35 protein-coding genes and 1 pseudogene are annotated in these 43,581 nt (G+C 59.8%); 16 read left to right on the top strand and 20 right to left on the bottom strand.

Going from position 1 to position 43,581, the window contains the following annotated elements:
• Both ACCD00_RS19320 and ACCD00_RS19315 read right to left on the bottom strand, forming a co-directional pair.
• Window positions 1-783 (bottom strand): PepSY-associated TM helix domain-containing protein (locus ACCD00_RS19320; RefSeq protein WP_413426925.1); only part of this gene is annotated, 783 nt, incomplete at its 3' end.
• A gap of 255 nt (window positions 784-1,038) precedes the next feature.
• Window positions 1,039-3,363 carry a TonB-dependent receptor gene (locus ACCD00_RS19315; protein WP_413426923.1) on the bottom strand — a complete coding sequence of 775 codons (2,325 nt, stop codon included), beginning with the start codon at window positions 3,361-3,363 and terminating at the stop codon, window positions 1,039-1,041.
• A 207-nt stretch (window positions 3,364-3,570) separates the two neighbouring features.
• On the opposite strand from ACCD00_RS19315, the gene ACCD00_RS19310 reads away from it, so the two are divergent.
• Both ACCD00_RS19310 and ACCD00_RS19305 read left to right on the top strand, forming a co-directional pair.
• On the top strand, window positions 3,571-4,251 hold the full coding sequence (locus tag ACCD00_RS19310; protein ID WP_413426921.1) for a Fe2+-dependent dioxygenase: 681 nt from the start codon (window positions 3,571-3,573) through the stop codon (window positions 4,249-4,251).
• Between the two features lie 57 nt (window positions 4,252-4,308).
• Window positions 4,309-5,010 carry a tetratricopeptide repeat protein gene (locus ACCD00_RS19305; RefSeq protein WP_413426933.1) on the top strand — a complete coding sequence of 234 codons (702 nt, stop codon included), beginning with the start codon at window positions 4,309-4,311 and terminating at the stop codon, window positions 5,008-5,010.
• A 116-nt stretch (window positions 5,011-5,126) separates the two neighbouring features.
• Here ACCD00_RS19305 and ACCD00_RS19300 read toward each other — a convergent pair whose 3' ends face one another.
• The 3 genes and pseudogenes from ACCD00_RS19300 to ACCD00_RS19290 form a co-directional block, all read right to left on the bottom strand.
• Window positions 5,127-6,290: a type III PLP-dependent enzyme gene (locus tag ACCD00_RS19300; protein ID WP_007973066.1), complete on the bottom strand. Its 1,164-nt coding sequence runs from the start codon at window positions 6,288-6,290 to the stop codon at window positions 5,127-5,129.
• 845 nt (window positions 6,291-7,135) lie between these two features.
• Window positions 7,136-7,513, bottom strand: coding sequence for a hypothetical protein (locus ACCD00_RS19295; protein WP_413426919.1), 378 nt, complete (start codon window positions 7,511-7,513; stop codon window positions 7,136-7,138).
• 226 nt (window positions 7,514-7,739) lie between these two features.
• Window positions 7,740-8,014, bottom strand: a pseudogene (locus ACCD00_RS19290) (glycine/betaine ABC transporter ATP-binding protein); the annotation flags it as partial.
• Between the two features lie 410 nt (window positions 8,015-8,424).
• Between ACCD00_RS19290 and ACCD00_RS19285 the strand changes: the two are divergent.
• The 3 genes from ACCD00_RS19285 (at window position 8,425) to ACCD00_RS19275 (ending at window position 11,878) form a co-directional block, all read left to right on the top strand.
• A complete protein-coding gene (locus tag ACCD00_RS19285) occupies window positions 8,425-10,008 on the top strand; it encodes a peptide chain release factor 3 (RefSeq protein ID WP_008018754.1) in 1,584 nt (527 codons plus the stop codon).
• A gap of 218 nt (window positions 10,009-10,226) precedes the next feature.
• Complete coding sequence (locus tag ACCD00_RS19280; protein WP_413426917.1) at window positions 10,227-11,462, top strand: MFS transporter; 1,236 nt, start codon at window positions 10,227-10,229, stop codon at window positions 11,460-11,462.
• Window positions 11,463-11,617: 155 nt separating this feature from the next.
• On the top strand, window positions 11,618-11,878 hold the full coding sequence (locus ACCD00_RS19275; protein WP_413426915.1) for a hypothetical protein: 261 nt from the start codon (window positions 11,618-11,620) through the stop codon (window positions 11,876-11,878).
• A gap of 120 nt (window positions 11,879-11,998) precedes the next feature.
• Here ACCD00_RS19275 and ACCD00_RS19270 read toward each other — a convergent pair whose 3' ends face one another.
• From ACCD00_RS19270 to ACCD00_RS19230, 9 genes are all read right to left on the bottom strand, one after another.
• A complete protein-coding gene (locus tag ACCD00_RS19270; protein ID WP_008018751.1) occupies window positions 11,999-12,979 on the bottom strand; it encodes a peptide ABC transporter ATP-binding protein in 981 nt (326 codons plus the stop codon).
• Complete coding sequence (locus tag ACCD00_RS19265; RefSeq protein ID WP_413426913.1) at window positions 12,979-13,947, bottom strand: ABC transporter ATP-binding protein; 969 nt, start codon at window positions 13,945-13,947, stop codon at window positions 12,979-12,981. The genes ACCD00_RS19270 and ACCD00_RS19265 overlap by 1 nt, the downstream gene beginning before the upstream one ends.
• Before the next feature lie 10 nt (window positions 13,948-13,957).
• Complete coding sequence (locus tag ACCD00_RS19260; RefSeq protein WP_008018749.1) at window positions 13,958-14,869, bottom strand: ABC transporter permease subunit; 912 nt, start codon at window positions 14,867-14,869, stop codon at window positions 13,958-13,960.
• A gap of 10 nt (window positions 14,870-14,879) precedes the next feature.
• Window positions 14,880-15,890: an ABC transporter permease subunit gene (locus ACCD00_RS19255; RefSeq protein ID WP_413426910.1), complete on the bottom strand. Its 1,011-nt coding sequence runs from the start codon at window positions 15,888-15,890 to the stop codon at window positions 14,880-14,882.
• Between the two features lie 73 nt (window positions 15,891-15,963).
• Window positions 15,964-17,559 carry an ABC transporter substrate-binding protein gene (locus ACCD00_RS19250; protein WP_413426908.1) on the bottom strand — a complete coding sequence of 532 codons (1,596 nt, stop codon included), beginning with the start codon at window positions 17,557-17,559 and terminating at the stop codon, window positions 15,964-15,966.
• Window positions 17,560-17,636: 77 nt separating this feature from the next.
• Window positions 17,637-19,070, bottom strand: a complete 1,434-nt coding sequence (locus tag ACCD00_RS19245; RefSeq protein ID WP_413426906.1) for an OprD family porin — start codon at window positions 19,068-19,070, stop codon at window positions 17,637-17,639.
• A 174-nt stretch (window positions 19,071-19,244) separates the two neighbouring features.
• A complete protein-coding gene (locus ACCD00_RS19240) occupies window positions 19,245-20,846 on the bottom strand; it encodes an ABC transporter substrate-binding protein (protein ID WP_413426904.1) in 1,602 nt (533 codons plus the stop codon).
• A 303-nt stretch (window positions 20,847-21,149) separates the two neighbouring features.
• Complete coding sequence (locus tag ACCD00_RS19235) at window positions 21,150-22,775, bottom strand: ABC transporter substrate-binding protein (protein ID WP_413426902.1); 1,626 nt, start codon at window positions 22,773-22,775, stop codon at window positions 21,150-21,152.
• A 472-nt stretch (window positions 22,776-23,247) separates the two neighbouring features.
• Entirely contained in the window at window positions 23,248-23,964 is a 717-nt protein-coding gene (locus ACCD00_RS19230; protein ID WP_413426900.1) for an SIMPL domain-containing protein, read from the bottom strand.
• Window positions 23,965-24,269: 305 nt separating this feature from the next.
• On the opposite strand from ACCD00_RS19230, the gene ACCD00_RS19225 reads away from it, so the two are divergent.
• The 9 genes from ACCD00_RS19225 (at window position 24,270) to ACCD00_RS19185 (ending at window position 35,920) form a co-directional block, all read left to right on the top strand.
• Window positions 24,270-25,532, top strand: a complete 1,263-nt coding sequence (locus tag ACCD00_RS19225; protein ID WP_413426898.1) for an ATP-binding protein — start codon at window positions 24,270-24,272, stop codon at window positions 25,530-25,532.
• Complete coding sequence (locus ACCD00_RS19220) at window positions 25,525-26,085, top strand: response regulator transcription factor (RefSeq protein ID WP_008000948.1); 561 nt, start codon at window positions 25,525-25,527, stop codon at window positions 26,083-26,085. The genes ACCD00_RS19225 and ACCD00_RS19220 overlap by 8 nt, the downstream gene beginning before the upstream one ends.
• Before the next feature lie 97 nt (window positions 26,086-26,182).
• On the top strand, window positions 26,183-27,910 hold the full coding sequence (locus tag ACCD00_RS19215) for an ABC transporter ATP-binding protein/permease (protein ID WP_413426896.1): 1,728 nt from the start codon (window positions 26,183-26,185) through the stop codon (window positions 27,908-27,910).
• A 193-nt stretch (window positions 27,911-28,103) separates the two neighbouring features.
• Window positions 28,104-28,853 carry a FadR/GntR family transcriptional regulator gene (locus ACCD00_RS19210; protein ID WP_413426894.1) on the top strand — a complete coding sequence of 250 codons (750 nt, stop codon included), beginning with the start codon at window positions 28,104-28,106 and terminating at the stop codon, window positions 28,851-28,853.
• Window positions 28,854-29,278: 425 nt separating this feature from the next.
• On the top strand, window positions 29,279-30,190 hold the full coding sequence (kdgD, locus tag ACCD00_RS19205; protein ID WP_057398863.1) for a 5-dehydro-4-deoxyglucarate dehydratase: 912 nt from the start codon (window positions 29,279-29,281) through the stop codon (window positions 30,188-30,190).
• Between the two features lie 59 nt (window positions 30,191-30,249).
• Window positions 30,250-31,689, top strand: coding sequence for an aldehyde dehydrogenase family protein (locus ACCD00_RS19200; protein WP_413426892.1), 1,440 nt, complete (start codon window positions 30,250-30,252; stop codon window positions 31,687-31,689).
• A gap of 188 nt (window positions 31,690-31,877) precedes the next feature.
• Window positions 31,878-33,245: an MFS transporter gene (locus ACCD00_RS19195; protein ID WP_085714532.1), complete on the top strand. Its 1,368-nt coding sequence runs from the start codon at window positions 31,878-31,880 to the stop codon at window positions 33,243-33,245.
• Between the two features lie 11 nt (window positions 33,246-33,256).
• The gene (gene garD, locus ACCD00_RS19190) at window positions 33,257-34,810 is read left to right on the top strand and encodes a galactarate dehydratase (protein WP_413426890.1); all 1,554 of its coding nucleotides are present in this window, start codon (window positions 33,257-33,259) and stop codon (window positions 34,808-34,810) included.
• 168 nt (window positions 34,811-34,978) lie between these two features.
• Window positions 34,979-35,920 (top strand): AEC family transporter, encoded by a 942-nt coding sequence (locus tag ACCD00_RS19185; protein WP_413426888.1) that lies wholly within the window; start codon window positions 34,979-34,981, stop codon window positions 35,918-35,920.
• A 62-nt stretch (window positions 35,921-35,982) separates the two neighbouring features.
• Here the strand turns inward: ACCD00_RS19185 and ACCD00_RS19180 are convergent, their stop codons facing one another.
• The 6 genes from ACCD00_RS19180 to gatC form a co-directional block, all read right to left on the bottom strand.
• Window positions 35,983-36,318, bottom strand: coding sequence for a carboxymuconolactone decarboxylase family protein (locus tag ACCD00_RS19180; protein ID WP_413426931.1), 336 nt, complete (start codon window positions 36,316-36,318; stop codon window positions 35,983-35,985).
• Window positions 36,319-36,359: 41 nt separating this feature from the next.
• On the bottom strand, window positions 36,360-37,421 hold the full coding sequence (locus ACCD00_RS19175) for a calcium/sodium antiporter (protein WP_413426929.1): 1,062 nt from the start codon (window positions 37,419-37,421) through the stop codon (window positions 36,360-36,362).
• A 50-nt stretch (window positions 37,422-37,471) separates the two neighbouring features.
• A complete protein-coding gene (locus ACCD00_RS19170) occupies window positions 37,472-37,846 on the bottom strand; it encodes a septal ring lytic transglycosylase RlpA family protein (protein WP_057398870.1) in 375 nt (124 codons plus the stop codon).
• Window positions 37,847-37,988: 142 nt separating this feature from the next.
• On the bottom strand, window positions 37,989-39,434 hold the full coding sequence (gene gatB, locus ACCD00_RS19165; protein ID WP_413426886.1) for an Asp-tRNA(Asn)/Glu-tRNA(Gln) amidotransferase subunit GatB: 1,446 nt from the start codon (window positions 39,432-39,434) through the stop codon (window positions 37,989-37,991).
• 10 nt (window positions 39,435-39,444) lie between these two features.
• Window positions 39,445-40,896: an Asp-tRNA(Asn)/Glu-tRNA(Gln) amidotransferase subunit GatA gene (gatA, locus tag ACCD00_RS19160; protein ID WP_413426884.1), complete on the bottom strand. Its 1,452-nt coding sequence runs from the start codon at window positions 40,894-40,896 to the stop codon at window positions 39,445-39,447.
• Between the two features lie 16 nt (window positions 40,897-40,912).
• Entirely contained in the window at window positions 40,913-41,200 is a 288-nt protein-coding gene (gene gatC / locus ACCD00_RS19155) for an Asp-tRNA(Asn)/Glu-tRNA(Gln) amidotransferase subunit GatC (RefSeq protein WP_024011606.1), read from the bottom strand.
• Between the two features lie 211 nt (window positions 41,201-41,411).
• Between gatC and mreB the strand changes: the two genes are divergently transcribed.
• Both mreB and mreC read left to right on the top strand, forming a co-directional pair.
• On the top strand, window positions 41,412-42,449 hold the full coding sequence (mreB, locus tag ACCD00_RS19150) for a rod shape-determining protein MreB (RefSeq protein ID WP_002555108.1): 1,038 nt from the start codon (window positions 41,412-41,414) through the stop codon (window positions 42,447-42,449).
• A gap of 191 nt (window positions 42,450-42,640) precedes the next feature.
• The coding region (mreC, locus tag ACCD00_RS19145; protein WP_413426927.1) for a rod shape-determining protein MreC at window positions 42,641-43,581 on the top strand (941 nt) is incomplete at its 3' end.

The following is a 43,581-nucleotide window of genomic DNA, read 5'->3' as shown; positions in this document are numbered from 1 at the left end:
GGGGGGGCGGGCGGGGTTTCCCGCCGCCCCCCCCGGGCCCGGTCCGGGGGGGGGGGCCCCCCCCCGCCCGGCCGCCGGGCCACGTCCGCCACGCACGCGCTCGTTCTGCGGTGCATCGGAGAGCAACCGGGTCAGGCCCTTGTTGTACCACTCGTAGGACCAGGACAGCCCGGTCAGCGCCGCCAGGAGGTAAAACACCAGGCACCAGGTACCGGCCACCGAATGCAGGTCCCAGTTGAAGCTGCGGCCCTTTTTCTTCCAGTCCAGGGTCAGCCAGGCGCGCCAGCTTTTCCACTGGCGAGGCCAGCGCAGGTACAGGCCGGACAGGCAGAAGAACACCAGGATCAGCGTGCATGCACCGGTGATCTGCCGACCCGTGTCGCCCATGGCGAGGAAACGGTGCAGTTGCAGCATCAGGCCGAAGAAGTCCTGACCGGTGGCGTCGCCCAGGAACTCTCCCGTGTACGGATCGAAGTAGCGCATCTCGCCACGGCGTTCACCCGGTGGCGGGGTGAACCACACTGTGGCGGCGTTGCCGCTGTCGGTTTCCACGGTGAGCATCGAGACTTTTTTGCCCGACGCGGTTTCGATTCGCTCCACCAGTTCGGCAGGCGGCAGCACACCGGCGAGCTGTTTTTCGACCTGCAACACGGACGGGTTGAGTGCGTTCAGGATTTCATCCTGGAACGACACAGTCGCCCCGGTGATGCCCATCAGGGCCAGGACGAGCCCGGCGCTGATGCCGAAAAACCAGTGCAACTGGAACAGGGTTTTCTTCAACACGTCGCTCGCCTTGTTCGTTCAAATTGATTCATCACGGCGCGCATTATGCCGTGGGGTTGTCGAGAAGCATTCTTTTTTACGCACAAAGGCCCCGTTCATGTGAATGAACGAGGCCGGGCCCAATGCCAACAATGTAGGAGCGAGCTCGCTCGCGATGGTCGTCAACGATGACGCGGTAAACCTGATTCACCGCGCCGTTCTCGAGTTTCTCGCGAGCAAGCTCGCTCCTACAGAAGGTTGTTGGTCACGTTTCCATCAGAAGTGGAAGTTGGTGCTCAGCAATGCGGTACGACCGGCCGCCTGGTTGGCGAAGTGAGTCGAGAACGCCTTGTCGTAGTAGGTTTCGTCGGTCAGGTTCTGCACGTTCAGTTGCAGGTCGACGTTCTTGCTCAGCTTGTAGGCCGCCATCGCGTCGTAACGAACGTAGGAATCAACCATGGTGGTGTTGGCGACGTTGCCGAACACGTCATCGACATAGAACGCACCGCCACCGATGGTCAGCTTCGGCGTGACCTGATAGGTCGTCCACAGGCTGGCGCTGTTTTTCGGCGTGTTAGGCAGTTGGTTGCCGTTGTTGATCTTGTTTGCCGGCAGGTCGCCACCATCGATTTGCTCGCTGTCCATGTAGGCGTAACCGGCGAACACTTGCCATTTGTCGGTGAGTTTGCCGCTGGCCGACAGTTCGATACCTTGAACGCGGGTTTTACCGACGTTTTCAAAGGTGGTGGTGTTGGTTTGCACACGAGCGTTTTCTTTCTCGGTGCGGAAGATGTCGGCGGTCAGGGACAAACGATCGTTCAGCAGATCCCACTTGGTACCGATTTCGTAGTTCTTGGTGGTTTCCGGCTCCATGTCGCTTTTGAGCAGGTTGCCGTTGCGATCCGGCGTGCCACCCAACGGGTTGCCTTCCGAACCTTCGCCCAAGGTGTTGCCCGGCGGAGTGGCAGACGTCGCGTAGGAGGCATAGATGCTGCCGTTTTCCGCTGGTTTGTACACCACGCCGAACTGACCGGTGACGAATTCGCTGGTGTCATCGCCCTTGGACGTGGTCACGCTGGAACCGTTGAAGGTTTTGTATTCGGTATCGAAATGGTCGTAACGCAGGCCCATGTTCACCAGCCACTGCTCGGACAACTCCAGGGTGTCGAACACATACAGCGCATAGGTGTTGGCCTTGGTGTCGGTACCGGCATAGTTGCGCGAGATGGCGCCGCTCCACGGATCATTCGGATTCGGGTTGGACAGCGAGGTGCAGTTATAGCCGCTTGGCGCGCCGATCAGTGCCGGCGAGCAGTTGGTGGTCACCGCTGCCGTTCCCGGAGTAGTGTCCGTGTTGACGTTGTACGAGGACTTTTCGCCTTCCTCGTGGGTGTATTCGACACCGGTGGAGAAGCTGTTCTTGAACCCGGCGATGTAGACATCACCAAACAGGTCGGTCTGGTTGGTGGTGGTCTCGGTATTGCTCACGCGGGTGTTCGCGCGGCGCCAGACGCTGCCGTTGTTGACGTTGCCTTTACTGTCGTCCGGCTGGGTCAGGATGTAATCCTGCATGCTGGTACCGTGACGCAGGGTGTTCTTGATGGTCAGCGAGTCGCTCAGGTCGTGCTCGATGGCGAAGGTCGCCGTGTCGGTGCGGGTCTTGCGGAAGTCGCGGTTGTCCAGGCCATAGAAGTTGCTGCTGTCGCCGCCGTCATTCGGCTTGTCGGGATTGGCCTTGGTACGGGCAGCCGAGCCTGCGGCCGGGATGCTGTACGGAATACCCGAGTCCGGCAGGTCGTTGCTTTCGAGATGGTAGTAGTCGAGGTTGACGCGGGTGTCGGTGCCGAGGCCGAAGGCCAGGGACGGTGCAACACCCCAACGGTCGTAGTTGACACTGTCACGCCCGGCGACGTTGCTCTCGTGGCTCAACAGGTTCAGACGGCCAGCGGCGGTGTCGGTGAACTGGTAGTTGCCGTCGAAGGTGTAGCGCTGGGTCTGGTCGGAGCCCCAGGTGAAGCCACCGTCGAGCGAGTTGCCAAGGTGTGCTTTCTTGCTGACCAGGTTGATGCTGCCGCCAGCAGCGCCACGGCCGCCGATCGCGGAGTTCGGGCCTTTGCTGACTTCGATCGATTCAACGGCGAAGATCTCGCGGCTCTGGGAACCGGTATCGCGCACGCCGTCCAGGTAGGTGTCGCCCTGGGCGTCGAAGCCGCGGATGAACGGGCGGTCGCCCTGCGGGTTGCCGCCTTCACCGGCGCCGAAGGTGATGCCTGGAACGGTGCGCAGCGCATCCTGCAAGTTGAGCGAGCCGGTGTCTTTCAAGACTTGTTGCGGAACTACGGTCACCGAGCGCGGTGTGTCGATCAGCGGTGCGGTGTACTTGGGCGAGGAGGCTTTCTCGACGTTGTAGGTTGTCTCGTCATGGGCTTGGCCGGTGATGGCGGTGGCGCCCAGAGAAATCACATTGTCCGGTGTTTTTTCGGCGCTTTTTTCCGCCGCGAAAACCATGTGGCCCGCGGAGCCGGCGGTAATCGCCATGCCGATGGCCGATGCGAGCAAACGTGGTGAACTGACCGGTACTTGTGGTTGTTGACGTGACATCTGGATTCCCCTCCCCAAGGATTTGAGGTCGCGGAATATAGGGTAAACAAGTATTCGTAACAATTGCGAAACATTACTATTCGCACTGAATTTACATTCTTTACAATTTAACCTTACGGTTTTTGCTGACTCATTCGTCAGATGTGTTTTACAAGGGCAATAAGAATCAATACCATTGGCGCCCCTTTGTTTTCAGGTGCCTTTGCCATGCTGCTGCACATTCCCGGCCTGTTCGAAAAAGACGAGGTGCAGCGCATCCGCGAAGCTCTGGAACAAGCCGATTGGGCTGATGGCAAGATCACTGCCGGCTACCAGTCGGCCAAGGCCAAGCACAACTTGCAGCTGCCCGAAGGGCATCCGCTGGCCAAGGAGATCGGCGCAGCGATGCTGGAGCGGCTGTGGAAAAACCCGCTGTTCATGTCGGCTGCACTGCCGCACAAAGTCTTTCCTCCGTTGGTGAACTGTTACACCGCCGGTGGCAGTTTCGACTTCCATATCGACAACGCGGTGCGTCAGCCCAAAGGCAGCATTGAGCGGGTGCGCACGGATTTGTCCGCCACGCTGTTCTTCAGCGAGCCCGAGGATTACGACGGCGGCGAGCTGGAAATCCAGGACACCTTCGGCACCCAGCGAGTGAAGCTGCCTGCCGGCGACATGGTGCTGTACCCCGGCACCAGCCTGCACAAGGTCAACGCGGTGACACGCGGAACGCGACTCGCCTCGTTTTTCTGGACCCAAAGCCTGGTGCGCGAAGACAGCCAGCGCGCCCTGTTGTTCGAGATGGACGGGGCCATCCAGCAACTGACCCGCGACATGCCGGATCATCCGTCGCTGATCCGCCTGACCGGCACTTATCACAACCTGTTGCGTCGCTGGGTCGAGGTATAAGTGGCGGACTTTCGTTTACGCCGCGAGGAAGTGCTCGATGGTGAGCGCCTGCGCGCGATGCTCGACGAAAGCCCGGCCCGTGCGGCACAGGCCATCCTGATCGCCGCACGTGAAGGAGAGGTCGAGGCCCAGGCCTTGCTCGGGCAGATCCTGCTGGACGGGCAGGGGATCGCGCAGGACCGGTCGCTGGCGCTGCGCTGGTTCGGCATCGCAGCGCACCAGGGGCACCTCATGGCGCGCAACATGCTCGGCCGTTGTCATGAGCATGGTTGGGGCTGTGCTGCCGATGCATCGCTAGCGGCCAGGCATTACCGAATTGCCGCCACTGCAGGGCTGGATTGGGCGATGTACAACTACGCCAATCTGCTGGCGACCGGGCGCGGGGTGGTTGAGGATCAGCTTCAGGCACTGAGTCTCTATCGCCGTGCGGCTGAGTTGGGCCATGCAAAATCGATGAATCTGCTGGGGCGGTACCTGGAAGAAGGGCGGGTCTGTCCCGCGGATCCGGCGGCGGCTCGTAACTGGTATCGACGTTCGGCCGAGAGCGGGGATTTTCGCGGGCAGTTCAGCTTTGCAGCGGTCTTGACCGACGAGGGGAATATCGAGGATGCGTTGGTCTGGCTGCGCAAGGCGTTGGCCGGTGGCAACCTGAATTTTCTGCGAGTGGCTTATAAGGCATTGTCAGCCGCCAATGATCCACAGATTCAGGCGATGGCTGTGGATTACAAACAACGTACCAAACAGCTCGAAACCTTGTAGGAGCGAGCTTGCTCGCGATGGTCGTTAACGATGACGCGTTCATACAGGATGTGCGCGTTATCCTCAGGTTCATCGCGAGCAATCGAGCGTCGACCGGCTGCTCCTACAGGGTGGGGTTACACGTAGAACGACTTCAGCGGCGGGAAGCCATTGAACTCGACAGCGCTGTAGCTGGTGGTATACGCACCGGTCGACAGCCAGTACAGGCGATCACCGATGGCCAGGTTCAGTGGCAGGCCGTACTTGTAGTTTTCGTACATGATGTCGGCGCTGTCGCAGGTCGGGCCGGCGATGACCACTTCTTCCATCTCGCCCTTTTTCTCGGTCCAGATCGGGAACTTGATGGCTTCGTCCATGGTTTCGATCAGGCCGGAGAACTTGCCCACATCCGTGTACACCCAACGCTCTACCGCGGTACGGGATTTACGCGCGACCAGTACTACTTCACTGACCAGGATGCCGGCGTTGGCGATCAACGAACGGCCCGGTTCCAGGATGATTTCCGGCAGGTCATCACCGAAGTCTTCTTTCAGGAAGCGGATGATTTCCTCGGCGTAGGTTTCCAGGCTGTTGGTGCGGGTGATGTAGTTGGCCGGGAAGCCGCCGCCCATGTTGATCAGCTTCAGGTGAATGCCGTCTTCTTCCTTCAGGCGTTCGAAGATCACTTTGACCTTGGCGATGGCCGCGTCCCAGACGCTGATGTCGCGCTGCTGCGAGCCGACGTGGAACGAAATGCCATAAGGCACCAGGCCCAGGTCGCGGGCGAGGATCAGCAGGTCCATGGCCATGTCGGTCTGGCAGCCGAATTTGCGCGACAGTGGCCAGTCGGCAGTGGTCGAGCCTTCGGTCAGGATGCGTACGTAGACTTTTGAACCCGGTGCCGCCTTGGCGATGTTGCGCAGGTCGGCTTCGGAGTCGGTGGCGAACAGACGCACGCCCTTCTCGTAGAAGTAGCGAATGTCCTTGGATTTCTTGATGGTGTTGCCGTAGCTGATGTGGTCGGCGCTGACGCCACGGCTCAGCACTTTGTCCAACTCGTAGATCGAGGCGATGTCGAAGCTCGAGCCTTTCTCTTTGAGCAGGTCGATGATCTCGACAGCCGGGTTGGCCTTGACCGCGTAGTAGACCTTGGCGAATTCGAAACCGGCGCGCAGGTCGTCATAGGCCTGGGCAATCATCGCGGTGTCGATCACCACGAACGGGGTTTCCTGCTTGTCGGCGAACGCCTTCATTTTCTGAAAGGTTTCGCGCGCGAAATAGTCTTCGACCTGGATCGACATACTTGGGAGCTCCTATGGGCAAACTCGAAAAAACAATGGGTGCAAATGAACGTCCTCCGTATCCCCACTTTGGTTCGCCTACTTCCCAAGGCATGTCGCCGAAAGCAAAAAGGCCATGGGTCGCAGCCCTTGGCCTTGCTGTCTCGTCGTCAGTACTTGAGCCGGATGGATCGTTTCCAGCATGGACGTTCGGCGCGAACTTTAGGGCGTGAGGGGCCTGAGATCAACTAAAAATGTCGCGTTTTTGCACTCTTCTGACGTGCGTTACGGACATCACTCTTTGTAGCCGACCGAGATGACGGGCAGATGTTCCCCGATAATTTTCAAGTGTTAAAAATACCTGCACGTTCGACGCTTTTGTGTGCCAAGTTCTGGAAAAGTACGATGGCGTCAATATAGGCGACGTTGGCGGCGAGAAGAGAGGCTGGTAGGGATTTTGGCTATAAGACGGGGCGTTGCTGTAGAGCTTTTTCAAGACTCACTGTTGATATTTTTTTCCGGTGTGTGAATCGCCGAAAAATCACACGAAACCTGTGGGAGTGAGCTTGCTCGCGATGACAATTTCACGGCCAACATCGTCGTCGACCGACATTTAGCTATCGCGAGCAGGCTCGCACACAGGTTTTGCACCTTAACCAATCGGAATCAGCTTCCAATCGATCAGGCCAGCGCCTCGGCCGGCGAGACGATATTGGTCTTCATTCCTCGCGAGCGCCCCGAAATCAAGTGATGCAGTTTCTCGCAAGGAGCGTATTCGCTGATTTACGGCTGCTGCGCTCCCGAACAGGAACAAGGTCGATCAGGGTGACACTGTTCGACCGACGAATTACGGGAACGGTCGCCGATCAATAGACGTTAAGCCTAAGGCTTACGCTCTTGCGGATGGCTGGGTACTGCTGTGTGGTAACGGTAAATTGAATAATGGTGTTGAGTTGCACATTGTTTAACGTGAAGGTCCCGTTCATATCCCCTGGACCTCGATTGATAGTGGCGCCAGCTGTAGTTGTCGTCCACACGGAGGTAACGCCTGTAATTTCCCTGCCGTTTGTATCGACGAGTTTTGCCGCGACCACCAATTTGAAGTTACCCCCTTTTTTGACAAGTTGCGGGTCTGCCAGACCTCCTATGATGATTTGTGTGGGTGGGCCAGCCATTACCTTCGGCGCCAGGGAGTCGGCCTCTGGTGTTGGTGTGGCAGGTGATGTCGAATTGTTAATGTTCATGGGTGACCTCTATAACCTGGTAAGTTTATTTTTGAGAGCGTGTAGATTTGCTCCCGATTCAGTAGAGCTTTTTCCAGGCAATAGCGGACCTATCACTTTTGACAGTCTTAAATGCTCAATTTGTTAATGGCTGCAAATTTACATAGCGCCAGCGCTTGACCCTATCCCCGTTTTTCCTCTTGGGGTGGTGATGGATCAAGCGCAATGGACTATGGAAGATGATCTGTTAAGTGAGTGCCACTTCAGCCGGTGAAACAATACTGGTCTTGGCTCCGCGGGAGCGGCCGGAACTCAAGTAAGCCGCTATCGACTCCTGCGTCACCTCGCCCAAAAATACCCGCTCGGCATCCATCACCGGCAACCACGCACGATTGAGCTCGTACATGCGCGACAACAGGATGCGCAAATGCTCGTCGTAGGCCGCCGTGGCGTTGAGCTCGCGCAAGTGCCGGTCTGACGATGCAGGTCGCGGCGGCTTACGTAACCCAGGGCGTTGTTTTGGTTCTTCACGGATTACCGGGATAACGACGTTCGCGAGAAGCAGCTCATGCCGAGCTCGCTCTACTGTAGGAGCGAGCTTGCTCCGGGCGGCGTTCCGACGAAAAACGTCCAGACAACGCTTGCATTCAGATACCCAGCGTTATCGTTGACGTCCATCGCGAGCGAGCTCGCTCCTACAGGCGAATCCGTACGACTTATCGAGCCATGAGCACAGCCGCGTCAGGCTGAATTGCAGGTGTTTCAGGCCCCCGACGAGTGGTCGTTACGGGGAGTGGACGTCTCTGTGCTTTAAAAAGGTTCCCATCCGGGGCAGCATTTGGCCACCCTTAATGTGCTCAACGGTTCGGTTCTTCGATCAACTTGGGCTATAATCTGCGCCCTTTTTTGAATCACCTGCCAGGCGATTTCCCATGACCAACCAGGCCGCCGAAGTCGCGAAACGCCGCACTTTCGCCATTATTTCCCACCCCGATGCCGGTAAAACCACGATCACCGAGAAGCTCCTGCTGATGGGCAAGGCGATTGCGGTGGCCGGTACGGTGAAATCCCGTAAATCCGACCGCCATGCGACATCCGACTGGATGGAGATGGAGAAACAACGGGGTATTTCCATTACCACGTCGGTCATGCAGTTCCCGTATCGCGAACACATGATCAACCTGCTCGACACCCCGGGCCACGAAGACTTCTCCGAAGACACCTACCGCACCCTGACTGCGGTGGACTCGGCCTTGATGGTTCTCGACGGCGGTAAAGGCGTCGAGCCTCGTACCATCGCGCTGATGGACGTCTGCCGTCTGCGTGACACGCCGATTGTCAGCTTCATCAACAAACTCGACCGTGACATCCGCGATCCGATCGAACTGCTCGACGAGATCGAAGCAGTTCTGAAGATCAAGGCTGCGCCGATTACCTGGCCGATCGGTTGCTACCGCGACTTCAAGGGCGTGTACCACCTGGCTGACGACTACATCATCGTCTACACCGCCGGTCACGGTCACGAACGCACCGAAACCAAAATCATCGAGAAACTCGACTCCGACGAGGCGCGCGCGCACCTTGGCGATGAGTACGAGCGTTTCCTCGAACAGCTGGAACTGGTTCAAGGCGCTTGCCACGAATTCAACCAGCAGGAGTTCCTCGACGGTCAACTGACTCCGGTGTTCTTCGGTACGGCACTGGGCAACTTCGGTGTCGACCACGTTCTTGACGCTGTCGTCGATTGGGCGCCGCGCCCGCTGGCGCGTGTCGCCAACGAACGCACCGTGGAGCCGGTGGAAGAGAAGTTCTCGGGCTTCATCTTCAAGATCCAGGCGAACATGGACCCGAAACACCGCGACCGTATCGCCTTCATGCGCATTTGCTCCGGCAAGTACGAAAAAGGCATGAAGATGCGCCACGTGCGCACTGGCAAGGACGTGCGCATCGGCGACGCGTTGACCTTCTTCTCCTCCGAGCGTGAGCAACTTGAAGAAGCCTTCGCTGGCGACATCATCGGCCTGCACAACCACGGCACCATCCAGATCGGCGACACCTTCAGCGAAGGCGAAGTCCTGGGCTTCACCGGCATCCCGCACTTCGCCCCGGAACTGTTCCGTCGCGTACGCCTGCGTGATCCGCTGAAATCCAAGCAACTGCGCCAGGGCCTGCAGCAATTGGCCGAAGAAGGCGCGACCCAGGTGTTCTTCCCTGAGCGCAGCAACGACATCATCCTCGGCGCCGTCGGTGTGCTGCAGTTCGATGTGGTCGCCAGCCGCCTGAAAGAGGAATACAAGGTCGAGTGCTCCTACGAGCCGATCACCGTTTATTCCGCGCGCTGGATCGAATGCAGCGACAAGAAGAAGCTTGAGGAATTCTCCAACAAGGCTGTGGAAAACCTGGCATTGGACGGCGGCGGTCACCTGACCTACCTCGCGCCGACGCGGGTCAACCTGGCGTTGATGGAAGAGCGCTGGCCGGACGTGAAATTCCGCGCGACCCGTGAGCATCACTAAGCGCTGAATGGCGACACCGCAAAGCCCACTGTGAAAGCAGTGGGTTTTTTTTTGTGGGTTGAAAGGGTGGTCAAGGTGATTGCGTAGGTCTTTTCCTGCGCGCTTGTAGCTTGCCTCTGCTTTTGACCCATGGGGAGTTTGGCCCGCGACAAGCCTGTCGTTGGCGTTTAGTGTCCAAAGAACATTTCGCAAACAGTGGCCTTTTGATGATCAAGGGAATGACACGTCGGCTGATCCATCTGCTGCGGCTGGATGGCTATTTCTGCGTGATGGCCTGGGTGCTCGCGGCGCTGTTGTTCATCAATCGGCTAAGTAGCATGGTCAAGCTGTTCATGGCGCTGTACCTGCGTCAGGAGCTGGGGCTGGCGATTGAAACCGTCGGCTGGCTGCTGTCGGCCTACGGTGCCGGTCTGCTGGTCGGTTCGATGCTCGGCGGGTTGCTCAGCGATCATGTGCCCACGGCGCGGCTGACCGCGGCGCTGTTCTTCGTTTCGATGTGGGTGCTGATCTTGCTGGGAGTGGTCACGCAGGTGCCGCTGCTGGCCGGGTTGCTCTTGCTCAGCGGGGCAGTCGATGGGGCGATCCGCACGCTGCATCAACGGCTGATCATGGAGTATTGCGACGTTGCGCAGCGTTCCCGGGCACAGGCCTTGAGCCGGGTGGCTCGCAACCTCGGGATGGCCGCTGCCGGGGTGACGGGCGGCGTTTTGGCGCAGACCGATTTCCGTTGGGTTTTCTTCGGCAGCGCGGCGATGACGTTGCTGGCCTTGCTGTGGTTTGTCCATACGACGTGGCGTCGACCGGTGCCGATCCCTGACGAGAAACCCGATACCGCCTCAAGCTCAAGCCAGCCCTATCGCGACAAACCATTCCTCTGGTTGCTGGCGGCGACGGTTCTGCTCGGTATGGCGTTCGACACGGTTTACAGCACGCTGGGCAACTATCTGCGTGATTACTACCGCTTGAGCACCGAGGCGATCGGCTGGCAGTTCGGGCTCAATGCGCTGCTGGTGGTGTCGTTGCAGATTCCGTTGTCGCACTGGGGCGAACGCTGGGGGATGCGTCGGCAACTGGTGGCCGGCAGTCTGTTGCTGGCCTGCGGGCTCGGTATGTTGCCATTGGGGGCTGGGCTGTTTTATGCCTGCCTGTCGACGGTGATCTGGACGCTGGGCGAGGCGCTGTTCATGCCGCCACTGAATATGTTGGTCATGCAGCACGCGCAAAGCGGAAAAAGCGGGCAGTACTTTGGCCTTTTCTTTATGAGCTGGAGCGCGAGCGCACTGTTGTCGCCGGTGCTTGGCGGTCAGCTATATGGCCACTTTGGCGGGCACAGTGTGTGGCTGCTTGGTGCGACGCTGGCGCTGATGTCCATACCGCTGATTTATCAGGCTACCCGTTCGCAAGAGCCGGACGCGCTTTCCGGGCAAACGCGCAAAGCAGATTCGCTTAGTTGATCCGGTAATTGGGCTTATTCGAAACCAGTCTTTCCATCCACGGCATTTCCGGCCGCTCATTGGTGTCCTGTCTGGTGAACCCGGCTGATCGGAACTAGATTTCACAGAGCGCAAGCCAGGCACTTGGGGTCACCTGATAGAGGATGGAATCGATCATGAAGAACAGGTTGCTACGCGTTTTACTGCTGTTGAAAGTGATGGTGATGCTGTCCCTTGGCACCGCAACGGCCTGGGCCGAATGTGAGAATCACGATACTCAGGCATTCAGCGGGCAGGTGGGACATAGCGGATTGATGCTCGCCAAGTCCGAGTCCGAGCCGGGCGATCAGGGGCAGGGTGGGGCTGACAATGGCGATGACTCGACCACTGACGAGCCGGACTCCGATGATGAAGAAGAAGGCGACAGCCAGACTTGATTGCTGAATGGCAGGCAAAAGAAAACCCCTTCTACCTCGACTGATGCGCAATCGAAGTGGAAGGGGTTGGGTTAATTCGTGAATCCCGGCAGTAGCGAGCAAGCTCGCTCCTGCCGTTTTTTATGCCGCGCCGTCGAGGAACTGCTCGGCGTAGTGGCAAGCCACCTGGCGTCTGTCGAGCAGGCGCAGGGCCGGCTCTTCAGTGCTGCAACGCTCGGTGGCGTAGGGGCAGCGCTTGTGGAAGGCGCAGCCGGACGGCGGGTTCAGCGGGTTGGGCAACTCGCCGACGATCTTGATTTTCGGCTTGTTCGGGTCCGGGTGAATCGTCGGCGTGGCCGACAGCAGTGCCTGGGTGTAAGGGTGCAGAGGACGTTCGTAGATGTCGTTCTTCGGACCCATTTCGACCGGGCGACCGAGGTACATCACCATCACGTCATCGGCAACGTGTTGCACCACCGCCAGGTTGTGGGAAATGAACACATAGGCGGTGTTGAACTCTTGCTGCAGATCCATGAACAGGTTGAGCACCTGTGCCTGGATCGATACGTCCAGTGCCGATGTCGGTTCGTCCGCCACCAGCACTTTCGGTTGCAGCATCATTGCGCGGGCCAGGGCGATCCGCTGGCGCTGACCGCCGGAGAACATGTGCGGATAACGCTGGTAGTGCTCGGGACGCAAGCCCACCTGCTTCATCATCGCCTGGACTTTCTCACGGCGTTCCGCGGCACTCAGGTTGGTGTTGATCAATAATGGCTCTGCAAGCTGATCACCGACTTTCTGCCGTGGGTTCAACGAGGCGTAAGGGCTCTGGAACACCATCTGCACGTCTTTGCGCAGTTGTTTGCGCTGGGCCTTGTCGGCACCGGCGACTTCCTGCCCGGCAATTTTCAAGGAGCCGGAGGACGGCTCTTCGATCAGGGTCAGGGCACGGGCCAGGGTGGATTTGCCGCAGCCCGACTCGCCTACGACGGCGAGGGTCTTGCCGGCTTCCAGTTCGAACGATACGCCGTTGAGGGCGCGAACGGTGGCGTGACCCTTGAACAGGCCTCGGGACACCTCGTAGTGACGGGTCAGGTCGCGGGCGGTAAGAACGACGGCCATTACGCCACCTCCTGGTTCAGCGGGTAGAAGCAGCGAGCGAGGCTGTTGCTTTTCTGGTCAAGGGCCGGACGTTGTTGACGGCAGTTGTCTTTCACGTACGGGCAGCGTGGCGACAGCAGGCAACCCTGCGGACGGTCGTAGCGACCGGGAACGATGCCTGGCAGGGTCGACAGGCGCGAGGCACCCAGGCTGTGTTCCGGAATCGCCTTGAGCAGCGCTTCGCTGTACGGGTGTGCCGGAATGTCGAACAGTTGCGGCACCTGACCGACCTCGACCGCCTGGCCGGCGTACATCACGCATACGCGCTGGGCGGTTTCGGCCACGACGGCGAGGTCGTGGGTGATCAGTACCAGGCCCATGTTCTGCTCTTTCTGCAACGCCAGCAGCAGATCCATGATCTGCGCCTGAATCGTCACGTCGAGGGCAGTGGTCGGTTCGTCGGCGATCAGCAGTTTCGGCTCGCCGGCAATCGCCATGGCAATCGCGACACGCTGGCTCATACCACCGGACAGTTGATGCGGGTAGGCGTCCATACGGCTGGCGGCACCCGGGATTTCAACTTTTTCCAGCAGTTCGATGGCGCGCTTGCGGGCAGCCTTGCCGGACATTTTCAGGTGCAGGCGCAGTACTTCTTCGATCTGGAAACCGACGGTGTAGCTCGGGTTCAGCGCGGTCATCGGATCCTGGAAGACCATGGACAGGTCTTTACCGACGATCTGCCGACGCTGGCGATTGTTGAGCTTGAGCATGTCCTTGCCGTCAAAGATCAGCGAGTCGGCGGTGACGATGCCTGGATGCTCGATCAGCCCCATCAGCGCCATCATGGTCACGGATTTGCCGGAACCGGACTCGCCAACGATGGCCAGCACTTCGCCCTTGTCCACTTTCAGGTCGAGGCCATCGACGACTGGCGTGGCGTTTTTGTCGCCGAAGCGAACGTTGAGATTCTTGATTTCTAACAGTGACATGGGAATCTCCTCAGGCGGCGTTCTTGAGTTTCGGGTCCAGCGCATCGCGCAGGCCGTCGCCCATCAAGTTGATTGCCAGCACGCTGAGCAAAATGGTCAAACCAGGCAGGCTCACCACCCACCAGGCGCGTTCGATGTAGTCGCGGGCCGAAGCCAGCATGGTGCCCCACTCAGGGGTTGGCGGTTGTACGCCAAGGCCGAGGAAGCCCAGTGCGGCGGCATCGAGGATCGCCGAAGAGAAGCTCAGGGTGGCCTGGACGATCAGCGGCGCCATGCAGTTCGGCAGCACGGTGACGAACATCAGGCGTGGCAGGCCGGCACCGGCTAGGCGCGCGGCGGTCACGTAGTCGCGGTTCAGCTCACCCATTACCGCAGCACGGGTCAGGCGAACGTAGGACGGCAGGGACACCACGGCGATGGCGATCACGGTGTTGATCAGGCCTGGGCCGAGGATGGCGACGATCGCCACGGCCAGCAGCAGGGACGGCAGGGCCAGCATGATGTCCATCAGACGCATGATGGTCGGGCCGACCACGCGCGGGAAGAACCCGGCGAACAGACCCAGCAGGATCCCCGGGATCAGCGACATGACAACCGACGACAAGCCGATCATCAAGGACAGGCGCGAGCCAGTGATCAGGCGCGACAGCAGGTCGCGACCCAGTTCGTCGGTGCCGAGCAGGAACTGGATCTGCCCACCTTCCAGCCAGGCTGGCGGGGTCAGCAGGAAGTCACGGTATTGCTCGCTCGGGTTGTGGGGGGCAACCCACGGCGCGAAAATGGCGCAGAAAATCACCAGCAGCATGAACATCAGGCCGGCGACGGCACCTTTGTTCTTGGAGAACGCTTGCCAGAATTCTTTGTACGGCGATGGGTACAGCAGGCTTTGATCGACTGCTACCGATGGAATTGGAGTGGTCATGGTCATGATCTCAGCGCTGATGACGGATGCGTGGGTTGGCAAAGCCGTAGAGGATGTCCACTACGAAGTTGACCAGAATCACCAGGCAGGCGATTAACAGGATGCCGTTTTGCACGACGGGATAGTCTCGGGCGCCAATGGCTTCGATCAGCCATTTGCCGATGCCGGGCCACGAGAAGATGGTTTCGGTCAGGACCGCACCGGCCAGCAGGGTGCCGACTTGCAGGCCGACCACCGTCAGTACCGGAATCAGCGCGTTACGCAGACCATGTACGAACACCACGCGCGACGGCGACAGGCCCTTGGCCTTGGCGGTGCGAATGTAGTCTTCACGCAGCACTTCGAGCATCGAAGAACGGGTCATCCGCGCGATCACCGCCAGCGGGATGGTGCCGAGCACGATGGCCGGCAGGATCAGGTGGTGCAGGGCATCGAGGAACGCGCTGACGTCATCGGCCAGCAGCGTATCGATCAGCATGAAGCCTGTGCGTGGCTCGATGTCGTAAAGCAGGTCGATCCGCCCGGACACCGGGGTCCAGCCCAGACTCACCGAGAAGAACATGATCAGGATCAGGCCCCACCAGAAGATCGGCATCGAGTATCCCGCCAGGGAGACCCCCATTACCCCATGGTCGAACAGGGACCCTCGCTTGAGTGCCGCGATCACCCCGGCCAGAAGGCCCAGGATGCCGGCGAACAACATGGCGGCCGTGGCCAGTTCCAGGGTCGCGGGAAATAGAGAGCTGAACTCGCTCCAGACGCTTTCACGGGTTCGCAGGGATTCACCGAGGTCGCCGTGGGCCAGTTTGCCGATGTAATCCAGGTACTGGGCATACAGGGGTTTGTTCAGACCTAGGCGTTCCATTGCCTGAGCGTGCATTTCCGGGTCGACTCTGCGTTCGCCCATCATGACTTCCACGGGGTCGCCTGGGATCATGCGAATCAACGCGAATGTCAGCAAGGTGATGCCGAAAAACGTGGGGATCAGTAACCCCAGTCGGCGGGCAATAAAACTAAACATCGTAAGGTGTACCTCATCAGCCGGTTAGGCGTGCCCGGCATGCCTGGGTCAGGCATGCCGGGAGTTTTCTTATCTACTTCACCTGGGTGGTGGCGAAGTTATTCGTGGTGAGTGGGCTAATGTGGTAGCCCTCTACGTTGTTGCGCATTGCAGTAAACATTCTAGTGTGCGCCAGGCTGATCCATGGCTGGTCCTGGTTGAAAATAACCTGGGCCTGTTCGTACAGTGCTGCACGTTCGGCCGGATCGGTTTTTTCCCGGGCCTTGTCGATCAGCGCCTGGAACTTGTCATTGCACCAGCGTGCATAGTTTTCGCCGTTCCTGGCCGCTTCACAACTGAGCATAGGCGTCAGGAAGTTATCCGGATCGCCGTTATCGCCCGCCCATCCGGCGGAAACCATGTCGTGTTCGCCGTTTTTCGCGCGTTTGAGCATTTCGCCCCATTCCATCACGCGAATGTCGATCTTGATCCCGATCTTGGCCAGGTCGGCCTGCATCATCTGCGCGCCGAGCATCGGGTTCGGGTTGGTGGCGCCACCGCCGTTACGGGTGAACAGGGTGAATACCGTGCCTTCCGGTACGCCGGCTTCCTTGAGCAGGGCGCGGGCCTTGTCCAGGTCGCGGGGCGGGTTCTTCAGGTCGTGGTTGTAGCCCAGCAGAGTGTCCGGGAACGGGTTGACCGCCGCGGTCGCATTGCCTTTGCCGAACAGCGCGTTGACGGCCGCTTCCTTGTCGAAGGCGATGTCGATGGCTTTACGCACACGCACGTCGCTCAGGTATTTGTGCGTGGTGTTGATGGCGATGTACGCAACGGTCATCGCGTTCAGCTCGTCGACTTTGAGCTTGGTGTCTTTCCTGATGCTCGGGATGTCGTCCGGTTTCGGGTACAGCGCGACCTGACATTCGTTGGCCTTGAGCTTCTGCAGGCGCACGTTGTTGTCGGTGGCGATGGCGAAGATCAATGAGTCAGCCGGTGCCTTGCCACGGAAGTAGTCCGGGTTGGCCTTGAAACGAACCTGGGCATCCTTGTTGTAGCGCTGGAAGACGAACGGACCGGTGCCGACCGGCTTGTTGTTCAGATCGCCGGTCTTGCCGGCCTTGAGCAACTGGTCGGCGTATTCGGCGGAGTAGATCGAAGAAAACGCCATGGCGATGTCGGCCAGGAACGGCGCTTCGCGACGGGTCAGGGTGAACTTGACCGTGTTGTCGTCGACTTTCTCGACGTTTTTCAGCAGTTCCTTGAAGCCCATGCTCTCAAAGTACGGGAAGCCTACGCTCGACAGCTTGTGCCATGGGTGGTTTGGGTCCAGCTGACGCTGGAAGCTCCAGACTACGTCGTCGGCATTCATGTCGCGGGTCGGCTTGAAGTATTCGGTGGTGTGGAACTTGACGCCTTTACGCAGGTGGAACGTGTACGTCAGACCGTCCTCGCTGATGTCCCAGGATTGGGCCAGTGCCGGAATCACATCAGTGGTGCCGGGCTTGAAGTCCGCCAGACGATTGAAGATGGTTTCGGCCACCGCATCGGCTGTGACTGCAGTCGTGTACTGGACCATGTCGAAGCCTTCGGGGCTGTTTTCGGTGCAAACCACCAGGGGTTTGGCCGAAACGCCGACTGCGACACTGAGCAAAGCAGCCGCGATGGCCGCACGTAGGGGAAGCATTTTCATCAAGAACCCTCTGCAATCAGTTAAAGGACAAAGCCGAACGGCCGATTCATCGCTGAACCAGCCGTTCGGCAGCGGTATTACAGGATGTTGAACGGAACCGTGGTCACGAGACGGAACTCGTTGATGCTGCCGTCAGCCTGGTTTTCGCTGGCACGGTGAGCGGTGTAGGTACCGCGGATCGTGGTGGCCTTGAGCGGGCCGCTCTGCACGGCGTAGGTCGCGCCGATACCGTATTCATAATGGGTTTCGCCATCCTGGGCCTGGATGCCGTCGTAACCCTTGCCTGCCACGCCGCCGTTGCCGGTGTAGTGAGTACCGTCGATACCCCAGCCGCGAGCCTGGTAGATGTTGAACTTCAGGCCCGGTACGCCGTATTCGGCCATGTTCAGACCGTAGGCAACCTGGAACGATTTTTCGTTCGGGCCGTTGAAGTCCGACAGCAGGGAGTTGGCCAGGTAGATGCCGTTGGTTTCGTGCAGGTAGTCGAAGTACTCGTTACCGTTCACTTCCTGGTACGAGAAGGTCAGGCTGTGAGCCTGGTGGGTCAGGCCGAACGACAGGGAATAGGTGTCGTTGTCGATGTCGCCGATCAGCGCCTTACCGGTTTCCTTGGTTTTGTAGTAGTTCAGGCCGGTGGTCAGGCTCAGTACCTGGCTATCGCCCAGTACGTGAGAGGCGCCGAAGTAGTACTGGTTCCAGATGTCTTCAGCCTGGGTCGCCCAGAGGCTGGTGGTCAGGCTGGCGAGCGGGTTGTAGGTGATACCGCCGGTGTAGACGTGGTCGGTTTCGACGATGCCGTTGGCGTATTCGGTGCGGAACTTGCGCTGGCTTTCTTCGGTACGCGGTGAGTTGCGGTCGAAGGTGGCCAGGTCGAAGGTCAGGTTGTTCAGCTCTTCGCTGTGGATGGCCAGACCTTCGAAGCTCGAAGGCAGTGCACGGTTGCCGATCACGTCGACCATCGGGCTGCTGAAGTTCATGCGGCCGGCGGTCAGGGTGGTGTTGGAGATACGCGCCTTGACGTTGGCCAGGCCCAGTTTGCTCCACTGGCCTTGAGCGTCGCCGCCTTCCTTGGTCAGGGTACGGTTGTTGCCCGCGCCTGGACGAGTGCCCGGTGCGCCACCGTTGTTGGATGCCAGGTCCTTGCGGTCGCGATCCAGGGCGATAGCGTTATAGGCCGCCACTTCAGTGCTGAAGCCGACAGTGCCTTCGGTGAAGCCCGAGTTGTACTTGAGGATGGTGCCCTGGACCCAGTTGATCCGGCGATCGGTCGGAGTCGAAACGCCGTCCTTCTTGTAGGCGAATTTGGCGCCGCGTTGCAGTTGCTCGTTGGCGTACCAGTTACGCGTGGTGCCGGTGATCGACTGGCCTTCGACAAAGCCGGTGGCTTCGCTCTGGGCGCTTTTCTCGTTCACGGTAACCGGGGTGAAAGCCTGGCTTTGGGTTTCTGCGTAAGCCGTGGCGGTTACGCTGCTGATGGCCAGGGCCAATAACGCGGTGCTGCTCAGTTTCATGGGTAAAGCTCCTTACTTTCTTTTTTTATACCGGTCTTTTTTTGTGATCCGGCTATTGGTTTAGAACTCATTCACGGCATCGCAAACGTTTGCTGTCGGCCAATTTGGCGAAAGACGGCAAAGCGTCTGCGTGGGGGCGGAAAAATCCGCCCCCTGGCATTTCTGGCTAATCGGTTATTTTTCTATGCTGACACCCGAGAACACATTGCGGCCGAACGGGCTCACCTTGAACCCTTCGATTTTGGCGCTCAGCGGCTGGTTGACCGTTGAGTGGGCGACTGGCGTGATCGGCACTTGCTGTTTAAGCAACTGCTGCGCCTGTTTGTAGAGCAGGGTGCGCTGGTCCCGGTCGGTGACGACCTTGGCCTGCTTGATCAGCTTGTCGTAAGCCGGATCACACCACATCGAGTAGTTGTTGCCGCCAATGGCATCGCAGCTGTAGAGCGTGCCCAGCCAGTTGTCCGGATCACCATTGTCACCGGTCCAGCCAATCAGGCTGATGTCGTGCTCGCCATTCTTGGTGCGCTTGATGTACTCGCCCCACTCATAGCTGACGATATTGACCTTGAGGCCGATCTTCGCCCAGTCAGCCTGGAGCATCTCGGCCATCAACTTGGCGTTGGGGTTGTACGGACGCTGGACCGGCATGGCCCAGAGGGTGATTTCAGTGCCTTCCTTGACGCCGGCAGCCTTGAGCAATTCCCTGGCTTTTTCCGGGTTGTAGGCGGCGTCCTTGATCGTGTCGTCGTAGGACCATTGGGTCGGCGGCATGGCGTTGACCGCCAGTTGCCCCGCGCCCTGGTAAACGGCATTGAGAATGCCTTGCTTGTTCACCGCCATGTCCAGCGCCTGACGCACTTCGAGCTGGTCGAAAGGTTTGTGGCGCACGTTGTAGGCGATGTAGCCGAGGTTGAAACCAGGCTTCTCGATCAGTTGCAGGGCCGGGTCGTTCTTCAGCGCGGTCACATCGGCAGGGCGCGGGTGCAGGGTGATCTGGCATTCGCCGGCCTTGAGTTTCTGCACGCGCACCGAGGCGTCGGTGTTGATGGCGAAAATCAGGTTGTCGAGCTTGACCCGGCTCGGGTCCCAGTAATGCTTGTTGCCGGTGTAACGGATGTTCGAGTCTTTCTGGTAGCTCTTGAACACGAACGGCCCGGTGCCGACCGGCTTCTGGTTGATGTCGCTCGGTTTGCCTTGCGCCAGCAGCTTGTCAGCGTATTCGGCCGAAAGGATGGCGGCGAAGCTCATGGCGATGTTCTGGATGAACGCGGCGTCCACGCTGTTGAGCGTCATGACCACGGTCAGCGGCCCGGTCTTTTCGACCTTGGCGATGTTCTTGTTCAGGCTCATGCCGTTGAAGTACGGAAACTCTGTCGGATAAGCCTTACGGAAAGGCTGTTGCGGGTCGAGCATGCGATTGAACGTGAACAGCACGTCATCGGCATTGAAATCACGGGTTGGCGTGAAGTATTTGGTGGTATGAAACTTCACCCCTTCGCGCAGGTGGAAGGTGTACTTGAGGCCATCCTCGGAAATATCCCAGCTCGTGGCCAGGCCCGGTACGACGTTGGTCGCGCCTTTCTCAAACTCTGCCAATCGGTTGTACAGCGGCTCGGCGGCATCGTTGTCGGTCGCAGTGGTGTACTGCGCCGTATCGAAACCGGCGGGGCTGCCTTCAGAGCAGAACACCAGGCTGTTGTTGGCTGCCTGGCTGATGGAAGTGGCGGCCAACAGGCCGGTGCCCAGCAATGCGGATAAAACCAAGGTATGGCGCATAACGCTCCCTTATCTCTCAAAGTGTTATCAATGAGCTGCCGTCCCGTGCGCAGACGTAGAGGCATCACTGATTTCAAGCCATGCACGCAGCAGTAACCGATGACCCACGCGTGCACTGGTCGGATCCCGACGGTATGAGCCACGGGTCCGGCAGTAAATGCGTAGAGTCCTAAAGACTCGTAGGAAATGGCGACGCGTCCTTACCCGACGCTGTAGTCAGCTGCGGATTTGGATGTAGGCGAATTCCTGCTTTCTCGGTAGATAAAGCAACGGCGACGTCAGAAACGTCGCCGTTGCAAAACCTTATTTGCTGACGCTGACGCCGTAGAAGGAGTTCAAGCCAAATGGGCTGATCTTGAAATCCTGCACTTCGTTGCGCATAGGCTGGAACACCGTCGAGTGAGCGATAGGTGTCATTGGAACAGCGTCTTTGAGGACGTGTTGCGCCTGCTTGTACAGTTCGGTGCGCTTGCCCTGATCGGTCGTGCGCTTGGCTTCTTTCACGATGCCGTCGAACTTCTTGTCGCACCACTTGGAGAAGTTGTTGCCTTGCAGGGAGTCGCAGCCGAACAGCACGTTCAGCCAGTTGTCCGGGTCACCGTTGTCGCCGCTCCAGCCAATCAGCATCGCGCCGTTCTCGCCGCCTTTGGAGCGCTTGATGTACTCGCCCCATTCGTAGCTCTGGATTTTGGCCTTGATACCGATCTTCGCCCAGTCGGACTGCAGCATTTCTGCCATCAGCTTGGCGTTCGGGTTGTACGGACGCTGTACCGGCATCGCCCACAGAACGATTTCGGTGCCTTCCTTCACACCGGCTTCCTTGAGCAGCTCTTTGGCTTTCTCAGGGTTGTACGGTGCATCCTTGATAGTGGTGTCGTAGGACCACTGGGTCGGTGGCATGGCGTTGACGGCCAGTTGGCCCGCGCCCTGGTAAACCGAGTCGATGATCTGCTGCTTGTTGACGGCCATGTCCAGTGCCTGACGCACTTTCAGTTGGGCCATCGGGTTCGGCTTGTCGTCACCCTTGATCTTGTCCATCACGTTGTAGGCGATGTAACCCAGGTTGAAACCAGCCTGATCAGGCACTTTCAGGGTTTTGTCTTCCTTGAGCGCCTTCAGGTCGGCCGGACGCGGGAACAGAGTGATCTGGCACTCGTTCTTCTTCAGCTTCTGGATACGTACCGACGGGTCGGTGGTGATGGCGAAGATCAGGTTGTCGATCTTCACGTCGTCAGGCTTCCAGTAGTCCTTGTTCCCGGTGTAGCGGATGTTAGAGTCTTTCTGGTAGCTCTTGAACACGAACGGACCGGTGCCGACCGGCTTCTGGTTGATGTCGGCGGCTTTGCCTTCCTTGAGCAGCTGGGCAGCGTACTCGGCGGACTGTACCGAAGCGAAACTCATGGCCATGTTCTGGATGAACGCGGCGTCAACTTCCTTGAGGGTGAACTTGACGGTGTGGTCGTCGACTTTATCGATCTTGGTGATGTTGGTGTCCATCCCCATGTCGGTGAAGTACGGGAATTCGGTCGGGTACGCCTTACGGAACGGGTCATCCTTGTTAATCATGCGATTGAAGGTGAACAGCACGTCGTCGGCGTTGAACTCACGAGTCGGCTTGAAGTACGGAGTAGTGTGGAACTTGACGCCTTCACGCAGGTGGAAGGTGTAGGTCAGGCCGTCATCGGAGATGTCCCACTTGGTCGCCAGACCAGGAACAACGGCGGTGCCGCCGCGCTCGAACTGGGTGAGGCGGTTGAACATGGTTTCTGCAGAGGCGTCGAAGTCGGTTCCGGTGGTGTATTGACCTGGATCGAAACCGGCCGGGCTCCCTTCGGAGCAGAACACCAGGTTAGTCGCTGCTTGGGCGAACGGTGCGCTGGCTAACAAGCTTGCGCCAACTAAAAACGGAATGACCGCGTGTTTAAGCATGGTGGCCTCATGATTTGTTGTCATTTTTGGAATTAGAGGACGACCTCGTGAGTCGTGCCTGCGGATACTTATGCAGGGGCCATACCCAATGCAAGATCCAGAGTGACTACAAGCCTTAAACGGTGGCACGAACGTACCTTAATGTCGCATTTGTATAACTCCTGACGCATTTGACCGTTTGCGCAGCTTTTTTACGGTGCAAACGACGCACTTTTAGGGTGCGTCCCGGACGCCTGGTGCTCCCGATCAGGGCGGGGTGTTACTTATTTATACCCCGTTTTGTGCGGTGGGTATGGCGTGAATAAGAGTGGTTATTGTTGCACTGATAGTGGCTAATTAATCTCAGTTGCACCTCGTGCAACTGCCAGCTTTTCTCAGTGGACTATCCAGTTATAGCTCATGCCTGAAAACTGCCCAAAAAAAACGGCGATCATGTGAGTGATCGCCGTTCTTCTGATTACGGGCTATCGATTCAAGGCATCAGCACTTCAATCGAACCATCGGCGGTCATGCTGACCTGGCTGGTACCGGCTTCGACATCCGGTGTCACCGGGGCGGCGTCCATGGCAGCGGCTTTCATCATCATCGGCGCGCGCAAGTAAGGCTGTGGATAACCGTTGCTGTTGAGGTTCAGGTTGACGATCTTGTAGCTCTTGCCGCCGAGGGCATCGGTGGCCAGTTGAGCGCGGGCCTTGAAGGCGCTTATGGCGTCCTTGAGCAGGGCGTCTTCGCTGGCCTTGCGGGTCGGGGTGGCGATGGCGAAGTCCATGCCGCCCATTTTCAGGTCGGTGAGCAGTTCGCCGGTCAGCTTCGACAGCGCGGCGAAGTCCGGGCTTTCCAGGCGCAGTTCGGCGCGCTCGCGCCAGCCGGTGATTTTCTGGCCCTTGGTGTCGTAGATCGGGTAGCTGTTGCGACTGCCCTGGCGCAGGGTGATGTCCTTGACTTGTTTGGCCTTGGCCAGCGCCTTGTTCATGGTGGTGCTGACGTCGGCGGCGAGTTTGGCCGGGTCGCTGTTCTGTTCTTCGGTGTAGAGGGTCACGATCATCAGGTCGCGGGCCACTTCCTGACTGACTTCGGCGCGCAGGGAAATCTGGTTGTAATGAAGCTCGTCGGCGGCCACGGCCGGGAGGCTGGCGACGGTGCCAACGCTCAGGGCGAGGAGGGCGGCGCTGCGGCGGAATGTGTGCATGAAGGCTCCTTGAAAGTTGCGCAGGGGTTCGGTCCGGGCCTGCGTGAAACCATCAGACTCTAGCTTTTATGCACTGGTTCGCACAGTTACAACTTCTATACAGATGCGCATGCCCTTTGTAGGAGCGAGCTTGCTCGCGAAAAATCCGGAAGCGTCACGGGAAGTCAGAATTCCCGCGTAATCGTTGGCGACCATCGCGAGCATGCTCGCTCCTACATGTGGCCGTTTGCCGCAGTTTTGCCTGTCGGCCCCCGCGCTTGGTTATACTCCCAGCGATCCGCCTGGAGCGCTCATCAGGAGAGCTCATGCTCGCCCCCGTTCAAATCACTTCCGCCACTCGCCAGAACCTCTGGCGGCTGACGTTCATCCGCACGTTGGTGCTGGCCGCCCAAGCCGGTTCCGTGGGCCTGGCCTACTGGCTCGAATTGCTGCCGCTGCCCTGGTTTCAATTGGCCGCGACCCTCGGTTGTTCGATGCTGTTGTGCGTGTTCACGGCGATTCGCCTGCGCACCTCGTGGCCGGTGACCGAGCTCGAATACGCCGTGCAACTGGCCTGCGACCTGTTTATCCACAGCGCATTGTTGTATTTCTCCGGTGGCTCGACCAACCCCTTCGTTTCCTATTACCTGGTGCCGCTGACCATTGCCGCGGTGACGTTGCCATGGCGTTATTCGGTGATCCTGTCGGGTATCGCGCTGACGATGTACACGCTGCTGCTGGCACAGTTTTACCCGTTGCAAACCTTCCCGATCGCGCGGGAAAACCTGCAGGTGTACGGGATGTGGTTGAGCTTCGCCCTCGCCGCCGCAGTGATCACGTTCTTCGCTGCGCGCATGGCCGAAGAGCTGCGCCGTCAGGAAGAACTTCGCGCCATTCGTCGCGAAGAAGGCCTGCGCGACCAGCAACTGCTGGCCGTCGCCACCCAGGCCGCCGGTGCGGCCCATGAATTGGGCACGCCGCTGGCGACCATGAGTGTGCTACTCAAGGAAATGCGTCAGGACCACCATGATCCGATGTTGCAGGACGACCTGAGCGTTTTGCAGGATCAGGTCAAACTGTGCAAGGAAACCTTGCAGCACCTGGTGCGCGCTGCGGAGGCCAATCGCCGTTTGGCGGTGGAGATGCAGGACGTCACCGATTGGCTTGATGAAGCCCTCAATCGCTGGCACCTGATGCGCCCGGAAGCCAGTTATCGCTTTCAGCGTCTCGGCCAGGGCGCAGTGCCGCGCATGGCGCCGCCGCCGGACTTGACCCAGGCTTTGCTGAATCTGTTGAACAACGCCGCCGATGCCTGCCCCGAAGGGCTGCAAGTGACGCTGGACTGGGATTGGGAAAACCTCACCATCAGCATTCGTGACCATGGTGCCGGTGTGCCGCTGGCCATCGCCGAGCAAATCGGCAAACCGTTTTTTACCACCAAGGGCAAAGGCTTCGGCCTGGGCCTGTTTTTGAGCAAGGCCAGCGTGACACGCGCCGGCGGCTCAGTGAAACTCTACAGTCATGAGGAAGGCGGCACGCTCACCGAGCTGCGCCTGCCCCGTGTCGCCCGAGGAGACGAACATGAGTGACGAGATCCAAGTCGAAGGCGAAGAACTGCCGCATTTGTTGCTGGTCGATGACGACGCCACATTCACCCGCGTCATGGCTCGCGCCATGGCCCGCCGCGGTTTTCGCGTCAGCACTGCCAGTTCGGCCGAGGAAGGCCTGGAACTGGCCAAGGCCGATCTGCCGGATTACGCCGCCCTGGACCTGAAGATGGACGGCGATTCGGGCCTGGTGCTGCTGCCCAAGTTGCTGGAAATGGACCCGGAAATGCGCGTGGTGATCCTTACCGGCTATTCGAGCATTGCCACTGCCGTCGAGGCGATCAAGCGCGGTGCCTGCAACTACCTGTGCAAACCGGCGGACGCCGACGACGTGCTGGCGGCGCTGCTGTCCGAACACGCCGATCTCGACAGCCTGGTACCGGAAAACCCGATGTCCGTGGACCGCCTGCAGTGGGAACACATCCAGCGCGTGCTGACCGAGCACGAAGGCAACATCTCCGCCACGGCCCGCGCCCTGGGCATGCACCGCCGCACCCTGCAGCGCAAACTGCAGAAGCGTCCCGTTCGCCGCTGAACCGGTGCTGAACGAATGCGGGCCATATCTCGCAACAAACCGAACCGATCCTCTATGATCGGTTCGTGCGTCTTCTTTTCTCTATCGAGCCTTATCCATGAATCAGAACGCTGAGTATTCCGCGGTCAACGATGCCGTGCGCGGGCAGTTTTTTCGCAAAGTGTGGGCGATGATCACGCCTTACTGGCGCAGTGAAGAGAAGGTCAAGGCCTGGACTCTTCTGATCGCGGTGATTGCGCTGTCGCTGATCAGCGTGGGGATCTCGGTGTGGTTCAACACCTGGTACAAGGACTTCTACAACGCCCTGCAAAAGAAGGACGAGGCCGCGTTCTGGCAACTGATCCTGTATTTCTGCGCGATTGCGGCGGTGGCGATCGTCGGCGCGGTGTATCGGCTCTACCTGACGCAGATGCTGACGATCCGCTGGCGGGCATGGCTCACTGAAAAGCATTTCACCCGCTGGCTGGGTGACAAGAACTACTACCAGCTGGAGCAGGGCGGTTACACCGATAACCCGGACCAGCGGATTTCCGAAGACCTCAACAACTTCACCTCCAACACCCTTGAGCTGGGTATCGGGTTGCTGCGCAATATCGTCAGCCTGGTGTCGTTCTCGATCATTCTGTGGGGCGTGTCGGGCAGCATTGAAGTATTCGGCATCACCATTCCCGGCTACATGTTCTGGTGCGTGCTGGTTTACGCCGTGGTCGGCAGCTGGCTGACACATTTGATCGGTCGTCGCCTGATAGGCCTGAACAACCAACAACAACGCTTCGAAGCCGACCTGCGTTTCTCCATGGTGCGGATTCGCGAGAATGCCGAAAGCATTGCGTTGTACAACGGCGAGCCGAACGAAAATCGTCGGTTGAGCGGCCGCTTCGGGATGGTCTGGCATAACTTCTGGGACATCATGAAAGTGTCCAAGCGCCTGACTTTCTTCACCGCCGGTTACAGTCAGGCCGCCATCATCTTCCCCTTCATGGTGGCGGCGCCGCGTTATCTCTCCGGCAAGATCGAACTCGGCGAACTGATGCAGATCAGCTCGGCATTCGGCAATGTGCAGGAAAGCTTCAGCTGGTTTATCAGTGCGTACCAGAACCTCGCTTCCTGGCGCGCTACCTGTGATCGTCTGCTGAGCTTCCACCAGGCCATGGGTGACAACGAAGGGCGTGCACCGGCCATCGACGTACAGAATTCGGGCTCCGCTCTGAAGGTGCACAGCCTCGGCCTCGACCTGGCTGATGGTCGTCACCTGCTGACCAACGCCGACATGACCGTGGAGGAGGGCGACCGAGTGATGCTCAGCGGTCGTTCCGGCAGCGGCAAGTCGACCCTGCTGCGGGCGATGGGACATCTTTGGCCGACCGGCCACGGCAGTATTCGCCTGCCATCGGCGCGCTACCTGTTCCTGCCGCAAAAACCGTATTTGCCGATTGGCACCCTGCGTGATGTCCTCAGTTATCCACAGCCCGGCGATACCTATCCGAAGGAGCGCTACGTGCACGTGCTGGAAACCTGTCGCCTGCCGCACCTGATTGCCCGTCTCGACGAAGCCAACCACTGGCAACGCATGCTGTCGCCGGGTGAGCAGCAGCGCCTGGCCTTTGCCCGTGCGCTGCTTTATGCACCGCAATGGCTGTATATGGACGAAGCGACCTCGGCGATGGACGAAGAAGACGAGGCCACGCTGTATCAGGCGCTGATCGATGAGTTGCCGGGGCTGAGCATTGTCAGCGTCGGTCATCGCAGCAGTCTGAAGCGCTTCCATCCGCGGCACATCCGTATCGAGAATGGCCATCTGGTGGACCAGACCGTGACTGCCTGAACACCACCACACCCTTGTAGGAGCGAGCTTGCTCGCGATGGACTTGAAAACGCCGCGTGGATTCAGGACGCACGCGTTATCGTTAACCTCCATCGCGAGCAAGCTCGCTCCTACAGGGGTGAGGTGATCGTACAACCGCGTTGCGCTATGATGCGCGTTACAGCAGCCGAACTTTTCGAGACAGATGTTCACCATGGAAAACCCGAACGACGCACCACGCCTCCCACGCAAGCGCCGCAGCCTCGCTCAGGAACTGGTGACGGTGCTGTCCGAGCAGATCCGCGATGGTCATCTCAAGCGTGGCGACAAGCTGCCCACCGAGTCGGCCATCATGGATGCCCATGGTGTCAGCCGCACGGTGGTACGCGAAGCGATATCCCGTTTGCAGGCGGCCGGCCAGGTGGAAACCCGCCACGGTATCGGCACCTTCGTGCTCGACACGCCGAGCCCGAGCGGCTTTCGTATCGACCCGGCCACCGTGGTGACCTTGCGCGATGTGCTGGCGATCCTGGAACTGCGCATCAGTCTCGAAGTGGAGTCTGCCGGGCTGGCGGCGCAACGTCGCAGCCCGCAGCAACTGGCCAACATGCGCGCCGCCCTCGATGCGTTGAATGAAAGCGTCGCCCACGCCAGTGATGCCGTGGCGTCGGACTTCGCCTTCCACCTCGAAATCGCGCTGTCCACCGGCAACCGCTACTTCACCGACATCATGACCCACCTGGGCACGAGCATCATTCCGCGCACACGGCTGAATTCCGCGCGCCTGGCCCATGACGACCAGCAGCACTACATGAATCGCCTGAGCCGTGAGCACGAGGAAATCTACGACGCCATTGCCCGTCAGGATTCCGATGCGGCCCGTGCAGCGATGCGCCTGCACCTGACCAACAGCCGCGAGCGGTTGCGTCATGCCCATGAAGAGGCGGAGGCGCAGCGCGGTTAGGCTTTCTGCTTCACGTGATTCGTCGTCTGATCTTTCGCCTTCGCGAGCAAGCCCGCTCCCACATTGAATCTTCAGTGAACACAAAATTTGTGAGCGCCAGAGATCAAGTGTGGGAGCGGGCTTGTCTCCGGGCGGCGATCCGACGAAGGGGCCTGTAGTCATCTCACAAACCTTCAGTCAGTCCAAAAAATCTTTCTCTTCCGACAACGTATCTCTACCAAGTCCGTCGGTCGAGCCAATTCCCTATGCCATCGCAGCACCAAGGGCCCATAAAAATGGGCTAATCACCCTTCTTGTCGAACAATTTTCCCCCGCAGCGATGAAATGCAGTTGACGGTTATATTTTAAGTTGTACGATGACCTACAACTTCAGCGCTGGCTGAACGGTTTTCTCACACAACGTCGCTATCCAGGGTGTTCGAATAATGAATCCACAAGAACTGAAGTCCATCCTCTCTGCCGGTCTGCTGTCTTTCCCGGTCACCGATTTCAATGCTCAGGGCGACTTCAATCGCGCGGGTTACATCAAGCGTCTCGAATGGCTGGCCCCATACGGCGCCTCGGCGCTGTTCGCCGCGGGCGGCACCGGTGAGTTCTTCTCTCTGGCGGCTAGCGAATATTCGGAAATCATCAAGACTGCCGTCGACACCTGCGCCTCCAGCGTGCCAATCCTGGCCGGCGTGGGCGGTTCGACCCGCCAGGCTATCGAATACGCACAGGAAGCCGAGCGTCTGGGTGCCAAGGGCTTGCTGCTGCTGCCGCACTACCTGACCGAAGCCAGCCAGGACGGCGTTGCCGCCCACGTTGAAGCGGTGTGCAAATCGGTCAACATCGGCGTTGTGGTCTACAACCGTAACGTTTGCCGCCTGACCGCGCCGCTGCTGGAACGTCTGGCCGAGCGCTGCCCGAACCTGATCGGCTACAAGGATGGCCTGGGTGATATCGAGTTGATGGTGTCGATCCGTCGCCGCCTCGGTGATCGCTTCAGCTACCTGGGTGGCTTGCCGACCGCCGAAGTCTACGCCGCGGCCTACAAGGCCCTGGGCGTACCGGTCTACTCCTCGGCGGTGTTCAACTTCATCCCGAAAACCGCGATGGACTTCTACCACGCCATCGCTCGTGAAGATCACGCCACCGTTGGCAAGATCATCGACGACTTCTTCCTGCCGTACCTGGACATCCGTAACCGCAAGGCCGGTTATGCGGTGAGCATCGTCAAGGCCGGGGCAAGAATTGCCGGCTACGACGCAGGTCCCGTGCGTGCGCCGCTGACCGATCTGACCGGCGAAGAGTACGAAATGCTCGCCGCGCTGATCGACAAGCAGGGCGCGCAATAACAACGATCAAACCGGAGCCGCTGAGCGATCAGCGGCTTTTTGCGTGAGGAGAACGACTCGTGACAAAGCGCTACGACAACTACATCAACGGTGAATGGGTCGCCGGTGCCGATTACTCGGTCAACATCAACCCGTCCGAACTGAGCGACGCCATCGGCGATTACGCCAAGGCTGACCTGGCGCAGGTCCACGCCGCCATTGACGCCGCCCGTGCCGCATTCCCGGCGTGGTCGGTTTCGGGCATCCAGGCCCGTCACGACTCCCTGGATAAAGTCGGTAGCGAGATCCTCGCCCGTCGCGAAGAGCTCGGCACCCTGCTGGCCAGGGAAGAGGGCAAGACCCTGCCTGAAGCCATCGGTGAAGTGACCCGCGCCGGCAACATCTTCAAATTCTTCGCCGGCGAGTGCCTGCGTCTGTCCGGCGACTACCTGCCGTCGGTGCGTCCGGGCGTCAACGTTGAAGTCACTCGCGAAGCCTTGGGCGTGGTCGGTCTGATCACCCCGTGGAACTTCCCGATTGCCATCCCCGCATGGAAAATCGCTCCGGCCCTGGCCTACGGCAACTGCGTCGTGCTCAAGCCTGCCGACCTGGTACCGGGTTGCGCCTGGGCCCTGGCCGAAATCATCTCACGCGCCGGCTTCCCGGCCGGTGTGTTCAACCTGGTGATGGGCAGCGGTCGCGTGGTGGGTGATGCACTGGTCAACAGCCCGAAAGTCGATGGCATCAGCTTCACCGGCTCCGTCGGTGTAGGCCGTCAGATCGCGGTCAGCTGTGTGTCGCGCCAGGCCAAGGTCCAGCTGGAAATGGGCGGCAAGAACCCGCAGATCATTCTCGACGATGCCGACCTCCAGCAAGCGGTCGAGTTGTCGGTGCAGAGTGCGTTCTATTCCACTGGCCAGCGTTGCACCGCATCGAGCCGCTTCATCGTCACCGCCGGCATCCACGACAAGTTCGTCGAAGCCATGGCCGAGCGCATGAAGTCGATCAAGGTCGGCCACGCCTTGAAGGCTGGCACCGACATCGGTCCGGTGGTCTCGCAAGCTCAACTTGAACAGGACATGAAGTACATCGACATCGGCCAGTCCGAAGGTGCACGCCTGGTCAGCGGCGGTGGCCTGGTGACCTGCGACACCGAAGGCTACTTCCTCGCGCCAACCCTGTTTGCCGACAGCACAGCTGCGATGCGCATCAGCCGTGAAGAGATCTTCGGCCCGGTGGCCAACATTGTTCGCGTAGCTGATTACGAAGCCGCGCTGGCCATGGCCAACGACACCGAGTTCGGCCTGTCGGCGGGCATTGCCACCAGCTCGTTGAAATACGCCAACCACTTCAAGCGCCACTCCCAGGCCGGGATGGTGATGGTCAACCTGCCGACCGCCGGTGTGGATTACCACGTTCCGTTCGGTGGGCGTAAAGGTTCATCCTATGGATCACGTGAGCAAGGTCGCTATGCGCAAGAGTTCTACACGGTCGTAAAGACCAGCTACATCGGCTCGTAACAAGAAACTCCGTGGTATTGGCAACGATACCGCGCCCCCTGTAGGAGCGAGCTCTGCTCGCGATGGTCTCGAGGTCGCGAAGTTCAGCCTGATGCCCAGCGTCATCGTTGACGACCATCGCGAGCAAGCTCGCTCCTACAGAACACCGTTATTACCCGCATAAAAATAATCAGTGGGAGTACATCTACATGCAATCGACCAAGCCGACTCACGTCCGCTACCTGATCCTGCTCATGCTGTTTCTGGTGACCACGATCAACTACGCGGACCGCGCTACCATCGCCATCGCCGGCTCCAGCCTGCAGAAAGACCTGGGCATCGATGCCGTTACCCTCGGCTACATCTTCTCCGCATTCGGTTGGGCCTACGTGGCCGGGCAAATTCCTGGCGGCTGGCTGCTGGACCGTTTCGGATCGAAAAAAATCTATGCGTTGAGCATCTTCACCTGGTCGCTGTTCACCGTCCTGCAGGGGTATGTCGGCGAGTTCGGCATGTCCACGGCGGTGGTTGCGCTGTTCATGCTGCGTTTCCTGGTGGGCCTGGCCGAAGCGCCGTCTTTCCCCGGTAACGCGCGCATCGTGGCGGCCTGGTTCCCTACCGCTGAACGCGGCACCGCCTCGGCGATCTTCAACTCGGCGCAATACTTCGCCACCGTGCTGTTCGCACCGCTGATGGGCTGGATCGTCTACAGCTTCGGCTGGCAACACGTGTTCATCGTCATGGGCGTGATTGGCATCATCTTCTCCGGGATCTGGCTGAAGGTTATTCACAGCCCGCGCCAGCATCCGATGATCAATGACGCCGAGTTCAAACACATCGCCGACAACGGCGGCATGGTCGACATGGACCAGGACAAGGGCAAAGGCAAGAAGGTCGACGGCCCGAAGTGGGACTACATTCGCCAACTGCTGACCAATCGCATGATGCTCGGCGTGTACCTGGGCCAGTACTGCATCAACGGCATCACTTACTTCTTCCTGACCTGGTTCCCGGTGTACCTGGTACAGGAGCGCGGCATGACCATTCTCAAGGCCGGTTTCATTGCGTCGTTACCGGCGATCTGCGGCTTCATCGGTGGTGTGCTCGGCGGGGTGATCTCCGATTACCTGCTGCGCAAGGGCCATTCGCTGACCTTCGCCCGCAAGGCGCCGATCATCGCCGGCCTGCTGGTTTCCAGCAGCATCGTGGCGTGCAACTACGTCGATGTTGAATGGATGGTCGTCGGCTTCATGGCCCTGGCATTCTTCGGCAAAGGCGTTGGTGCATTGGGCTGGGCGGTGGTATCCGACACCTCGCCGAAGCAGATCGCCGGCCTGAGCGGCGGCCTGTTCAATACCTTCGGCAACCTGGCTTCCATCACCACGCCGATCGTTATCGGCTACATCATCAGCTCCACCGGTTCGTTCAAGTGGGCGCTGGTGTTTGTCGGTTGCAACGCTTTGGTCGCGGTGTTCAGCTATCTGGTCATCGTGGGCCCGATCAAACGTGTGGTGCTCAAAGAGCCACCAGCGAACGGTTCTCAAGCCCCTGGCAAATTGTCTCAAGCGCATTCCTGAGGAGCGGCGTCATGCAGTTGATTGAACATTCCGACTCGCCGCGCTACATCCGCCTGCACGAGCGGGACAACGTAGTGATCGTGGTCAACGATCAAGGTGTACCGGCCGGTACCGAGTTTGCGGACGGCCTGGTCACCGTGGACTTCGTGCCACAGAGCCACAAGGTCACCCTGGAAGACATTCCCCAGGGTGGCCAGGTGATTCGTTATGGCCAGGTCATTGGCTACGCCTTGCAGCCGATTCCCCGCGGCAGTTGGGTCAAGGAAGATCAACTGCGCATGCCGACCGCGCCGCCGCTGGACAGCCTGCCGCTGTCCACCGACGTGCCGGCCGCGCAAGCACCGCTGGAAGGCTTCACGTTCGAGGGTTATCGCAACGCCGACGGCACCGTCGGCACGCGCAACATTCTCGGTATCACCACCACCGTGCAATGCGTGACCGGCGTGCTCGATCATGCGGTCAAGCGCATCAAGGCCGAGTTGCTGCCCAAGTACCCGCACGTCGATGACGTGGTGGCGCTGACCCACAGCTACGGCTGCGGCGTGGCCATTACCGCTACCGACGCCTACATCCCGATCCGCACGGTGCGCAACCTGGCGCGCAACCCGAACCTGGGCGGTGAAGCCCTGGTGATCAGCCTGGGCTGCGAGAAGTTGCAGGCCGGACAGGTGATGCACGACAACGACAGCTCGGTGGATCTCAGCGAACCGTGGTTGTACCGCTTGCAGGATTCCAGCCACGGTTTCACCGAGATGATCGAGCAGATCATGGAGCTGGCCGAAGTCCGTCTGAAGAAGCTTGATCAACGCCGCCGGGAAACCGTACCGGCGTCCGAGCTGATCCTCGGCATGCAGTGCGGCGGTAGTGATGCATTCTCCGGCATCACCGCGAATCCGGCACTCGGCTATGCCTCGGACTTGCTGCTGCGGGCCGGTGCGACGGTGATGTTTTCCGAAGTCACTGAGGTGCGCGATGCCATTTATCTGCTGACCTCCCGCGCGGAAAACCAGGACGTCGCCCAGGAACTGGTACGGGAAATGGACTGGTACGACCGTTACCTGGCCAAGGGCGAAGCCGATCGCAGTGCCAACACCACGCCGGGTAACAAGAAGGGCGGGCTGTCGAACATTGTCGAGAAGTCATTGGGCTCGATCGTCAAGTCCGGCAGCAGCGCGATCAATGGCGTGCTTGGCCCTGGCGAGCGTTTCAAGCGCAAAGGCCTGATTTTCTGTGCGACCCCGGCCAGCGACTTTGTCTGCGGTACATTGCAGTTGGCGGCGGGGATGAACCTGCATGTATTCACTACCGGTCGCGGCACGCCTTACGGGCTGGCCATGGCGCCGGTGGTGAAGGTATCGACACGGACCGAACTGGCGCAACGCTGGCCGGACCTGATCGACATCGACGCCGGGCGCATTGCCACCGGGCGCGCATCCATCGAGGAGCTCGGCTGGGAACTGTTCCACTACTACCTGGACGTGGCCAGCGGCAAGCAGCAGACGTGGGCGGAGAAGCACAAGCTGCATAACGACATTACCCTGTTCAACCCGGCGCCGATTACGTAAGACCGAGTCGCCTGCTTCGCGAGCAAGCCCGCTCCCACATTGGATCAGCGTCGCATGAAGATCAAATGTGGGAGCGGGCTTGCTCGCGAAGGCGATCTACCAGACGCCGAGGTCGCCGGTGGCTTATCATTAGCCCCCTAACGACGCACACCCCAAGGTCCTTCCGGCATGCTGGCAATTTTCCTCGAAACCCTGAACATCACCGCGCCGGTGTTTGCCATGCTGTTTCTGGGGGTGCTGCTCAAGCGCATCGACTGGATCAACGACAACTTCATCCACACCGCGTCAGCATTGGTGTTCAACGTCACCATGCCGGCGCTGCTGTTTCTTGGCATCCTGCATGCCGATCTGCACGCGGCGTTGCAGCCGGCACTGCTGATCTACTTCTCCCTGGCAACCCTGGTGTGTTTTGCCATCGCCTGGGGCTGGGCGATCTGGAAGTGCCCGCGGGAAGATCGGGGGATCTACACCCAGGGTGCCTTTCGCGGTAACAACGGGGTCATCGGCCTGGCGCTGGCGGCAAGCATGTATGGCGACTACGGGATTTCCCTCGGGGCGATCCTCGCGGCGCTGGTGATCCTGTTCTACAACACGCTGTCGACCATCGTGCTGGCGGTGTACAGCCCGGTGATCAAGTCCGATCCGTGGAGCATCTGCAAAAGCGTGTTCAGTAATCCGCTGATCATCAGCGTGATTGCGGCAGCACCGTTCGCTTATTTCAAGATCGGTTTGCCGGGGTGGCTCGAGACCTCCGGCCAGTATCTGGCGCAAACCACCTTGCCTTTGGCGCTGATCTGCATCGGCGGCACGCTGTCGCTGGCGGCGTTGCGCAAAAGCGGCAACATGGCGCTGAGTTCCAGTCTGGTGAAGATGATCGGCCTGCCGGTGCTGGCGACGCTGGGCGCATGGCTGTGGGGCTTTCGTGGTGCGGAACTGGGGATTCTGTTTCTGTACTTCGGCAGCCCGACCGCCGCTGCCAGTTTCGTCATGGCCCGGGCGGCGGATGGTAACCATGAACTGGCGGCGGCGATCATCGTGATCACCACGCTGATGGCGGCGGTCACCACCAACGTCGGGATCTTCTTTTTGCAGTGGGGTGGGTGGATCTAGCGTCAGGATTTGCGGTGAATTGAAGGGCCGTCTTCGCGAGCAACACTGCAACTTTCGGATAGTTACTCCGGCTTCTGGTAGCTATCAATCACTTCCTGCGCCGCGCGAAACGCATCAATCGCCGCCGGCACGCCGGCATACACCGCGCAATGCAGCAGCGCCTCGCGAATCTCCTCCACGGTGCAGCCGTTGTTCAGCGCACCGCGCACGTGACCTTTCAACTCCTGCGGGCACTTCAGCGCGGTCAGAGCGGCGAGCGTGATCAGGCTGCGGGTTTTCAGCGGCAGGCCGTCGCGATTCCATACACCGCCCCAGGCGTGTTCGTTGACGAAATCCTGCAGCGGCTGGGTGAACTCGGTAGCGTTGCCCAGTGCGCGGTCGACGAAGGCGTCGCCCATCACTTGGCGGCGGACTTCAACGCCGGGTTTTTTATTCTCGGTCACGGGATTTCCCTCTTATGGTGTTGGCGACGCCAGGCGCGTAGTGACGTGAACAGCAAGAACGCCACCAGTGCCGGCAGGACGAAAAACAGCATCAAGTGTTCCAGCTTGCCGGCCAGTGGCATGCCGGTGGTGAACGACACCACGTGCAGCCCATACGCCAGGTACAAGCCCAGTAACAGCAAGCCTTCGGCGCGAGTCACCCGGTAGCCGGAGTAGAACACCGGCAGGCACAGCGCCGCGACGCCGAGCATCACCGGCAGGTCGAAATCCAGGGCGTTGGGCGACACCGACAGCGGCGACGGCGCCACCAGAGCGGTAAAGCCGAGCACGCCCAACAGGTTGAACAGGTTACTGCCAATCACGTTGCCCACGGCAATATCACGCTCGCCGCGCATCGCGGCGATCAACGAAGTGGCGAGCTCAGGCAGTGATGTGCTGACAGCGACGATGGTCAGGCCGATGATCCGCTCCGACAGCCCAAGATCGGTGGCGACCGCAACGGCAGCCCCCAACAGCAAGTGCCCGGCGTACACGAGCATCGCCAGCCCGGCGATAATCATCAGCAGGCTGCTCAGCCATGGCGCGTCGCCGTGGTGGTCATGACTCGATACCGGCCGCGCCGAATGCCGTGACTGGCGCAGCAACAGGCCCAGGTAAATCGCCAGTGCCGTCAGCAACATCACGCCGTCGGCACGGGTCAGTTCTTCATTCCAGGCGAGTACGAACACCAACAGGCTGGCGCCGATCATCAGCGGGATATCCAGGCGTACCAGTTGCCGGGAAACCCGCAATGGAATGATCAGCGCAGACAACCCGAGGGTGACGAGGATGTTGAAAATGCTGCTGCCGATCACGCTGCCGACGGCAATGTCGGCGTTATGCGCCAGGGTCGCTTGCAGGCTGACCGCCATTTGCGGTGCGCTGCTGCCGAGAGCAACGATGGTCAGGCCGATGATCAGTGGGCGTATGTGCAACCGCGCGGCAATGCGTACGGCGGCGCGCACCATCAATTCGGCGCCGATGATCAGCAGGAACAATCCGCTGAGCAATTCGATCACGCTGATCAGGGGCAAATCGGCTAATCCGAAAATGGTCGGGGCTCCATCGGTCAGTCGTCGAGAGCCTGGACCCGCACCCGGGCTGTGCCGCTTTTGAGCATGCCCAGGCGTGCGGCGGCTTCGTGGGACAGGTCGATCAGGCGGCCACGGGTGTGCGGCCCACGATCATTGATGCGCACCACGCAGGATTTGTCGTTATTGAGATTGGTCACCTTCACCCGCGTACCGAAGGGTAGCTGGCGATGGGCGGCAGTCATGGAATTCTTGTCGAAACGCTCGCCATTGGCGGTGCGTTTGCCTTGGTGTTTGGCACCGTAGTACGAAGCCACGCCGGTTTTATCGTAACCATGCGGATCGACGGTGTCGGTGCTGGCGCAACCGGCCAGGAGCGAGAGGAGGGCGCAGGCGCCGAGCAGACGTTTCATTCGAAGGTTTCCCGAAATAACTGCAGGAGCGAGCTTGCTCGCGATGGTGTGTCAGTCACGTCGATGCCAACTGACATTCCATCGCGAGCAAGCTCGCTCCTACAAGGTTTTGAGCCAGGCCTGAAATCTGGCTCCATTTCTATCAGCCTTCGAGCTTGCTTTTGAGCAATTCGTTCACTTGTTGCGGGTTGGCCTTGCCTTTGGAGGCTTTCATGGCCTGGCCGACGAAGAAGCCGAACATCTTGCCGCGCTTGGCTTCGTCTGCCGCGCGGTATTGTTCGACCTGCTCGGCGTTGGCCGCGAGCATTTCGTCCAGCACCGCCGAGATGGCGCCGGTGTCGGTCACTTGCTTGAGGCCGCGCTTGTCGATGATCTCGTCCGCGCTGCCTTCGCCGTTGGCCATCGCTTCGAACACCACCTTGGCGATTTTGCCGGAGATGGTGTTGTCCTTGATGCGCAGCAGCATGCCGCCCAGTTGCTCGGCGGAAACCGGCGATTGATCGATGTCCAGGCCTTGCTTGTTGAGCAGGCTGCCCAACTCGACCATCACCCAGTTCGCCGCCAGTTTGGCGTCGCCACCGATGCTCGCGACTTTCTCGAAGTAATCGGCTTGTTCGCGGCTGGTGGCCAGCACGCTGGCGTCGTAGACCGACAGACCGAACTGCTCCTGGAAGCGTTCGCGTTTCTGCGGTGGCAACTCGGGCAGCGTGGCGCGTACGTCGCTGAGGAACGAGTCCTCGATGACCACCGGCAGCAGGTCCGGATCAGGGAAGTAACGGTAGTCGTTGGCTTCCTCTTTGCTGCGCATCGGACGGGTCTCGTCCTTGTTCGGATCGTACAGACGGGTCTGCTGGATCACTTTGCCGCCGTCTTCGATCAATTCGATCTGACGCTGGATTTCGCTGTTGATCGCCTTCTCGATGAAACGGAACGAGTTGACGTTCTTGATCTCGCAGCGCGTGCCGAACTCGACCTGACCCTTTGGACGGATCGATACGTTGCAGTCGCAACGCAGCGAGCCTTCGGCCATGTTGCCGTCACAGATGCCCAGGTAACGCACCAGCGCGTGGATCGCCTTGACGTAAGCCACGGCTTCCTTGGCGCTGCGCATGTCCGGCTCGGAGACGATTTCCAGCAACGGCGTGCCGGCACGGTTCAGGTCGATGCCGCTGGCGCCGCTGAACTCTTCGTGCAGGCTCTTGCCGGCGTCTTCTTCCAGGTGCGCCCGGGTGATGCCGACACGTTTGACCGTGCCGTCTTCCAGGGCGATGTCCAGGTGGCCCTTGCCGACGATCGGCAATTCCATCTGGCTGATCTGGTAGCCCTTGGGCAGGTCCGGGTAGAAGTAGTTTTTACGGGCGAACACGTTGTGCTGGCCGATCTCGGCGTCAATCGCCAGACCGAACATCACCGCCATGCGCACCGCTTCCTGGTTCAGCACCGGCAGCACGCCGGGCATGCCCAGGTCTACCAGGCTGGCCTGGGTGTTCGGTTCGGAACCGAAGGTGGTGGAACTACCGGAAAAGATTTTCGACCGGGTGGTGAGCTGGGTGTGAATCTCCAGCCCGATCACGACTTCCCATTGCATGTGTGTCTCCTCAGAAGCCGGTTGGGGTGCGGGTGTGCCAGTCAGTGTTCAACTGGTACTGGTGCGCAACGTTGAGCAAGCGGCCTTCCTGGAAATACGGGGCGAGCAGTTGCACGCCGACCGGCAGACCGTCGACGAAACCGGCCGGCATCGACAGGCCTGGCAGGCCCGCGAGGTTGGCGGTGATGGTGTAGACGTCTTCCAGGTACGCAGCGACCGGGTCGCTGTTCTTGGCGCCAAGCTTCCAGGCCGGGTTCGGCGTGGTTGGGCCGAGGATGATGTCGACCTCATTGAAAGCGGCCATGAAGTCGTTCTTGATCAGGCGACGAATCTTCTGCGCCTTCAGGTAGTAGGCATCGTAGTAACCGGCGGACAGGGCGTAGGCACCGACCATGATCCGACGCTGCACTTCTGTCCCGAAACCTTCGCCACGGGAGCGCTTGTACAGGTCTTCCAGGTTTTTCGGGTCTGCGCAACGGTAGCCGAAACGCACGCCGTCGAAGCGCGACAGGTTGGAAGAGGCTTCCGCCGGGGCGATCACGTAGTACGCAGGAATCGCGTGCTGCATGTTCGGCAGGCTGATTTCCTTGACCACGGCGCCGAGCTTTTTCAGCTCTTCGACGCTGGCCATGACCAGGTCGGCAATGCGTGGATCGAGACCGGCGCTGAAGTACTCCTTCGGCACGCCGATACGCAGGCCTTGCAGCGAACCGTTGAGGCTGGCGCTGTAGTCCGGCACGGGTTCGTCGATGCTGGTGGAGTCATTCGGATCGAAGCCGGCCATACCTTGCAACAAAATTGCGCAGTCTTCGGCAGTGTGCGCCAACGGACCGCCCTGATCGAGGCTGGAGGCGTAAGCGATCATGCCCCAGCGCGATACGCGACCGTACGTCGGTTTCAGGCCGGTGAGGTTGGTCAATGCGGCTGGCTGGCGGATCGAACCACCGGTGTCGGTACCGGTGGCTGCAGGCAACAGACGAGCGGCAACTGCGGCAGCCGAACCGCCGGACGAACCGCCAGGCACGTGTTCCAGGTTCCACGGGTTTTTCACCGCGCCGTAGTAGCTCGACTCGTTGGCCGAACCCATGGCGAATTCGTCCATGTTGGTCTTGCCCAGGGTCACGGCGCCGGCAGCGGCCAGCTTGGCGACGACGGTGGCGTCGTACGGGGCCTTGAAGTTGTCGAGCATCTTCGAGCCGCAGCTGGTGCGAATGCCCTGGGTGCAGAACAGGTCCTTGTGGGCGATCGGCGCGCCGAGCAGGGCGCCGCTCTCACCATTGGCGCGGCGTGCATCAGCGGCTTTCGCCTGCGTGAGCGCCAGGTCCTCGGTGAGGCTGATGAAACTGTTGAGCTGTGGATCGAGCTGGGCGATGCGCGCCAGCAGGACTTTGGTCAGCTCTTCGGAGGAAAACTTTTTATCGGCGAGTCCGCGGGCGATCTCGGCCAGAGTCAATTGATGCATTGCAGGCTCTTTCCCTTTAGTCGATGACTTTCGGAACCAGGTACAGGCCGTTTTCGACCGCTGGTGCGATGGACTGGTAGGCCTCGCGGTTATTGGTCTCGGTCACGACGTCCGCGCGCAGGCGCTGGCTGGCTTCCAGCGGGTGGGCCAGCGGTTCGATACCGTCGGTATCGACCGCCTGCATTTCGTCGACCAGCCCGAGAATGCTGTTGAGGGCCGAAGTGATGTGTGGAAGATCGGCATCATTGAGGCCAAGGCAGGCCAGATGAGCGATTTTTTCCACGTCGGAGCGTTCTAGCGCCATTGGGATTCTCCAGTGGAAAACAAAACGGACGGCGTCCGTGTGTTAGATTGTCGGAACACTACCGCACTTCTACGGTCATAAGGCCGCGATTGTGGGGCTTGGTGCACAGAAAAGCGGCCAATTTAACATATTGGCGCCTTGCCCAAAATCCCTGTCGTTGTTAGAGTTTGCCGCACTTTTTTACCCACGCGTTGCCTAGGGTCCCTTTCCCATGTTCAAGAAACTGCGTGGCATGTTTTCCAGCGATCTTTCCATTGACCTGGGCACTGCCAACACCCTTATTTACGTGCGCGAGCGCGGTATCGTCCTGAATGAGCCCTCCGTTGTGGCCATTCGGACACACGGTAACCAGAAAAGTGTCGTTGCTGTCGGCACCGAAGCCAAGCGCATGCTCGGCCGTACTCCGGGCAACATCGCTGCCATTCGTCCGATGAAGGACGGCGTTATCGCCGACTTCAGCGTGTGCGAAAAAATGCTGCAGTACTTTATCAACAAGGTTCACGAAAACAGCTTCCTGCAGCCTAGCCCTCGCGTGTTGATCTGTGTTCCATGCAAATCCACCCAGGTTGAGCGTCGTGCCATCCGCGAATCGGCCCTCGGTGCCGGTGCCCGCGAAGTATTCCTGATCGAAGAGCCAATGGCCGCTGCCATCGGTGCCGGCCTGCCGGTTGAAGAAGCCCGCGGTTCGATGGTCGTGGATATCGGTGGCGGTACCACCGAAATCGCGCTGATCTCCCTGAACGGTGTGGTTTACGCCGAATCCGTCCGCGTTGGCGGCGACCGCTTCGACGAAGCGATCATCACCTATGTGCGTCGCAACTACGGCAGCCTGATCGGTGAGTCGACTGCAGAGCGCATCAAGCAGGAAATCGGTACGGCCTACCCGGGCGGCGAAGTTCGCGAAGTCGACGTTCGTGGCCGCAACCTGGCCGAAGGCGTTCCACGCGCATTCACCCTGAACTCCAACGAAGTGCTGGAAGCTCTGCAAGAGTCCCTGGCAACCATCGTTCAGGCCGTGAAAAGCGCCTTGGAGCAATCGCCTCCGGAACTGGCTTCCGACATCGCCGAGCGCGGCCTGGTATTGACCGGTGGTGGCGCCTTGCTGCGTGACCTGGACAAGCTGCTGGCCCAGGAAACCGGTCTGCCGGTGATCGTTGCCGAAGACCCGCTGACCTGCGTTGCTCGCGGTGGTGGCCGTGCATTGGAAATGATGGATAAACACACCATGGACCTGCTTTCCAGCGAATAAGTCGCCGGATCGCCTCTATGCTGTTGAGCGCGCAGGCGGCACTTTGCAGTGCTGCCTGTTCGCGTTTATCTTCTGTCAGTCTGCATCCAGGCCGGATTGCCGCCGTATGAATAAACAGAACATTTGCCTGGGAGGAGCGGCTTATTAAACCGCTTTTCACCAAGGGCCCTTCACTGGGCGTGCGCCTGTTGGTGCTGGTCGTGCTATCGGTCGCGCTGATGGTGGTCGACGCCCGTTTCAGTCTGCTCAAGCCTGCACGCAGCCAGATGTCGCTGGTGCTGATGGACGCCTACTGGATCACCGACCTGCCCGGACGACTGTGGGAAGGCGTTGCCAGTCAGTTTGGCAGCCGGACCGAACTCGTCGCCGAAAACGAAAAACTCAAGACTGAAAACCTGCTGTTGCAGGGGCGCATGCAGAAACTTGCCGCCCTGACCGAGCAGAACGTTCGGCTGCGCGAGTTGCTCAACTCTTCGGCACTGGTCAACGAGAAAGTCGAAGTGGCCGAGTTGATCGGCATGGACCCCAACCCCTTCACCCATCGCATCATCATCAATAAAGGCGAGCGCGACGGCGTGGTCCTCGGTCAGCCGGTACTCGATGCCCGTGGCCTGATGGGCCAGGTGGTCGAGTTGATGCCCTACACCTCTCGCGTCCTGCTATTGACCGATACCACCCATAGCATTCCGGTGCAGGTGAACCGTAACGGTTTGCGGGCGATTGCAAGCGGCACCGGCAACCCGGAGCGTCTCGAGTTGCGTCATGTGGCCGATACCGCCGACATCAAGGAAGGCGACTTGCTCGTCAGCTCCGGCCTCGGGCAACGTTTTCCGGCCGGTTACCCGGTGGCGACGGTCAAGGAAGTGATTCACGATTCCGGCCAGCCGTTTGCCATTGTCCGCGCCATTCCGACCGCCGCCTTGAACCGCAGCCGTTACCTGCTGCTGGTGTTCAGTGACAATCGTACTGCCGAAGAGCGCGCCAACGACGCCGCCCAGGCCCAGGAAAACCTGGACGCACAGGGCGGTGGTCCGATCATTCCGGCGACAGTTCCGAAACTGGTCAACCCTGCAGCTCCCGCTGCGCCGGCCGCCGCACCGGCGACTCCTGCCACGGCGGCGCCTGCGGCCAC

Source organism: Pseudomonas sp. Pseusp3, from assembly GCF_047304225.1.
Taxonomy (GTDB): Bacteria; Pseudomonadota; Gammaproteobacteria; order Pseudomonadales; family Pseudomonadaceae; genus Aquipseudomonas; species Aquipseudomonas fluorescens_CD.
The sequence above is the reverse complement of the archived record's forward strand: the minus strand, read 5'-3'. Positions and strand labels throughout refer to the sequence as shown.

Bases quoted from the DNA above. Each gene is read 5' to 3' on its own strand.
- ACCD00_RS19280 (WP_413426917.1), top strand. From the start codon at position 10,227: ATGACACGTCGGCTGATCCATCTGCTGCGGCTGGATGGCTATTTCTGC.
- ACCD00_RS19275 (WP_413426915.1), top strand. From the start codon at position 11,618: ATGAAGAACAGGTTGCTACGCGTTTTACTGCTGTTGAAAGTGATGGTG.
- ACCD00_RS19230 (WP_413426900.1), bottom strand. From the start codon at position 23,964: ATGCACACATTCCGCCGCAGCGCCGCCCTCCTCGCCCTGAGCGTTGGC.
- garD (WP_413426890.1), top strand. From the start codon at position 33,257: ATGCAGTTGATTGAACATTCCGACTCGCCGCGCTACATCCGCCTGCAC.
- ACCD00_RS19170 (WP_057398870.1), bottom strand. From the start codon at position 37,846: ATGAAACGTCTGCTCGGCGCCTGCGCCCTCCTCTCGCTCCTGGCCGGT.
- ACCD00_RS19220 (WP_008000948.1), top strand. From the start codon at position 25,525: ATGAGTGACGAGATCCAAGTCGAAGGCGAAGAACTGCCGCATTTGTTG.
- mreB (WP_002555108.1), top strand. From the start codon at position 41,412: ATGTTCAAGAAACTGCGTGGCATGTTTTCCAGCGATCTTTCCATTGAC.
- ACCD00_RS19255 (WP_413426910.1), bottom strand. From the start codon at position 15,890: ATGTTTAGTTTTATTGCCCGCCGACTGGGGTTACTGATCCCCACGTTT.
- ACCD00_RS19225 (WP_413426898.1), top strand. From the start codon at position 24,270: ATGCTCGCCCCCGTTCAAATCACTTCCGCCACTCGCCAGAACCTCTGG.
- ACCD00_RS19195 (WP_085714532.1), top strand. From the start codon at position 31,878: ATGCAATCGACCAAGCCGACTCACGTCCGCTACCTGATCCTGCTCATG.
- ACCD00_RS19245 (WP_413426906.1), bottom strand. From the start codon at position 19,070: ATGAAACTGAGCAGCACCGCGTTATTGGCCCTGGCCATCAGCAGCGTA.
- ACCD00_RS19300 (WP_007973066.1), bottom strand. From the start codon at position 6,290: ATGTCGATCCAGGTCGAAGACTATTTCGCGCGCGAAACCTTTCAGAAA.
- kdgD (WP_057398863.1), top strand. From the start codon at position 29,279: ATGAATCCACAAGAACTGAAGTCCATCCTCTCTGCCGGTCTGCTGTCT.
- ACCD00_RS19180 (WP_413426931.1), bottom strand. From the start codon at position 36,318: ATGGGCGACGCCTTCGTCGACCGCGCACTGGGCAACGCTACCGAGTTC.
- ACCD00_RS19250 (WP_413426908.1), bottom strand. From the start codon at position 17,559: ATGAAAATGCTTCCCCTACGTGCGGCCATCGCGGCTGCTTTGCTCAGT.
- ACCD00_RS19270 (WP_008018751.1), bottom strand. From the start codon at position 12,979: ATGGCCGTCGTTCTTACCGCCCGCGACCTGACCCGTCACTACGAGGTG.
- ACCD00_RS19310 (WP_413426921.1), top strand. From the start codon at position 3,571: ATGCTGCTGCACATTCCCGGCCTGTTCGAAAAAGACGAGGTGCAGCGC.
- ACCD00_RS19215 (WP_413426896.1), top strand. From the start codon at position 26,183: ATGAATCAGAACGCTGAGTATTCCGCGGTCAACGATGCCGTGCGCGGG.
- ACCD00_RS19210 (WP_413426894.1), top strand. From the start codon at position 28,104: ATGGAAAACCCGAACGACGCACCACGCCTCCCACGCAAGCGCCGCAGC.
- ACCD00_RS19305 (WP_413426933.1), top strand. From the start codon at position 4,309: ATGCTCGACGAAAGCCCGGCCCGTGCGGCACAGGCCATCCTGATCGCC.
- ACCD00_RS19185 (WP_413426888.1), top strand. From the start codon at position 34,979: ATGCTGGCAATTTTCCTCGAAACCCTGAACATCACCGCGCCGGTGTTT.
- ACCD00_RS19265 (WP_413426913.1), bottom strand. From the start codon at position 13,947: ATGTCACTGTTAGAAATCAAGAATCTCAACGTTCGCTTCGGCGACAAA.
- ACCD00_RS19285 (WP_008018754.1), top strand. From the start codon at position 8,425: ATGACCAACCAGGCCGCCGAAGTCGCGAAACGCCGCACTTTCGCCATT.
- ACCD00_RS19260 (WP_008018749.1), bottom strand. From the start codon at position 14,869: ATGACCACTCCAATTCCATCGGTAGCAGTCGATCAAAGCCTGCTGTAC.
- gatA (WP_413426884.1), bottom strand. From the start codon at position 40,896: ATGCATCAATTGACTCTGGCCGAGATCGCCCGCGGACTCGCCGATAAA.
- gatB (WP_413426886.1), bottom strand. From the start codon at position 39,434: ATGCAATGGGAAGTCGTGATCGGGCTGGAGATTCACACCCAGCTCACC.
- ACCD00_RS19235 (WP_413426902.1), bottom strand. From the start codon at position 22,775: ATGCTTAAACACGCGGTCATTCCGTTTTTAGTTGGCGCAAGCTTGTTA.
- ACCD00_RS19240 (WP_413426904.1), bottom strand. From the start codon at position 20,846: ATGCGCCATACCTTGGTTTTATCCGCATTGCTGGGCACCGGCCTGTTG.
- gatC (WP_024011606.1), bottom strand. From the start codon at position 41,200: ATGGCGCTAGAACGCTCCGACGTGGAAAAAATCGCTCATCTGGCCTGC.
- ACCD00_RS19295 (WP_413426919.1), bottom strand. From the start codon at position 7,513: ATGAACATTAACAATTCGACATCACCTGCCACACCAACACCAGAGGCC.
- ACCD00_RS19315 (WP_413426923.1), bottom strand. From the start codon at position 3,363: ATGTCACGTCAACAACCACAAGTACCGGTCAGTTCACCACGTTTGCTC.